The sequence below is a fragment of the Stenotrophomonas sp. SMYL41 genome (assembly GCF_036319965.1).
In the GTDB taxonomy this organism is placed as follows: Bacteria; Pseudomonadota; Gammaproteobacteria; order Xanthomonadales; family Xanthomonadaceae; genus Stenotrophomonas; species Stenotrophomonas maltophilia_R.
The window spans coordinates 61675-118415 of record NZ_JAWIRX010000016.1; the positions used below are offsets into that span (position 1 = coordinate 61675).

General features: G+C 67.0%; 49 protein-coding genes, 1 pseudogene and 1 riboswitch (1 of these 51 running past the window's edge). Of the genes and pseudogenes, 21 read left to right on the forward strand and 29 right to left on the reverse strand.

From position 1 onward, the window contains the following. Positions 1-203 (reverse strand): glutaredoxin family protein (locus tag V3B30_RS17265; protein WP_329809760.1); only part of this gene is annotated, 203 nt, incomplete at its 3' end. Positions 204-302: 99 nt separating this feature from the next. Here V3B30_RS17265 and V3B30_RS17270 point away from each other — a divergent pair. Both V3B30_RS17270 and V3B30_RS17275 read left to right on the forward strand, forming a co-directional pair. After that, the gene (locus V3B30_RS17270; protein ID WP_049456519.1) at positions 303-1685 is read left to right on the forward strand and encodes an L-serine ammonia-lyase; all 1383 of its coding nucleotides are present in this window, start codon (positions 303-305) and stop codon (positions 1683-1685) included. A gap of 127 nt (positions 1686-1812) precedes the next feature. Further along, positions 1813-2808: an alpha/beta hydrolase gene (locus V3B30_RS17275; RefSeq protein ID WP_100473623.1), complete on the forward strand. Its 996-nt coding sequence runs from the start codon at positions 1813-1815 to the stop codon at positions 2806-2808. A gap of 56 nt (positions 2809-2864) precedes the next feature. On the opposite strand, the gene V3B30_RS17280 is transcribed toward V3B30_RS17275, so the two are convergent. The 3 genes from V3B30_RS17280 to V3B30_RS17290 are packed head-to-tail and all read right to left on the reverse strand — an operon-like array spanning position 2865 to position 6192. After that, the gene (locus tag V3B30_RS17280; protein ID WP_100473624.1) at positions 2865-3932 is read right to left on the reverse strand and encodes a homoserine dehydrogenase; all 1068 of its coding nucleotides are present in this window, start codon (positions 3930-3932) and stop codon (positions 2865-2867) included. Continuing rightward, positions 3929-5164 (reverse strand): O-succinylhomoserine (thiol)-lyase, encoded by a 1236-nt coding sequence (locus tag V3B30_RS17285; RefSeq protein ID WP_046432019.1) that lies wholly within the window; start codon positions 5162-5164, stop codon positions 3929-3931. The genes V3B30_RS17280 and V3B30_RS17285 overlap by 4 nt, the downstream gene beginning before the upstream one ends. Next, entirely contained in the window at positions 5161-6192 is a 1032-nt protein-coding gene (locus V3B30_RS17290) for a homoserine O-succinyltransferase (protein WP_100473625.1), read from the reverse strand. The genes V3B30_RS17285 and V3B30_RS17290 overlap by 4 nt, the downstream gene beginning before the upstream one ends. Before the next feature lie 77 nt (positions 6193-6269). Then, positions 6270-6388, reverse strand: a riboswitch (SAM riboswitch). A gap of 148 nt (positions 6389-6536) precedes the next feature. Between V3B30_RS17290 and V3B30_RS17295 the strand changes: the two genes are divergently transcribed. From V3B30_RS17295 to V3B30_RS17310, 4 genes are all read left to right on the forward strand, one after another. After that, positions 6537-7421 carry a M23 family metallopeptidase gene (locus V3B30_RS17295; RefSeq protein WP_262082853.1) on the forward strand — a complete coding sequence of 295 codons (885 nt, stop codon included), beginning with the start codon at positions 6537-6539 and terminating at the stop codon, positions 7419-7421. 66 nt (positions 7422-7487) lie between these two features. After that, a complete protein-coding gene (locus V3B30_RS17300; RefSeq protein ID WP_262082854.1) occupies positions 7488-9092 on the forward strand; it encodes a peptide chain release factor 3 in 1605 nt (534 codons plus the stop codon). 177 nt (positions 9093-9269) lie between these two features. After that, entirely contained in the window at positions 9270-9908 is a 639-nt protein-coding gene (locus tag V3B30_RS17305) for a hemolysin III family protein (protein ID WP_262082855.1), read from the forward strand. Between the two features lie 82 nt (positions 9909-9990). Next, positions 9991-11964 carry an AsmA family protein gene (locus V3B30_RS17310; RefSeq protein ID WP_262082856.1) on the forward strand — a complete coding sequence of 658 codons (1974 nt, stop codon included), beginning with the start codon at positions 9991-9993 and terminating at the stop codon, positions 11962-11964. A gap of 447 nt (positions 11965-12411) precedes the next feature. On the opposite strand, the gene V3B30_RS17315 is transcribed toward V3B30_RS17310, so the two are convergent. Genes V3B30_RS17315 through mtgA form a run of 3 tightly spaced genes read right to left on the reverse strand, consistent with a single transcriptional unit; the run spans position 12412 to position 14623 of the window. Beyond that, on the reverse strand, positions 12412-12843 hold the full coding sequence (locus V3B30_RS17315; protein ID WP_100473629.1) for a CBS domain-containing protein: 432 nt from the start codon (positions 12841-12843) through the stop codon (positions 12412-12414). Further along, entirely contained in the window at positions 12803-13822 is a 1020-nt protein-coding gene (locus V3B30_RS17320) for a glycosyltransferase family 2 protein (protein WP_262082921.1), read from the reverse strand. Before V3B30_RS17320 ends, V3B30_RS17315 begins: the two co-directional genes overlap by 41 nt. A 57-nt stretch (positions 13823-13879) precedes the next feature. Beyond that, complete coding sequence (gene mtgA, locus V3B30_RS17325) at positions 13880-14623, reverse strand: monofunctional biosynthetic peptidoglycan transglycosylase (protein ID WP_262082857.1); 744 nt, start codon at positions 14621-14623, stop codon at positions 13880-13882. Between the two features lie 77 nt (positions 14624-14700). Here mtgA and V3B30_RS17330 point away from each other — a divergent pair, with 77 nt between their 5' ends. The 3 genes from V3B30_RS17330 to V3B30_RS17340 all read left to right on the forward strand — a co-directional run bounded on the left by V3B30_RS17330 (position 14701) and on the right by V3B30_RS17340 (position 19817). Further along, positions 14701-15594 carry an Hsp33 family molecular chaperone HslO gene (locus V3B30_RS17330; protein ID WP_262082858.1) on the forward strand — a complete coding sequence of 298 codons (894 nt, stop codon included), beginning with the start codon at positions 14701-14703 and terminating at the stop codon, positions 15592-15594. Positions 15595-15710: 116 nt separating this feature from the next. After that, a complete protein-coding gene (locus tag V3B30_RS17335; protein ID WP_100473632.1) occupies positions 15711-16559 on the forward strand; it encodes a hypothetical protein in 849 nt (282 codons plus the stop codon). A gap of 381 nt (positions 16560-16940) precedes the next feature. Continuing rightward, positions 16941-19817, forward strand: coding sequence for a TonB-dependent receptor (locus V3B30_RS17340; RefSeq protein ID WP_262082859.1), 2877 nt, complete (start codon positions 16941-16943; stop codon positions 19815-19817). Positions 19818-19956: 139 nt separating this feature from the next. On the opposite strand, the gene V3B30_RS17345 is transcribed toward V3B30_RS17340, so the two are convergent. Further along, positions 19957-20559 (reverse strand): TetR/AcrR family transcriptional regulator, encoded by a 603-nt coding sequence (locus V3B30_RS17345; RefSeq protein ID WP_005418411.1) that lies wholly within the window; start codon positions 20557-20559, stop codon positions 19957-19959. Between the two features lie 153 nt (positions 20560-20712). Between V3B30_RS17345 and V3B30_RS17350 the strand changes: the two genes are divergently transcribed. The 4 genes from V3B30_RS17350 to V3B30_RS17365 all read left to right on the forward strand — a co-directional run bounded on the left by V3B30_RS17350 (position 20713) and on the right by V3B30_RS17365 (position 25070). Beyond that, positions 20713-21630 (forward strand): alpha/beta hydrolase, encoded by a 918-nt coding sequence (locus tag V3B30_RS17350; protein WP_100473634.1) that lies wholly within the window; start codon positions 20713-20715, stop codon positions 21628-21630. Then, positions 21627-24104: an acyl-CoA dehydrogenase gene (locus V3B30_RS17355; RefSeq protein ID WP_262082860.1), complete on the forward strand. Its 2478-nt coding sequence runs from the start codon at positions 21627-21629 to the stop codon at positions 24102-24104. The genes V3B30_RS17350 and V3B30_RS17355 overlap by 4 nt, the downstream gene beginning before the upstream one ends. Before the next feature lie 75 nt (positions 24105-24179). Further along, positions 24180-24659 (forward strand): hotdog fold domain-containing protein, encoded by a 480-nt coding sequence (locus V3B30_RS17360; protein ID WP_262082861.1) that lies wholly within the window; start codon positions 24180-24182, stop codon positions 24657-24659. A gap of 27 nt (positions 24660-24686) precedes the next feature. Continuing rightward, positions 24687-25070: a hypothetical protein gene (locus tag V3B30_RS17365; protein WP_232289652.1), complete on the forward strand. Its 384-nt coding sequence runs from the start codon at positions 24687-24689 to the stop codon at positions 25068-25070. Between the two features lie 29 nt (positions 25071-25099). Here the strand turns inward: V3B30_RS17365 and V3B30_RS17370 are convergent, their stop codons facing one another. The 3 genes from V3B30_RS17370 to V3B30_RS17380 form a co-directional block, all read right to left on the reverse strand. Beyond that, positions 25100-25447: a DUF1304 domain-containing protein gene (locus V3B30_RS17370; protein ID WP_014038168.1), complete on the reverse strand. Its 348-nt coding sequence runs from the start codon at positions 25445-25447 to the stop codon at positions 25100-25102. A gap of 28 nt (positions 25448-25475) precedes the next feature. Beyond that, positions 25476-26399 (reverse strand): hypothetical protein, encoded by a 924-nt coding sequence (locus V3B30_RS17375; protein ID WP_099562610.1) that lies wholly within the window; start codon positions 26397-26399, stop codon positions 25476-25478. Between the two features lie 79 nt (positions 26400-26478). After that, positions 26479-27768: an MFS transporter gene (locus tag V3B30_RS17380; protein WP_262082922.1), complete on the reverse strand. Its 1290-nt coding sequence runs from the start codon at positions 27766-27768 to the stop codon at positions 26479-26481. A gap of 337 nt (positions 27769-28105) precedes the next feature. Here V3B30_RS17380 and V3B30_RS17385 point away from each other — a divergent pair, with 337 nt between their 5' ends. From V3B30_RS17385 to V3B30_RS17395, 3 genes and pseudogenes are all read left to right on the forward strand, one after another. Continuing rightward, a complete protein-coding gene (locus V3B30_RS17385) occupies positions 28106-29506 on the forward strand; it encodes a serine hydrolase domain-containing protein (RefSeq protein ID WP_100473638.1) in 1401 nt (466 codons plus the stop codon). A gap of 219 nt (positions 29507-29725) precedes the next feature. Then, positions 29726-30124, forward strand: a pseudogene (locus V3B30_RS17390) (LysR substrate-binding domain-containing protein); the annotation flags it as partial. A 35-nt stretch (positions 30125-30159) separates the two neighbouring features. Then, positions 30160-30333 carry a hypothetical protein gene (locus V3B30_RS17395; RefSeq protein WP_262082925.1) on the forward strand — a complete coding sequence of 58 codons (174 nt, stop codon included), beginning with the start codon at positions 30160-30162 and terminating at the stop codon, positions 30331-30333. Positions 30334-30397: 64 nt separating this feature from the next. On the opposite strand, the gene V3B30_RS17400 is transcribed toward V3B30_RS17395, so the two are convergent. Continuing rightward, positions 30398-30916, reverse strand: a complete 519-nt coding sequence (locus V3B30_RS17400) for a histone (protein ID WP_100473639.1) — start codon at positions 30914-30916, stop codon at positions 30398-30400. A 183-nt stretch (positions 30917-31099) separates the two neighbouring features. On the opposite strand from V3B30_RS17400, the gene V3B30_RS17405 reads away from it, so the two are divergent. Next, complete coding sequence (locus V3B30_RS17405; protein WP_262082862.1) at positions 31100-31399, forward strand: hypothetical protein; 300 nt, start codon at positions 31100-31102, stop codon at positions 31397-31399. A gap of 292 nt (positions 31400-31691) precedes the next feature. Here the strand turns inward: V3B30_RS17405 and gcvH are convergent, their stop codons facing one another. The 7 genes from gcvH to nudE form a co-directional block, all read right to left on the reverse strand. Next, entirely contained in the window at positions 31692-32087 is a 396-nt protein-coding gene (gene gcvH / locus V3B30_RS17410; RefSeq protein ID WP_100473640.1) for a glycine cleavage system protein GcvH, read from the reverse strand. A 93-nt stretch (positions 32088-32180) separates the two neighbouring features. Next, positions 32181-33293, reverse strand: a complete 1113-nt coding sequence (gene gcvT / locus V3B30_RS17415; RefSeq protein ID WP_100473641.1) for a glycine cleavage system aminomethyltransferase GcvT — start codon at positions 33291-33293, stop codon at positions 32181-32183. 159 nt (positions 33294-33452) lie between these two features. Continuing rightward, the gene (locus tag V3B30_RS17420; RefSeq protein WP_100473642.1) at positions 33453-33755 is read right to left on the reverse strand and encodes a DUF962 domain-containing protein; all 303 of its coding nucleotides are present in this window, start codon (positions 33753-33755) and stop codon (positions 33453-33455) included. A gap of 182 nt (positions 33756-33937) precedes the next feature. After that, positions 33938-34267 (reverse strand): YnfA family protein, encoded by a 330-nt coding sequence (locus V3B30_RS17425; RefSeq protein ID WP_100473643.1) that lies wholly within the window; start codon positions 34265-34267, stop codon positions 33938-33940. Then, positions 34264-35103 (reverse strand): nucleoside triphosphate pyrophosphohydrolase, encoded by an 840-nt coding sequence (gene mazG, locus V3B30_RS17430; RefSeq protein ID WP_100473644.1) that lies wholly within the window; start codon positions 35101-35103, stop codon positions 34264-34266. Before mazG ends, V3B30_RS17425 begins: the two co-directional genes overlap by 4 nt. Positions 35104-35116: 13 nt before the next feature. After that, complete coding sequence (gene cysQ, locus V3B30_RS17435) at positions 35117-35920, reverse strand: 3'(2'),5'-bisphosphate nucleotidase CysQ (protein WP_100440360.1); 804 nt, start codon at positions 35918-35920, stop codon at positions 35117-35119. Then, on the reverse strand, positions 35917-36480 hold the full coding sequence (gene nudE / locus V3B30_RS17440; RefSeq protein ID WP_100473645.1) for an ADP compounds hydrolase NudE: 564 nt from the start codon (positions 36478-36480) through the stop codon (positions 35917-35919). The genes cysQ and nudE overlap by 4 nt, the downstream gene beginning before the upstream one ends. Positions 36481-36557: 77 nt before the next feature. Here nudE and bioA point away from each other — a divergent pair, with 77 nt between their 5' ends. Together bioA and V3B30_RS17450 are read left to right on the forward strand one after the other, a co-directional pair. Beyond that, positions 36558-37949, forward strand: a complete 1392-nt coding sequence (gene bioA, locus V3B30_RS17445) for an adenosylmethionine--8-amino-7-oxononanoate transaminase (protein ID WP_262082863.1) — start codon at positions 36558-36560, stop codon at positions 37947-37949. Next, positions 37940-38677 carry a 16S rRNA (uracil(1498)-N(3))-methyltransferase gene (locus V3B30_RS17450; RefSeq protein WP_087923379.1) on the forward strand — a complete coding sequence of 246 codons (738 nt, stop codon included), beginning with the start codon at positions 37940-37942 and terminating at the stop codon, positions 38675-38677. Before bioA ends, V3B30_RS17450 begins: the two co-directional genes overlap by 10 nt. Positions 38678-38719: 42 nt before the next feature. Here V3B30_RS17450 and V3B30_RS17455 read toward each other — a convergent pair whose 3' ends face one another. The 7 genes from V3B30_RS17455 to pilG all read right to left on the reverse strand — a co-directional run bounded on the left by V3B30_RS17455 (position 38720) and on the right by pilG (position 50712). After that, the gene (locus V3B30_RS17455; protein WP_100473648.1) at positions 38720-39184 is read right to left on the reverse strand and encodes a chemotaxis protein CheW; all 465 of its coding nucleotides are present in this window, start codon (positions 39182-39184) and stop codon (positions 38720-38722) included. Next, positions 39181-40518 (reverse strand): chemotaxis protein CheB, encoded by a 1338-nt coding sequence (locus V3B30_RS17460; protein WP_100473649.1) that lies wholly within the window; start codon positions 40516-40518, stop codon positions 39181-39183. The genes V3B30_RS17455 and V3B30_RS17460 overlap by 4 nt, the downstream gene beginning before the upstream one ends. Continuing rightward, complete coding sequence (locus V3B30_RS17465; RefSeq protein WP_262082864.1) at positions 40505-47221, reverse strand: Hpt domain-containing protein; 6717 nt, start codon at positions 47219-47221, stop codon at positions 40505-40507. The genes V3B30_RS17460 and V3B30_RS17465 overlap by 14 nt, the downstream gene beginning before the upstream one ends. A 100-nt stretch (positions 47222-47321) precedes the next feature. Beyond that, a complete protein-coding gene (locus V3B30_RS17470; protein WP_262082865.1) occupies positions 47322-49358 on the reverse strand; it encodes a methyl-accepting chemotaxis protein in 2037 nt (678 codons plus the stop codon). A 41-nt stretch (positions 49359-49399) separates the two neighbouring features. Then, positions 49400-49930, reverse strand: a complete 531-nt coding sequence (locus V3B30_RS17475; protein WP_100473652.1) for a chemotaxis protein CheW — start codon at positions 49928-49930, stop codon at positions 49400-49402. Beyond that, positions 49930-50292: a response regulator gene (locus tag V3B30_RS17480; RefSeq protein WP_005410717.1), complete on the reverse strand. Its 363-nt coding sequence runs from the start codon at positions 50290-50292 to the stop codon at positions 49930-49932. Before V3B30_RS17480 ends, V3B30_RS17475 begins: the two co-directional genes overlap by 1 nt. Before the next feature lie 18 nt (positions 50293-50310). Further along, positions 50311-50712, reverse strand: a complete 402-nt coding sequence (pilG, locus tag V3B30_RS17485; RefSeq protein ID WP_005418455.1) for a twitching motility response regulator PilG — start codon at positions 50710-50712, stop codon at positions 50311-50313. Between the two features lie 240 nt (positions 50713-50952). Here pilG and gshB point away from each other — a divergent pair, with 240 nt between their 5' ends. Both gshB and V3B30_RS17495 read left to right on the forward strand, forming a co-directional pair. Next, on the forward strand, positions 50953-51900 hold the full coding sequence (gene gshB / locus V3B30_RS17490; RefSeq protein WP_262082866.1) for a glutathione synthase: 948 nt from the start codon (positions 50953-50955) through the stop codon (positions 51898-51900). Further along, entirely contained in the window at positions 51900-52784 is an 885-nt protein-coding gene (locus tag V3B30_RS17495) for an energy transducer TonB (RefSeq protein ID WP_100473654.1), read from the forward strand. The genes gshB and V3B30_RS17495 overlap by 1 nt, the downstream gene beginning before the upstream one ends. Positions 52785-53262: 478 nt before the next feature. Here V3B30_RS17495 and tsaB read toward each other — a convergent pair whose 3' ends face one another. The 3 genes from tsaB to V3B30_RS17510 all read right to left on the reverse strand — a co-directional run. Further along, the gene (gene tsaB / locus V3B30_RS17500; RefSeq protein WP_262082867.1) at positions 53263-53976 is read right to left on the reverse strand and encodes a tRNA (adenosine(37)-N6)-threonylcarbamoyltransferase complex dimerization subunit type 1 TsaB; all 714 of its coding nucleotides are present in this window, start codon (positions 53974-53976) and stop codon (positions 53263-53265) included. Between the two features lie 9 nt (positions 53977-53985). Beyond that, positions 53986-56034, reverse strand: a complete 2049-nt coding sequence (locus tag V3B30_RS17505) for an ATP-dependent DNA helicase (RefSeq protein WP_262082868.1) — start codon at positions 56032-56034, stop codon at positions 53986-53988. A gap of 225 nt (positions 56035-56259) precedes the next feature. Then, positions 56260-56741 carry the 3' portion of a hypothetical protein gene (locus V3B30_RS17510; protein ID WP_262082869.1) on the reverse strand. 55 nt of this gene lie beyond the right edge of the window, so the window shows 482 of its 537 coding nt (coding positions 56-537); its start codon lies off the right edge, out of view; its stop codon occupies positions 56260-56262.

Here is a 56741-nt window from a genome sequence, read left to right on the forward strand (position 1 = left end):
ACCGTGGCCGCATCGAACGGCCAGTCCAGCTCGCGCTCGCCGTGCTCGTCGCGCAGCACCGGCACCCGCGCGCCATAGCGCGCTTCCAGCGCCGGCTGGTCATCGAGGAACACCGACTCGAACTCCGGCGCCCGCGCTTTGGCCAGTTCGGCCAGCGCCAGGTCGCACAGGTGGCAATCGTCACGCTGGATCAGGGTCAACACCGGTCAGGCTCCCGTGGCGGAAATGCTGCGCCGCAGCCATCGGATGGCCCGGCAAGCCGCTAGAATAGCCGCTTGTCCGGTACCCGCAGTTTGGCATCCATGGCTGTCAGCACGTTCGACGTTTTCAAGATCGGCATTGGCCCGAGTTCCTCGCACACCGTCGGGCCGATGAAGGCCGCCGAGCGATTCATCCATCGCTGGCTGCTCGATCCGGGCCGCCTGCACGAGGTCGCGCGCATCCGCGCCGATGTCTATGGCTCGCTGGCGTTGACCGGCCGCGGCCATGGCACCGACAAGGCGATCCTGCTGGGCCTGGAAGGCCAGCGGCCGAACCTGATCGACCCGGACATCATCCCGGCCACCCTGGAGCGCATCCGCAGCAGCAAGCGCATCCAGCTGATGGGCCAGCACGAGATCGCCTTCGACGAGAAGCGCGACCTCGGCATGAACAAGCGCCAGAAGCTGCCGTACCACACCAACGGCATGCGCTTCACCGCGTACAACGCCGACGACGAAGTGATCGCCACCCGCGATTACTACTCGGTCGGTGGCGGCTTCGTGGTCAACCAGGACGACGCGGCCGATGACCGCATCGTGCCCGACGAGACCCCGCTGCCCTACCCGTTCAAGAGCGGCGACGAGCTGCTGGCGCAGACCGCACGCAGCGGCCTGAGCATCGCCCAGCTGATGTTCGAGAACGAGAAGTGCTGGCGCAGCGAAGACGAGATCCGCGCCAACCTGCGCGAGATCTGGAGCGCGATGCAGTCCTGCGTCGCGCGTGGCATCCGCGAGGAAGGCGTGCTGCCGGGTGGCCTGAAGGTCGGTCGTCGCGCACCGGCGCTGTACCGCGAGCTGTCGTCGAAGCCGGAAGCGGCGATGCGCGATCCACTGACCACGCTGGACTGGGTCAACCTGTACGCGCTGGCAGTGAACGAAGAAAACGCCGCCGGTGGCCGCGTGGTGACCGCACCGACCAACGGCGCCGCCGGTGTGCTGCCGGCGGTGCTGCATTACTTCGACCGCTTCTGCCCCGGCGCCAACGAACAGCGCGTGTTCGACTTCCTGCTGACCTCGGCGGCGATCGGCATCCTGTACAAGGAAAACGCTTCGATTTCCGGCGCCGAAGTCGGCTGCCAGGGCGAAGTGGGCGTGGCCTGCTCGATGGCGGCCGGTGGCCTGGTTGCGGCACTGGGCGGCAACCCGAGCCAGATCGAGAATGCTGCGGAAATCGGCATGGAACACAACCTCGGCCTGACCTGCGACCCGATCGGCGGCCTGGTGCAGATCCCCTGCATCGAACGCAACGCGATGGGCGCGGTGAAGGCGATCAATGCTTCGCGCATGGCCATGCGTGGCGACGGCAAGCACAAGGTGTCGCTGGACAAGGTCATCAAGACCATGCGCGATACCGGCCGCGACATGCAGGACAAGTACAAGGAAACCAGCCGCGGTGGCCTGGCGGTGAACGTCATCGAGTGCTGAGCTGTAGAGCCGAGCCCATGCTCGGCTGATGGGGCAGGAGCAGCCGAGCATGGGCTCGGCTCTGGATCGGACGACACCATCACCACGTTCCGGTTAGGCTCGGGCTTCCCCTGCCCCGGATTGCCCCATGCGCGTGATCGCCGCTGCCCTGCTTGCCTGCCTGCCACTGTCCGCCCTTGCCACGCCGACCTATGGCCCGCGGCTGGAAGGCTTCGATTACGGCTATCCGGTGAAGACCTTCGCGCTGGAGTCGCAGCGGCAGCCGTTGGAGATGGCCTACCTGGACGTCCTGCCCAAACGCCGCGCCATCGGCGTGGTGGTACTGCTGCACGGCAAGAATTTCTGCGCCGCCACCTGGCAGCAGACCATCGCGCCGCTGTTGAACGCAGGCTACCGGGTGATCGCTCCGGACCAGGTGGGTTTCTGCAAGTCCAGCAAGCCCGAACGCTATCAGTACACGTTTGCGCAGCTGGCTGCCAACACCCATGCCCTGTTGCAGCAGCTGCAGTTGGGGGATACGCCGGTGCACCTGGTCGGTCACTCGATGGGCGGCATGCTCGCGGTGCGCTACGCGCTGATGTTCCCGCAGGACCTGCGCACGCTGTCGCTGGTCAATCCCATCGGGCTGGAGGACTGGAAAGCGCTGGGCGTTCCCTGGCGCAGCGTCGATGCGTGGTATGCCGGAGAACTCAAAACCAGCTATGACAGCATCCGCCGCTACCAGCTGGACGTGTACTACGACGGCACGTGGAAACCCGCCTACGAACCGTGGGCGCGGATGCAGTCGGGCATGTACGAAGGCCCGGGCAAGCAGGCCGTTGCATGGAGCCAGGCGCTGGCCTCGGACATGGTGTTCAACCAACCGGTGGTGTACGAACTGAAGAACCTGCAGGTGCCGACCACGCTGTTCATCGGCCAGAAGGACCGCACTGCGATCGGCCGTGACCTGGCACCGCCTGCGGTGAAGGCGGCGCTGGGCAACTATCCGGTACTCGGCAAGGCAGCGGCCGCAGCGATTCCCGGCGCGACGCTGGTCGAGTTCGCCGGACTGGGCCATTCGCCGCAGGTACAGGACCCGAAGCAGTTCAACGCCGCGTTGTTGAAGGCCTTGAAGTCCCGCTGACCGACGGCTGCTTCTGTAGCGCCGAGCATGCGCTCGGCCTTACAGGAACCATGTGATCAACCCACGATCCGCAGCACGTCATCCAGCAACGCGGCTGCGGTAACTTCCGCGCCCGCGCCCGGCCCCTGGATCAACAACGGCTGGCGGCGGTAGCGATCGCTGTGGATGGCCACGCGGTTGTCGGTGCCTGCGCCCTGCGCCAAGGGATGATCGGCCGGCAGCTCGCGCAGGCCCACCTGCGCACCTTCGCCGTCAACACGGCCAACGAAACGCAGTACGCGACCGTTGTCACGTGCCTGCTGCCAACGCGCCTGCAGCGGCGCATCCAGCTGCTCCAACGCAGCCACGGCATCTTCCAGCGGCAACGCCGCCAGCGCATCAGGCACCAGCGAATCCACCTGCACCTGCGACGCATCCAGTGCCAGCCCGCTGCTGCGCGCCAGGATCAGCAGCTTGCGGCGCACGTCCTCGCCGGACAGGTCCAGGCGCGGATCGGGTTCGGTGTAACCGGCCGCCAGTGCCTCGCGCACCGCAGCCGAAAACGGCGACTGGCCGTCATAGCGATGGAACAGCCACGCCAGCGAACCGGACAGCACGCCTTCGATGGCGTGGATGTGATCGCCACCGGCCACCAGCGCGCGCAGGCTGCTCAGCAATGGCAGGCCAGCACCCACGGTCGCGCTGTCGCCATAACGCGCGCCACTGTCGGCACAGCTTTCGGCAATGGCCTGCGCACGGGCCAGCTGCGCGCCACGGCCCAGCTTGTTGGCGGTCACCACGTGCACGCCGCGTGCCAACCATTGCACGTGGCGGGCGGCCACGTCTTCACTGGCCGTCGCATCCACTACCACGTCGCCCCGTTCCAGCCCTTCGGCGCTCGCCCATGGCGGCGAACTCTGGCCATCGCGTGGTGCGCGACGTGCCAGTTCCAATGGCAGCACCAGGTCGCGATCAATCTCCAGCGCGGTACGTGAATTGGCCAGCCACTGCACGCTGGGCAGTTCCAGCCCGCGTGCCTGCAGCAACTGGTAGCGCTGCACGAAGGCCGAGCCGACCGTGCCGGTACCCAGCAGCGCCAGGCGTCCTGCGCCCAGCACGGGAATTTCAGCGGCGAGCGCGCTCATGCATCCACCACCTGTTTGCGGCGCGCAGCCGCATCGATCACGGCTTCGGCGCGCTGCAGCGCAGCGCCGAGGTCCGCCAGCAGGTCACGCTCGGCCTCGATGCCAACCGACAGGCGCAGCAGCCCTTCGCTGATGCCAGCCGCTGCGCGTGCTTCGGCGGTCATCGCTGCATGGGTCATGGTGGCCGGATGCGCGATCAGGCTTTCGACGCCGCCCAGCGATTCGGCCAGGGTGAAACAGCGCAGTCCGTCGACAAACGCACGCACCGCCGCGTGCGGATCATCACCGGCACAGTGCGCCAGTTCGAACGACAGCATCGCGCCGAAGCCATTCTGCTGGCGCGCGGCGATGGCGTGGCCCGGGTGATCGGCCAGGCCTGGGTAGTACACCGCGCCGACCGCCGGATGCTGGTCCAGCAGGGCAACGATGGACGCAGTGTTTTCCTGGTGCACGCGCAGGCGCGCGTCCAGCGTGCGCAGGCCGCGCAGGGTCAGGAAGGCATCGAACGGCGAGCCGGTCAGGCCCAGCGCATTGCCCCACCACACCAGCTGCTCGTGCAGCGCCGGATCGCGCGCAACCACCGCGCCACCGACCACATCGCTGTGTCCGTTGATGTACTTGGTGGTGGAGTGCAGCACCAGGTCCGCGCCAAACGACAGCGGCTGCTGCAGGGCCGGCGACAGGAAGGTGTTGTCAACCACCACGAGTGCGCCAGCCTTGTGCGCGGCATCGATGACGAAACGCAGGTCGGTGATGCGCAGCAGCGGATTGGACGGGGTTTCCACCAGCACCAGTTTCGGCTGCGTGGCCAGCGCCTGCGCCAGCGCACGCGGATCGGTCAGGTCGGCGGTGACCAGCTCGAAGTGGCCCTTCTTTGCCAGCGCATTGAACAGGCGCCAGCTGCCACCGTAGGCATCGTGCGGCACCACCAGGGTGTCACCCGGCTGAAGCAGCGCGTTCAGCACCAGGTTGATCGCGCCCATGCCGGTCGCAGTGATGACGCCGCCGGCGCCGCCTTCCAGTTCGGCCAGCGCCTCGCCGAGCAGGTCGCGGGTCGGGTTGCCACTGCGCGTGTAGTCGTACTGGCGCTTGTTGCCGAAGCCTTCAAAGCTGAAGTTCGACGACAGCACGATCGGCGGCGTGACCGCGCCATGCGCGGTGTCCCGATCGATGCCGGCACGGACGGCGGCAGTGGTACGACTACAGGACGGCTCGTTGGCGTGCAGGCTCATGCGGACTCTCCAGAAGTGCGGAAGGCGGTGGCGAGGATCGCGTCGATGCGATCGGTTTCTTTGAGAAAGGCGTCGTGGCCGTAGGGCGAGCGCAGCACGCGCAGGCTGCCGCGCGGACCCAGCCCTTCGACCAGGCCGACCAGGTCGGCCAGCGGCACCAGGCGGTCGCCCTCCACCGCCACCACCACGGTCGGCGGCAGGATCGCGGTGGGATCAACGCGATGCAGGTCGATCGATTCGGACAGGCGCAGGTAGGCGGTCACCGGCGTGCGCGCGACGTACTGCGCACCGGCGGCGTCGAGATAGTCTTCGGCGGCCACGCGCACGCGGCCATTGATGACCTCCGGCGCGGCATCGAAGCGCTCGCCGAATTCTTCCGGCGTGCGGTAGCTGAGCATCGCGAACTGCCGCGCCAGGGCGAGGCCATGGTCTTCGCCGCACTGCAGCTGGCCGAGCGCGACCGCGCGGCGCTGCAGTGCGCGCCAGGCGGCGGCATACGGATGCGGTCGGTGCGCGCCGCTGGCGAGCACCAGCTGGCGCACGCGGGCACGATGACGGATCGCGAACTGCTGGCCGACCAGCGCGCCGTAGGAGTAGCCCACGAACGCCTTCAGCGCGCGGATGCCGAGGTGGTCCAGCAGCAGCGCCAATGCATCGGCCTGGTCGGCGGTATCGATCGGCACATCCAGTGCACCGTCGGCACCGATGAAATCGAAGGCCAGCACGCGCAGCTGCTGCGGATCCAGCGCCCGGCCGCTGCCCACCAGGTCTTCGGCCCAGCCCTTCTCGCTGAACTGTGCGTTGGACGCCACGTGGCGGTGGGCGGAAATGCCACCGGCCAGCACCACCACCGGTGCATTGGCCGGGCCGACCCACTCATAGCGCAGGCGCACCGGGCTGGGGCCTGCGTGGCGCATCGACAGCACCGCGGCGAACTCACCGCGCTCGGCATGCACGCGGTCTTCGACCGGCACGCTGACGGGGACAAAGGGTTCGGGGCGAATGGCGGTACTGGCGGCGAAGCTCATGGCGGGATCCGGTTGGGGAATCGGCCATCGAGCCTTCGCGGGGCCCACGTTCGAGATGCACGTGTGGTGCATGGTTCGAACCATCTTTCGGTGGACGCCACGGTCCCCGCAGGATTTGGCACCTACGCAGACGCTTGCGCGCCTGCGGGCTGCCCCGGCTTCAAAGGGCCTGTCCCTCTGCCGGTCTCGATGGTGGAGCCACGATGCCAGCCCTTTTCCGCACTGTCAATCCCTTCATACGGATAAAGCGATGAATATTTTCAGGAACACTATGCGAAGGCCGTCGCGGTCGTCCCGTTCAGGATCAGCTACAGTCCCGGCGGTCCTTTTCGCTGGAAACGCCGATGCCGCGCCTGCCCCTGTCCTGCCTGCTGTTGACTCTGCTGGCGAGCGCGACCGCACACGCCGGCGACTGGCGCCAGGGGTGGGGACTGGTTCCCTCGCCTGTCCCGGCCACCCGCGCAGCCAGCGCTGAGGTCACCGCCCCCATGGCCCGGTTGCGCCTGCAGCCGGTCGGCGGGCAGTGGCAGGCCCGCATCGACAACGGGCTGGCGGGGCCGCTGCAGATCCAGCTGCGCGCCGCCCCTGGGCACCCGGTTGAAGGCCTCCCGGTCGAGTCGCTGATCCAGGGCGACAGCAGCCTGGTGGTCGGCCACCTGCCCGCCCCGATCGATGGCCGCATGCTCGATCTGCGCCTGCAGTCGGTGCCGGGCAACCCGGCCGCACAGGCCGAAGATGTCGCCTACCGCCTGCCGTTCGACGCGGCCCGCCTGCGCGTGGACCAGGCGCCGCAGGGACGCTTCAGCCATGACGACGAGGAGAACCGCGACGCGGTCGACTTCGCGCTGCCGGAGGGCACCCTGGTGCTGGCCGCGCGCGAGGGCACGGTGATGCAGATCCAGGATGGCTTCCGTGGCAACGGCCAGGACCGCGAACGTGATGGTGCCCGCGCCAACTTCATCCGCGTGCTGCACAGCGACGGCAGCATGGCCCTGTACGGCCACCTGCAGGCCGGCGGCATGCGTGTGCGTCGCGGCCAGGCGATAGGGGCCGGGCAGCCGATCGGTCTGTCCGGCAACAGCGGCTACAGCAGCGCGCCGCACCTGCACTTCGTGGTGCAGGTCAACCGGGGCATGAACCTGCGCTCGGTGCCGGTGCGCATCTTCGCCGAACAGGGCCAACTGCAGTTCGCCCGCCAGGGCGCGGCTGAAGGCGGTACCGGGCGCTGACCGGCCCCGGCCGGTATAATCGGGCGCTTATCTCTTTGAAAAGCGCCCCGGGCGGGCGCCACTGCCATGTCCGAAGTCGCCAACGAAGCGTCGCGCCGCCGCACCTTCGCCATCATTTCCCACCCTGACGCAGGCAAGACCACGCTGACCGAAAAGCTGCTGCTGTTCGGGGGCGCGATCCAGATGGCCGGTTCGGTCAAGGGCCGCAAGGCCGCCCGCCACGCCACGTCCGACTGGATGGCCCTGGAAAAGGAGCGCGGCATCTCCGTCACCTCCTCGGTGATGCAGTTCCCGTACGAAGGCAAGATCGTCAACCTGCTCGACACCCCCGGCCACGCCGACTTCGGCGAAGACACCTACCGCGTGCTGACCGCGGTGGACTCGGCGCTGATGGTGATCGACGTGGCCAAGGGCGTGGAAGAACGCACCATCAAGCTGATGGAAGTGTGCCGCCTGCGCGACACCCCGATCATGACCTTCATCAACAAGCTCGACCGCGAGGGCAAGGACCCGATCGAGCTGCTGGATGAAGTGGAAACCGTGCTCGGCATCCAGTGCGCCCCGGTGACCTGGCCGATCGGCATGGGCCAGCGCCTGAAGGGCGTGGTCCACCTGCTGACCGGCGAAGTGCACCTGTACGAACCGGGCCGCAACTTCACCCGCCAGGACTCGACCATCTTCCCGTCCATCGATGCCCCCGGCCTGGCCGAGAAGATCGGTGCGCAGATGCTGGCCGACCTGCGTGACGAACTGGAACTGGTGCAGGGCGCCAGCCACCCGTTCGACCTGCAGGCCTATCGCGAGGGCAAGCAGACCCCGGTGTTCTTCGGCTCGGGCGTCAACAACTTCGGCGTGCAGCCGCTGCTGGACTTCTTCGTCGAACACGCACCGGCACCGCAGGCGCGCTCCACCACCGGTCGCGAGATCGCCCCGGAAGAAAACAAGCTGACTGGTTTCGTGTTCAAGATCCAGGCCAACATGGACCCGCAGCACCGCGACCGCGTGGCGTTCATGCGGGTCTGTTCGGGCCGCTTCAGCGCCGGCATGAAGACCTTCCACGTACGTACCGGCAAGGAAATGAAGCTGGCCAACGCGCTGACCTTCATGGCCAGTGACCGCGAGATCGCTGCCGAGGCGTGGCCGGGCGATGTGATCGGTATCCACAATCACGGCACCATTTCCATCGGCGACACCTTCACCGAAGGTGAAGCGGTGACCTTCACCGGCATTCCCAACTTCGCCCCGGAACTGTTCCGCCGTGCACGCCTGCGCGATCCGCTCAAGCTCAAGCAGCTGCAGAAGGGCCTGGCCCAGCTGTCCGAGGAAGGCGCGACCCAGTTCTTCCGCCCGCTCACCAGCAACGACCTGATCCTGGGTGCGGTCGGCGTGCTGCAGTTCGACGTGGCCGCCTACCGCCTGAAGGACGAGTACGGTGTGGAAGCCACCTTCGAGCCGGTCAGCGTGACCACCGCGCGCTGGGTCCACTGCAGCAACGAGAAGAAGCTGGAAGAGTTCCGCGAGAAGAACGCGCTGAACCTGGCGCTGGATGCGGCCGGCCATCTGGTCTACCTGGCACCGACCCGGGTCAACCTGCAGCTGGCCCAGGAACGCTCGCCCGATGTGCGCTTCTCGGCCACCCGCGAAGCGGCGCATACCGTTTCGGTGGGCTGATGCCACGGGGTCGGCGCCGTCTCCGCCAGGAAAGGGTTCCGACCCCAGCCGCCGCGGGCGGTTCATCCACGCAACGCAGGGATTCACCGACCATACGGTGACGGGCGTGCACATGTCGCCCATCGCGGCCATGATAGGGGGGTGCGGGTCCCCCTCCCCGCGAACGATGCCTACGTCATGTCCACGACTTCCGCTGCTTCGATCCGCGAAGAAATCGCCAGCGCCCTGACCCACGGCCTCGGTGCCGTGTTCGCGCTGGGTGCCGGCGCGGTGCTGATCACCCTGGCCGCCATCTACAGCGATGGCTGGCAGCTGGCCGGCGCCATCGTGTTCGGCATCGCGCTGCTGCTGCTGTACACCGCCTCCACCCTCTACCACGCCATCCAGCACCCGGTCGCCAAGGGGCGGCTCAAGGTGTTCGACCACTGCGCGATCTACGTGCTGATCGCCGGCACTTACACCCCATTCACCCTGATCGGCCTGCGTGGCCCGTGGGGCTGGGGCCTGTTCGCCGCGATCTGGACCCTGGCCCTGGCCGGCGTGGTGTTCAAGCTGTTCTACACCGGCCGTTTCAAGCGCCTGTCCACCGCCATCTACGTGGCCATGGGCTGGCTGGTGATCGTGGCGGTCAAGCCGATGCTGGCCTCGATCGACGGCTGGACGCTGGGTTGGCTGCTGGCCGGCGGCCTGTCGTACACGCTGGGTACTTATTTCTACCACCGCGAATCGATCCCCTATTCGCATGCCATCTGGCACCTGTTCGTGATCGGTGGCAGCGTCTGCCACTTCGTCGCGGTCACCATGCAGGTGCTGTAGCAGCTGCCCGCGCGCGGCGTGTGCACGCCACGCACATGGACGCTTCGCGCCCCGTCGACGATGAGGGGGCAACCATGGCAGCGTGAATGCTGCCGCCTCCCCTGCTGCAAGGCGCACGCCTCGCTGGCGCCTCCGCCGCCCTGGCCCGCGAGGCCAGCGCTGGCTGGCCCTGCTCACCTTCCTGCTGGCCGCGCTGCTGGTACTGATCGCGCTGTGGGACTGGAACTGGTTCAAGGGCCCGGTCGAGCGCGCAGTGCAGGCCCGTACCGGCCGTGCGCTGCACATCGGTCGCCTGGATGTCGACCTCGGCCGTACCAGTACGATCCGGGCCGATGCGATCACCTTCGCCAATGCAGGCTGGGCGGAACAACCGAACATGGCCAGTGCCGACCGCGTCGAGATCGACGTGCGGGTCTGGCCCCTGCTGCGCGGCAGCCTGCAGCTGCCCGAAGTGCGCCTGACCCGGCCGGACGTGCTGCTGCAAACCGCCCCTCGCAAGGGCGAACCAGGCAATTGGGATTTCCTCGGTGACAGCGCTGGCGGCACCAGCCCCCAGCTCAAACGGCTGCGCATCGATGACGGTCGCCTGCAGTTCCTCGATGCGCTCGGCCGCACCGATATCCGCGTGGACGTGCACAGTGGCAAGCCAAAGCAGGCAGACGCCGCGCCACCGCTGCTGGTTCAGGGCAAGGGACACTGGCAGGGCAACCCATTCACCTTGCGCGGTGGCACCGAATCACCACTGGAGCTGACCGACAGCAACCACCCGTTCCGCATCCACCTCGACGGCCGCGCCGGCGCCACCCACGCCGTCGCCAGCGGCACACTGACCAATCCCTTCCAGCTGCGTGTGTTCGACCTGCAGTTCGCACTCAGCGGCCAGGATCTGGCCGACCTCTACCCATTGCTCGGCATCGCCATTCCGCCGTCCCCTCCCTACGCGTTGAACGGCCGCCTCAAGCGTGACCACAACGTCTGGCGCTACGACGCCTTCACCGGCAAGGTCGGCGACAGCGACCTTGGTGGCAACCTGCAGTTCGAAGTGGGCGGAGCACGTCCGCGGCTGACCGCTACGCTGGAATCCAAGCGCCTGGATTTCGACGATCTGGCCGGTTTTGTCGGCGCCCCACCAAAGACTGGTGGCGGTGAAACGGCGAACGCGGAACAGAAGGCAGAGGCTGCGCGCATCTCCGCAAGCGCGCGGGTATTGCCCGATACCCCCTACAACCTCGGCAAGCTGCGTGCGATGGATGCCGACGTGCGCTGGAAGGCCCACCGCATCAACGCGCCCTCGTTGCCGCTTGACGACATGGATGCACACCTGCTGCTGGATGACGGCGTGCTGCGGCTGGACCCGCTGAACTTCGGCGTCGCCGGCGGCGATATCCGCAGCACGATCCGCATGGACGCGCGCCACCCGCAGATCAGCACCGCACTGAAGGCCAGCGTGCGCGGCGTGCAGCTGGGCCAGCTGTTCCCGGACGCGAAACTGGCCGAGCAGGCCAAGGGCGGCATCGGCGGCGAAGTGGACCTGAGTGGCCGTGGCAATTCGATCGCCGCGATGCTCGGCAGCAGCAGCGGCAAGGTCGGCCTGGCGATGGGCCGCGGCCATGTCGGCAACCTGGTGATGGAGCTGGCCGGCCTGGACATCACCGAGTCGCTGAAATTCCTGGTGACCGGCGACAAGCAGATCCCCCTGCGCTGCGCCTTCGCCGACTTCGGCGTGCGCGACGGCCTGATGACCAGCCAGGCGCTGGCGGTGGATACCACCGACACGATCCTCATCGGCGAAGGCACGGTCAGCCTGCGCGACGAGACCCTGGACCTGCTGCTGAAGCCGCGCCCGAAGGACAAGAGCATCCTGGTGCTGCGCTCGCCGCTGCACATCGCCGGCACCTTCAAGGACCCGTCATTCCGCCCGGACTTCAAAGCATTGGGCATCCGCGGCGCGGTGGCCCTGGCACTGGGCAGCATCGCCCCGCCGGCGGCATTGCTGGCGACCATCGAGCTGGGGCCGGGCAAGGATGCCGACTGCGGTGGGCAGTATGCGAAGTAGAAGCGGGTGTTCGCGGCGCCTCGTTTTTCCGCGCGTAGAGCCGGAGCAAGGCCACAGGCAGGACACGCCGTAAATACGTCCCTGTAGGCTCGGTCGGCGCATCCATGCGCCTCACGGTCCTGCCTGCCGCTACCAAAGGCAGTCCACCGACGCTGCAACCCACCGCACCCGTGGGACGTGTCCAGAGGCTGAGGGCATGGGCGTGCAGGACCGTTGGCGCCATGGGCCCGAGGCATGCCTCGGGCGGGTTGGGTACGACGCCCAACCCCGGTCTTGCCGTGTGCGCAGGACAACGCACACGAGCAAGGCGCCATCGAGCCTACAGGGGTGTACTTGGGGCGTGTCCCCCGCATCAGGAAGGCGCTGCTTTGGCTTTGGCTTTGGCTTTGGCTTTGGCTTTGAGCTTCGAAAAGCGGGCCGGCGGGCCGCAGGCCCGCCAGCAACACCTCACCCCGCCACGATGTACTGCTGCAGCTGGTCCAGCTCCTTCCGCTGCGCATCGATCACCGACTTCACCAGGTCACCGATGGAGATCACCCCCAGCACCTGAGCACCCTCGACCACCGGCAGGTGGCGGATGCGGTAGTCGGTCACCAGTTGCAGGCAGTGCTCCACCTTCTCGCCCGGCGACACGGTCACCACCTGCGCCGTCATGATCTCCTCCACCGAGGTATCGCGCGACGAACGATCACGCAGCACGATCTTGCGCGCGTAATCACGCTCGGACAGGATCCCGACCAGCCGCGGCCCGTCCATCACCAGCACCGCACCGATGCCCTTCTCCGCCATCAACCGGATCGCATCGATCACCGCCGCGTCCGGCGCGACCGCATGTACTTCAGGAGACTTGCCGTCCAACAGTTGCCGTACCGTCGTCATCTGCCTGCCCTCCGAGGGTGGGTTGCAGGGCCGAGTCTGCCACGGCGGATGCTAGCCACGCGTCAACCAGATACAACGGCCGCTGCTTGGACTCCTCGTACAGCCGTCCCAGGTACTCACCCATCAAGCCCAGCGCGATCAGCTGCACCCCGCCCAGGAACAGGATCACCGCCATCATCGTCGGCCAACCCGCCACCCGGTCGCCATACAACGCCGCCTTCACGATCACCCACAGGCCGAACACGAAAGCGACCGCTGCGGTTGCCAGGCCCAGATAGGTGGCGGCCCGCAGCGGCACGGTCGAGAATCCGGTGATGCCTTCGAGGGCGAAATTCCACAGCCGCCACAGGCTGAATTTACTGGTGCCGGCCACGCGCGCGTGGCGGTGATAGGGCACGGCGATCCGCTTGAAGCCTACCCAGCTGAAAAGCCCCTTCATGAAACGGTGGCGCTCACGCATCCCGCGCAGGGCGCTCAGTGCGCGCGGCGACAACAGGCGGAAGTCCCCGGTATCGGCCGGAATCGGCGTCCGCGACAGGCGGCCCATCACCCGATAGAACATCGCTGCCGTGGCGCGCTTGATCCAGGACTCGCCATCGCGGGCCATGCGCGTGCCGTACACGTTGTCATGGCCCTCGCGCCAGCACGCAACGAACTGCGGCACCAGCTCCGGCGGGTCCTGGCCGTCGGCATCGAGGATCATCGCCGCCCCCTCGTGCACCAGATCCAGGCCTGCGGTCAGCGCCGCCTCCTTGCCGAAGTTGCGCGACAGCTTCAGCGCCGAGACGCGCGCATCGGCCTGGGCCAGCCCCGCGATCACCTCCCATGTGCGGTCATGACTGCCGTCATCCACATAGAGGATGTGGCCGTCGATGTCGGGCATGTCGTCCAGCACCGCGCACAGCCGTGGATGCAGCAGCGGCAGTGCCAGGGCCTCGTTGTAGGCGGCGATGACGAAAGTAAGGCGTTCGCGGTTCATGCCCGGATTGTACGTTGCCTGCAGGCGCATGGCCCGCCGCCTCGAGGGCATCTGCCCTCAATCTTCCGACAGGTATGACGCGCCACCCAGCTGGCGTGCCTGGCGCTGGATCCATGCCGCGCGCCGCTGCACATACGGCCCTGGTTTTGCCGCGTTGTAGCGCCTCGGTGCCGGCAGTACCGCCGCCAGTCGCGCGCTCTCGGCCGGACTCAGCCGGGCCGCGTCCTTGCCCCAGAATTTCTGGGCTGCCGCCTGCGCGCCGTATACACCATCACCGAACTCGGCGATGTTGGCGTACATCTCCAGGATCCGCTCCTTCGGCCACAGCGCCTCGATCAGCACCGTGTACCAGACTTCCAGGCCCTTGCGGACCCAGCTGCGGCCCTGCCACAGGAACAGGTTCTTGGCCACCTGCTGGCTGATCGTGCTGGCACCGCGCAGGCGTCCGCCCCTGGCGTTGTGGTCGCGGGCCTTTTCGATGGCCTGCAGATCGAAGCCGTTGTGATCCGGGAAGCGCTGGTCCTCGGCCGCCACCAGCGAGATCGGCAGGCTCGGCGCCATCTGCTCGATGTCGCGCCATTGGTAATGCAGCCGATAGGACCAGTCGGCCTCGCCCAGCGCCTCGCCATAGCGCCACAGCATCACCGTGGACACCGGCGGATCGATGAACCGCAGCACCAGCACCTGCAGGCAGCTGAAGGCGGCCAGCAGCACCGGCAGCCACAGCAGCCGCTTCCAGCGCCGCCGGCGCGGGGCGGCCACCACCGCCTCTACCTTGTGCTGCTCTCCCACTGCCCCCATTACTGGTGCATCCTTCTTCTGTCTGGTTGTCGGCGCATTATCCGGCAACCGCCCCCGTTTACGCGCGATGTGAGCCGATGACCGCCAACTCCGATTCCCTGATCCGTTTCCTGCTTCCCGACGCCGGCGTCCGCGGCGTGCATGTGCACCTGCAGGCCACCTGGCAGGAAATCCTGTCCCACGCCGCGTACCCGGACGCCGCTGCCGAGCTGCTCGGCGAGGCCTGCGTCGCCTCCGCACTGTTCACCGGCCACACCAAGATCGATGGCCGCCTGTCAGTGCAGCTGCGCAGCAGCACTGCCCTGCGCACCCTGTTCGCCGAGTGCACCGCCGGCGGCACCCTGCGCGGCATCGCCCAGCTCAGCGAAGGCACCGACGCGCCGCGTGACCTGTCCAGCCTCGGTGATGACGCCATCCTCGCCATCACCATTGAAAATCCCGGCCTGGATCCGCGCGAGCCGCAGCGCTACCAGAGCCTGGTGGCGCTGGGCGCACCGGAACTGGACGAGGCCTTCGAGGACTATTTCCGCCAGTCCGAGCAGCTGCCGACCCGCCTGCTGCTGGCCGCCGACCGCAGCGGTGCCGCGGGCCTGCTGCTGCAGAAGCTGCCGGGCGACGAAGGCGACGAGGACGGCTGGGCCCGCGCCAGCGCCCTGTTCGAGACCCTGGGCAAGGCGGAACTGCTGGCCACCCCGGCCGAGCAGCTGCTGCACCGCCTGTTCCACGAAGAGCGGCCGGAACTGCTGGGCGGCAAGCCGCTGTCCTTTGCCTGCTCCTGCTCGCGCGAGCGGGTTGCCGGCATGCTGCAGTCGCTGGGGGAAGAGGAGGCCCGTGCGGCTGCCGAGGACACCGGCGCCGTCGAAGTCCGTTGCGAATTCTGCGGGCGCGAGTATCACTTTCCATTGACGGAGTTCGGCATACTGTTCCACGGCGCCCAGGGGGCTGTACCGGCGCCTGAACGACTTCAGTAAACGGCAGTCTTGTACCTGGGGAGGATCAAGGCTTGTTAAGAATTCATAAACACCCTAGGATCAGGTTCCCGTCCCCGCGGGAACTTCCGTTGTCCGTCCCTGTCTGAACTGGTCCGATGCGTACCTACCTGCGTCTACCGCTGGCCCTGCTGATCGCCCTTGGCGCGATCACGGGCGTGCATGCGCAGAGCAAGGACACGCGCACCGTGCTGCCGGTATGGAACAAGGGCAGCGGCAAGGTCGAGGCGCTGCTGTACCTGGAACCGACTGGCGAACAGGCCGCCGGCGCCCGCTGGCATTTCGGCCGCAATTCGCTGGACGCGGCCTTTGGCCTCTCCTCAGGCGATTCGCTCGGCCTGCTCTGCAACAGCAGCAGCGGGACCAGCATCAGCGGACTGGCCAGTCATTGCATGCTGGCCAGCCTGGGCGACGAGGACGATCTGAACAGCCGCCGTTTCAGCGGTACCGCCGCACTGAACCGTGGCAACAGCCGCCTGGGCATCACCGCCGGCAGCGGCCGTGAAACCCTTCCCGCCTGGTTGTCCGGCCCGAACAAGACGCCCTCGCTGCGTGCCGAGCAGAACGATCTGACCGTGTTCGCGCAGAAGAACATCGGTCGCGAAGGCTTCGTCTCCATTGCCGGTACCTACGCCAAGGCGCGTCTGGTTCCGCTGGCCGATGCCTCGCCAGCCATCGTCGATCGCTGGGACAGCAAGAGCCTGAGCATCGGCGCCGGTTACGGCAACTTCACCGGCAGCATCATCGGCCGCGTGGTCGACGTCCCGGGCAAGCCCGGCAAGTGGGAAGGCCTGGGCATCGGCCTGACCTGGCGTACTCCGTGGTCCGGCCAGCTCACCGTCGGTGCCGAGAATGTGATCAGCCGCGGCAAGAATCCGTTCTCCCCGCGCAACGAAAGCAACGACGACGGCACCGTGCCGTATGTGCGTTACGAACAGGATCTCTGATCCCGCACGCAGGTTCAGTAGCGATGTTCCCAAGGGCGCCGAAGGGCGCCCTTCGCATGTGTGCGCCTGCCACGCACCGGCAGATGGATAACGCTATTGGGATATGAAACCGAACACATCGACATAGTGCGATACATATCAGTCGAAACTTTTTCCATCATCCTGCGTTAACAATCGAGGCAGGAACGCATATCCATACCATCAACCTATTGATTGGCATGGATAAAGCGCATTTTTACCAAAATCACAGACTTGATTAACACAGCTTTAATTCTTGGCGAACGCCCGTTACTATCGGGTCAGCCTCGCGATTTGGGAGCGCTTTTTCGCTCCCCCGCCGGGCATTAACCCCAGCCAAGATTTCTTGGAGAGAGAGAGCCAATGAAACTCAAGTCAAGCCAGCTGCGTGACGCAGTTGTGATCGCGCTTGTCGCCGGTGCCACCACCGCGACGGCCCACGCCCAGGAAGCCACCAACCTCGACCGTATCGAGGTCACCGGTTCGCGCATCCGTCAGGTCGATACCGAAACCGCACAGCCCGTCCTGAGCATCAGCCGCGCTTCGATCGAGAAGAGCGGCTTCAAGACCGTGGCCGACGTCCTGCAGAACATCTCTGCCGCCGGCAGCCCGGCCATCAGCCGTTCCGAGCCGCTGTCCTCCGGTGAAGCCGTCGGTGGCTTCTACATCGACCTGCGCAACCTCGGTGCCGAGCGCACCCTGGTGCTGGTCGACGGCAAGCGCCTCGGCGCCAGCGTCAGCGGCCTGCAGGACGTGTCGCAGATCCCGTCGGCCATCGTCGAGCGCATCGACGTGCTGAAGGACGGCGCGTCGTCGATCTACGGCTCCGACGCGATCGCCGGCGTGATCAACATCATCACCCGCAAGAACTTCCAGGGCCTGGAAGCCAACGCCTACGTCGGCCAGTACGGCGAAGGCGACGGCCAGAAGACCAGCTACGACTTCGTGGCCGGCTTCACCGGTGACCGTGGCTCGATCACCATCGGCGCCGAATACGCCGAAGAAAAGGAAGTGTGGGCCAAGGACCGCTGGTTCAGCCGTTATCCGCGCACCACCTTCCACCCGGCCCAGAACTGGAGCCCGGTCAGCCAGTGGGGCACCATCATCGATCCGGATACCGATGACTGGCTGGTGCTGAACCGTGGTGGCGACTACCGCGACGTCAACCAGTACCACGACCAGGACTTCGCCGGCATCACCGGTGACACCAGCAACTCCAATACGCAGATGCACCTGCTGACGCCGACCAAGCGTCGCTCGGTGTTCGCCAACGTTCAGTACGACCTGACCGACAACGTCCGTTTCGTCTCCGACCTGCTTTACACCCGTCGTGAGTCGCAGGCCCAGGTCGCAGGCTATCCGCTGCAGACCGCCTCGTATGAGCGCCTGGGTGCCACGTGGGATGCCGACAGCTACTACAACCCCTTCGGCAAGGACATGGGCTTCATGCGCCGTGGCTGGGAAGTGCCGCGCCTGTCGACCAACAAGCTGACCACCTTCCGCTTCACCGGCGCCCTGCAGGGCAGCTTCCAGTTCAATGACAAGTACTTCGACTGGGAAGCGGGCTACATCTACCAGAACTCTGAGAACCAGCAGAGCCAGACCGGCAACTACAACGTGCTGGCGGTCAATGCCGCCACCGGTCCGTCGTTCTACAACCCGGCCACCGGCCGCGTCGAGTGCGGCACGGCTGCAGGCCTGGTCGACGGCTCCAATCCGATCTATGGCCCGGGCGCCGGCGGCTGCCTGCCGTGGAACCCGGCCATTCCGTATGGCCGTACCGGTGACGGTGGCCTGACCGGCAACCCGGACCTGCAGCAGTTCCTGTTCCCGACCACCAAGAACACCGGTGAAGTCACCACCAAGACCTACTACGCGAACATCGCCGGCAGCCTGTTCACCCTGCCCGCCGGCGACCTGGGCTTCGCGCTGGGTTACGAGTACCGCGAAGACAAGGGTTCGTACAATCCGGACGCCCTGTCGCAGACCGGCTACTCGACCGACCTGGCCGCCGGCCCGACCGGTGGCGGCTACGACGTCAACGAAGTGTACCTGGAGCTGAATGTTCCGATCCTGGCCGACCTGCCGGGTGCCAAGGAACTGAGCTTCAACGCCGCGACGCGCTATTCGAAGTACAGCACCTTCGGCAACACCACCAACAACAAGTTCGGCCTGAAGTGGAAGCCGATCGACCAGCTGCTGGTGCGTGCGACCTACGCCGAAGGCTTCCGTGCGCCGACCATCGACAATCTGTACGGTGGCAGCTCGCAGACCTTCGCGTACTTCACCGATCCGTGCGACACCTCGTTCGGCTCCACCGATCAGCCGGGCGTCGCCGCCCGGTGTGCCGCGGCCATCGGCCCGACCGCCAGCACCTTCCGCCAGCTGCGCCAGGGCTATGTGCCGGCCAGCGGTCCGGATGAGCAGACGCCGGATCCGTTCAATGCCGTCTCCAATCCGGACCTGACCCCGGAGAAGTCGAAGTCCAAGACGGTCGGCCTGGTGTGGAGCCCGACCTTCGCCCAGGGCCTGAACATGAGCCTGGACTGGTGGAACATCAAGATCACCAACACCATCGTCACCGACAGCCCGGATGACCAGCTGAACGACTGCTACGTGCTTGGCATCGCCGAGCGCTGCAACTCGTTCACCCGTGACCCGAACCGTCACAACGTGATCAACCTGACCTACGCACCGCGTAATGCCGGTTACCAGGAAACTGAAGGCTTCGACTTCGACGTGGCCTACCGCTTCGAGACCGACAGCTGGGGTACCTTCAACGCCAACCTGCAGAACAGCTACGTCACCAAGAACGTGCTGAAGACCACCAACGCGCAGCAGGTGCCGGTGTCGATCCTCAACGGCTTCGGCAGCAACTTCCGCCTGCGTTCGAACCTGGTGCTGGGCTGGGAGCGTGGCGACTGGGGCGTGACCTGGGGCACCCGTTACTTCTCCAGCGTCAAGGAGCGCTGCTATTACAGCGACGAGTGCAGCCTGCCGGACTTCGGTTCGCCGGATCCGGTGCGCGACCAGCCGATGAACAAGCGTGGTTCGACCATGTTCCACGACGTCCAGGTCTCCTGGAACGCCCCGTGGAATGCAACCATCGCCGTGGGTGCGCGTAACGTGTTCGATCATTACGGCCCGCAGATGTACTCGGCGCCGAACTCGCAGTACTCCTACTACGGTGGCTACGACATCGGTCGCTTCATGTACATGCAGTACAAGCAGAAGTTCTGATCGGCAGTCTGATCAGCTGATGCAGCAACGGCCCCGCAAGGGGCCGTTGTTCTTTGTGGTGCATGGAAGCACGCTGGCCCGCGCGCGAAAAAAAGCCGCGGCATCGCCGCGGCCTTCCTTCAGCATCATTCCCGGGCACTCATCCGTTCGGGATCAGCGTCTCGATCAGATGCTCGACGTACGCTTCGAAATCCTCGCGTGCCTGCTTGGGCTGCTGCAGCTGCAACGACAACTGCAGGAAGCCGACGTAGGCAGCGTAGGCCAGCCGCGCACGATGGCGTGCGTCGGTCGAGCTGAGGCCGGCCTGGCGGAACGAGGCGACCAGATAATCAAGGCGTCGCTGCGAGACGCGGTCGATCACCGGCCGCACCATTGGATGATCCAGTGCCTTGAGCAGCTCGCTGTAGATGATGTGCGGCTGCACTTCATGCGCCACCATCTGGAACAGCTGGCGCAGGCGCACGCGCGGATCCGGTACGTCTTCCAGGCTGCCGAACACCTGTTCCTGTTCGAACAGTTCCCAGCGTTCCAGCGCCGCCTGCAGCAATGCATCGCGCGAAGGGAAATGCCAGTAGAAACTTCCCTTGGTGACACCCAGTCGCCGTGCCAGCGGCTCCACCGCGACGGCGCCGACACCTTGTTCAGCAATCAGATCGAGGGCCGCCTGGGCCCAGTCTTCGGCACTCAGGCGGCTGTTGCGGCCGGCGCGCGGTTCGCCGGCGGAAGCGTCAGGTTGATTCATGGACTGATTTAACCATACGCCGGGGTTCGTTGCAGTACGCGGTTGCGGTCGAAAGCGTCGCAGGACCCTGAGGAGGGTCCATTCAGGCGCCTTCCGCAGCGCACCATACCCTGCAGTATTGACTTCCCCCCGAAGCGATCCATACTAGCAAGTATGGTTACGTCCCCAACTTCCGCTGCGTTCCATGACCTGCGCCTGGACGCCGCCCATGGCGCCCGCCTTGCGGCGACCGCCAGCGACCATGGCCGGCGCGGCCGCGTGCTGTTCGCGCATGGCTTCGGCCAGACCCGCCATGCCTGGAATGCCACCGCCCGCGCGTTGAACGCCGCTGGGCTGCAGACGCTGGCCTACGACGCCCGCGGCCATGGCGATTCCGACTGGAATGCTGCCGATCTGCCCTATCACGGTGAACAGTTCGCCGACGACCTGATCGTGCTGGCCGGCGAACAGCCGCGTCCGCCGGTACTGGTCGCCGCATCGATGGGCGGCCTGTTCGGCCTGCTGGCCGAGTCGCGCTGGCCGGGCCTGTTCTCGGCGATGGTGCTGGTCGACATCACCCCGCGTTGGGACACCGCCGGCGTCGAGCGCATCCTGGCCTTCATGACGGCCCATCCCGACGGCTTCGCTTCGTTGACCCAGGCCGCTGACGTGATTTCGGCGTACATGCCGCATCGTCCGCGCAAATCCGAGCAGTCGCTGCGTGCACTGCTGCGCGAGGACGGCCACGGGCGTTGGCGCTGGCATTGGGATCCGCGCCTGGTGGCCGAGCTGGCCCGCGACAGCGAACAGCACCAGGACGCACTGGCCGAAGCCGCACGCCAGGTGAAATGCCCACTGCTGCTGGTCAGCGGCGGCCGCAGCGACCTGGTCACGCCGCAGACCGTGGCCGAATTCCTGGCATTGGCGCCGCATGCGCGGCATGTACAGCTGCCGCAGGCCACGCACATGGTCGCCGGCGATGACAACGACGCCTTTACCGCTACTGTGTTGGACTATCTGGACGTGTTGCCCGCAGCGGACGCTGCGGCTTCGTCCGCCACAAACGAGCACGTCACCGGAGCACGCTCATGAGCATCGTTCTTCCCTTCCTCGCCCTGCTGCTGGCAGGCGCGTTCGTCGCCTACCACCGCATGCGGCTGGTTACCTGGACGCTGATCAGCGTGGCCCTGCTGGCCGCCTGCTGGTTCATTCCCTACGTCAACCAGACCGCCACGATCGTCGCGGCCGCCGTGCTGGCCGTCATCGCCGTGCCGCTGCTGCTGCCGTTCATCCGCAAGCCGCTGCTGACCGGCCCGATGATGAAGGTGTTCCGCAAGGTGCTGCCGCCGCTGTCGCAGACCGAGCGCATCGCGCTGGAAACCGGCTCGGTCGGTTTCGAGGGCGAACTGTTCACCGGTGATCCGGACTGGAACATCCTGCTCAACTATCCCAAGCCGCAGCTGACCGCCGAAGAACAGGCCTTCCTCGATGGCCCGGTGGAAGAGCTGTGCACCATGGTCAACGACTGGGAAATCACCCACGTCCACGCCGACCTGCCGCCAGAGCTGTGGGCCTTCATCAAGAAGAACAAGTTCTTCGGCATGATCATCCCGAAGGAATATGGCGGCCTGGGCTTCTCCGCGCTGGCCCACCACAAGGTCATCCAGAAGCTGGCCTCGGTGTCCTCGGTGGTCAGCTCCACCGTCGGCGTACCGAACTCGCTGGGCCCGGGTGAACTGCTGGTGCATTACGGCACCCAGGAACAGAAGGACCAGTACCTGCCGCGCCTGGCCGATGGCCGCGAAGTGCCCTGCTTCGGCCTGACCGGTCCGTTCGCCGGCTCCGACGCCACCTCGATCCCGGACTACGGCATCGTCTGCAAGGGCGAGTGGAACGGCGAGCAGGTACTCGGCGTCAAGCTGACCTTCGACAAGCGCTACATCACCCTGGCCCCGGTCGCTTCGCTGATCGGCCTGGCCTTCCGCATGTACGACCCGGATGGCCTGATCGGCGATACCCGCGACATCGGCATCACCCTGGGCCTGCTGCCGCGCGACACCGCCGGCGTTGAAATCGGCCGTCGCCACTTCCCGCTGAACTCGACGTTCCAGAACGGTCCGATCCGCGGCAAGGACGTGTTCATTCCGCTGACCCAGCTGATTGGTGGCGCAGCCATGGCCGGCAAGGGCTGGAACATGCTCAACGAGTGCCTGGCCGTGGGCCGCTCGATCACCCTGCCGTCCACCGCCAGCGGCGGTGCCAAGGCCGGCGCCGCCGTGACCGGCGCCTATGCGCGCATCCGCAAGCAGTTCGGCCTGTCGGTCGGCCGCTTCGAGGGCGTGGAAGAAGCACTGGCCCGCATTGGCGGCAAGGCGTACAAGATCAGCGCACTTTCGCAGGCCACCGCTGCGGCGGTCGACCGTGGTGACGTGCCGTCGGTACCGTCGGCGATCGCCAAGTATCATTGCACCAGCATGAGCCGCGAAGTGATCTCGGACATGATGGACGTGATCGGCGGCAAGGGCATCATCCTGGGGCCGCGCAATTTCGCTGGCCGCAGCTGGCAGGCCGCGCCGATCGCGATCACCGTGGAAGGCGCCAACATCATGACCCGCAGCCTGCTGATCTTCGGCCAGGGTGCGATCCTCTGCCATCCGTGGGTGCTGAAGGAAATGAAGGCCGCGCAGGATCCGGATACCCGCGCCGGCCTGCAGGACTTCGACCGCAGCCTGTTCGGCCACATCCGCTTCGGCATCTCCAATGCCGTCCGTTCGTTCTGGTTCGGCCTGACCGGCGCGCGCTTCGGTGCCGCACCGGGCGATGCCTATACCCGCCGCTACTTCCGCAAGCTGGACCGCTACTCGGCCAACCTCGCACTGATGGCCGACATCTCGATGATGACCCTCGGCGGCAAGCTGAAGTTCAAGGAATCGCTGTCCGGCCGCCTGGGCGATGTGCTGAGTCACGTCTACATGACCAGCGCCATGCTCAAGCGCTACCACGACGAAGGCGCACCGCAGGCCGACCAGCCGCTGCTGGCCTGGGCCTTCCATGACAGCGTGCACAAGATCGAAGAGTCGCTGTCGGCTGCGCTGCGCAACTTCCCGATCCGTCCGATCGGCTGGCTGATGTGGGCGCTGATCTTCCCGCTGGGCCGTCGTGCCGAGGCTCCGGGCGACCGCCTGAGCCGCCGCGTCGCCGCCCTGCTGATGGCGCCGAATGAAGCCCGCGACCGCCTGGCCAGTGGCGTGTTCCTGACCCCGTGCGAGAACAACCCGGGTGGCCGCATCAACAGCTACCTGAGCAAGGCGATCATGGCCGAGCCGGTGGAGCGCAAGTTCCTGAAGGCGCTGAAGAGCAAGGGTATCGAGGCGCTGGACTTCAAGGCGCAGCTGGACGAAGCCGTGGCCGAGGGCGTGATCACCCAGGACGAGCGCAGCCTGCTGGAAGAGCTGCGCACGCTGACCCTGGACACCATCACCGTGGACGACTTCGACACCCACGAACTGCGCGCGGCCAGCTACTACGACCGCCAGCACAAGGACCCGCATTCGCAGGCCGCCTGATCGCCCGCGAAACGCGTTGCCTCGACGGCGGGCCTTGGCCCGCCGTCGCTTTATCAGCCGACAGGAATGCCCCTCATGTCCACGCCCCTGCTCTCGCTCTACCACCGCCTGCAGCGCTGGCCCGCCGGCAACTGGCTGTTCTCGCGCGCGGTGTGCTTCAAGGCGCCCTACTTCGCCAGCATCGCGCCCATCATCACCGCACTGGAGCCAGGCCGCTGCGAAGGCGTGATCCGCCAGCACCGCCGCATCAACAACCACATTGGCACGGTACATGCGATCGCGATGTGCAACCTGGCCGAACTGGTCGGCGGAGTGATGGTGGACGCCAGCCTGCCGGCAGACATGCGTTGGATCCCCAAGGGCATGGAAGTGAAATACCAGGCCAAGGCCTTGGGCACGTTGAAGGCCGTGGCGACGCCAATGTTGTCCATCGTCAGTGCTGCGGACGGCTACGACCTGCCGGTGGGGGTCAGCGTGACCGATGCGGCAGGGACCGAGGTGTTCCATGCGACCATCGCAATGTGGGTATCGTCGCGCCCTCCGCGCACAGGCTGATCAACCATGACAACCACAGAACTACTGGTGCGCCTGGCAGGCATTCACAGTCTGGGGTTTGCCGCCTTCCATCTGGCGTTCTGGCGGCTGTTCGGCTGGAAACGCGAGCTCGCCCAGCTCGGCACAGCCAACCGCGCGATCATGCAGATCCTCAATCTGCGCGTGATCTATGTGTTCCTGGGAATGGGGCTGATCGCGCTGATCTTTGCCCCGGACCTGGTCGACACTCGTCTGGGGGTGGTCCTGCTGGGCTTCATGGCGGTGTTCTGGGTGGGCCGCGCACTTGAACAATTCGTCTTCCTGCGCATCAACGACTGGCGCGTACACCTGCTGACGGGCCTGTTCGTGCTGGGTGCGGCACTGCATGCCGTGCCGATGTGGCTGGGCTTCATGCGCGCCATCAGCCGCTGAGCGGCGACGCCTGCCAGCACGCGCCGACTTCAGAGCGCTCGCAACACCAGCGCCAGGATCGCCGGCACCGCCTGGATCATGAAAATGCGGCGGCTCACGCTGTAGGCGCCATAGCACCCGGCCACCACCACGCAGGCCAGCGAGAACGTCACCAGCACCGGCTGATCGATCACCAGCCCCACCACGATGCCCGCCGCCAGGAAGCCGTTGTAGAGGCCCTGGTTGGCCGCCAGCACGCGCGTGGTCTCGGCCTTCTCCGGCGTGTTGCGGAAGGTCTTCAGGCCCAGCGGGCGGGTCCACAGGAACATTTCAAGCACCAGGAAGTACAGGTGCAGCACAGCGACCAGCACGGTCAGCAACAGGGCGATCACTTGCATATCAAATCCAGCCTCCAGATGGTGATGGTCAACGCCGCATTTCTGCACCCTTGGGCGACCAACCTCTACGCGGTGTCCCATCAGGGTACGGAAGCGCCAAGGGCCCCGTCTCCACGACGGATAATGGCGAGGAGAGTTCCACACCTACTGGCTGGACCACCACTTTCCGCAGATGAACCCTTGGATGCTGCGACAACCGTTCCAGCATGTTCTCGTCAGAGCCGCGCCCTCCTGTTGCCCGAACGATCACCAACTGGATCCTGCGATAGCGACGCAGCAATTGGATGATGACATGGCAGCAATCACTGCAAGGGCGTCGCTCCGTAAAAAGATACAACACCCCCTCCATCCGCCTCCAATGGGAGAACCGGTAGAGCCGCCGAAGTGCCAGATCAAAGTAGTTGAGCAGCAGGAACTCCGAGTCGTGGTAGACCGATCGCTTGTGCGGGTACCCTGCACACTGATCGGCATGACGGAGTTGCTCCTCGCCTCCGCCAGGGCCCTGCCGCCTCTTCTGACCTCCCCTGCCGGCTCGAGACCCGCCTTTCAACCGCCCCGCGGTGAGTTGGGGAACAGCACTCAACCAGGCGTCTGGCTTCAGGTCATTGCTGCGGCGAAGGACGTTCAACTTTCCGTGTGTGGTGCGGGTAAGAACATCAAATTCCAGATCGCGTCGGGCTGCATCGACCACCCTCGCCAACGCTCGGGAGCTGGGGCCGATAACGTGCGGAAAGATGAGCCGACCGCCAAATCCACGCGCCGAGAAGTTCATCAGCCCGAGGTTGCCCTTGAGCCATCCTCCGACATCCTCCTCCTCATCAAGGGCGTTGGCGAAGAGCGTTCTCTCCAGGTTCCCATTTCGTAGCTGGCTGACCAGCTCCAGTACCGAAAACACCCATGCTTCCAACTGAGCCTCGTCCAGAACGTGGTCCTTCGCGCTCCCCTTGATCATCCCACTCTCCCCGAAACCAGACAATCAACAACCCTGCATGAGCCTATAGTTGCACGGCCTTCAAGCATCAATCGGCGCTCTATCGATCACGCGGCAGCTTCTTTTCTTCGCGCAGCACGCCGAACGCAGCCAGGGTCATGAAGCCGGCCACCAGCACGCCGCCGATGAACACCACATGCGAACCGAACAGGGTCAGCGCCTTGTGGATCCAGGTGAAGCCCAGGTCCGCGCCGCGGTACACCACCGTGTCGATCGCTGCGCCGGCCTTGTAGCGCCACTGCCGGTCCACGCGCGTGTAGATGGTCTCGCGCGCCGGCTTGGCCAGTGCGAATTCGCTGGCGCGGGTCATCACCTGCACCACCGCGACCATCAGCGGCATCGGCGAGGCCGCCAGCACCGAGAAGCCGATCAGGATCGCGAACCCCGGAATCAGCAGCGCCGGCGCGATGCCATGGCGCGACAGCAGCCAGCGGGTCAGGCCCACCTGCATCAGCAGCGCCAGCGCGTTCACCGCCAGGTCGATGCGCGAGAAGAACGCGGTACTGGCCGCCGGGTCGGTGAAGGCCGAGCGCACGATGCTGGCCTGCTGGTTGTACAGCAGCGTGCCGACGCCCACGCCGAACACCACCATCACCGCCAGCCAGCGCAGCAGCGGCTCGCGCACGATCAGTTTCAGGCCGTCCAGCACACTGCCACCCATCGGCTTCTCGCCGGACACCAGTTGCTGCTCGCGTTCGCGCAGCACCGCCCAGTGCCGGAGCCTCCAGATGCACAACAGGCACACGACCAGGAATCCCGCCGAGACCAGCATGAGGTTGGCGATGCCCACGCGCTGCGCCAGCGCACTGGTGATCAACGGTCCGAGGAACGCGCCAACGGTACCGGCCGCACCGATGTAGCCGTAGTAGGCACGCGCTTGTGCGTTGGAGAACACATCGGCCATGAAGCTCCAGAACACCGCCACCGCAAACAGGTTGAACACCATGACCCACAGGAAGAAGGCCATGCCCCGCCCTGGCACGTGACTGTCGAACAGTGCGTAGAACCCCAGCAGGGTGACGATGAAGAAGCCGTACACCACGGGAAGGAACACACGGCGCGGGAAGCGGCTGACCAGCCAGCCATAGACCGGCTGCAGCACCAGCATGATCACGAAGACGCAGGAGAAGAGGAACTGCAGGACGAAGTCCTTCAATGCGATGCCGTGGCTGGCGAACCAGGCGATCAGCACGGGCGGGAACACCGTTTCCAGGTCCGCCGAGGCCGCCATGGCCTCACGCACCGGACGCAGCACGTAGTAGCCGCTGAGCAGGCAGAAGAAGTACAGGAACGACCACCACAGCGCCGGCGACTCGCGCAGTGCCGCCATCAGTTCGCGCACTGGCCCCTTGCCCGGTGCCGCGCTCACGCAGCGCCTCTCGCCCACAGATGGCGGTTGGACAGCGGCATGGCAGGCTCCGGGGCGGTGAAGCGCGTACGTTAGCCAATGCACTGCAACATCGCCAGCGCGAGGCGCCCTTCCGCCTGCGGATGGGCCTGCGGATAGACCGCTCAGGCCGGCCCCGGATGACACGTTCCGACACACACTTCGCGGGCGCCAAAACTCCAACTTTTTCAACGAGATGCGCATTCATCTTCGCTTTGTTTGTGCACAGGGGAAAAGCGGCGCTAGAATCGCCATCAGCAGTCGCGCACGGGTCCAACCGATGAAAAAGAACAGCCTGCGTCGTCCGATCCGTTCGGCGGCCACCGGTTTGCTGGGCATGTTGATGCCCGTTGCCTTGTCCACCACCGCGCAGACACCGCCGGCGTTGCCGCCGATGCCGACCAACATCGAATCCGCTGCGGCTCCCAGCGTCGCCCACACCCAGCCGGCGGCCTACCGCACCGGCCTGGTGCCGCAGGTGCAGGCGCCGGCGGCTGGCTTCAACGTCGCCAACATCGAATCGATGGCGCAGCAGCTCACCTATGGCGAGCGCGTGCCGGGCATGGCGGTGGCGATCGTGCAGGGCGGCCGTATCCTCAGCGCGCGCGGCTATGGCGTCACCGACGTCAACAACCCGCTGCCGGTCGATGCGCACACCGTGTTCCGGCTGGCCTCGCTGTCCAAGGCCTTCGCCGGCACCATGGCTGGCCTGCTGGTCAACGACGGCACGCTGCGCTGGGACAGCAAGGTCACCGACTATGTGCCGGGCTTCCGTTTGAACTCGCCGGAAGCCACTGACCGCCTGACCGTGGCCGACGTGCTCAGCCATCGCGTCGGCCTGCCGTACAACGCCTACGACCGCGACATCGAAGGCAATGCCGAGTACTACGCGCTGACCCAGAAACTGGCCAACACCAGCCTGAAGTGCCTGCCGGGCGACTGCTACGCCTACCAGAACGTAGCCTTCAGCCTGATCGGCGACGTCGTCTATGCGGCCTCCGGCAGCTTCTACGAGCAGTCGGTCGAGCGCCGCATCTTCAAGCCGCTGGGCATGAATGATGCCAGCCTCGGCCTGGCCGGCATCCAGGCCAGCTCGCGCTGGGCGCGTCCGCACGTGCGCAGCCGCAATGGCTGGGTCTCGCTGATGCCGAAGCCTACCTATTACCGCGTTGCTCCGGCCGCTGGCGTCAACGCCAGCGCCAGCGACATGGCGCAGTGGCTGCTGGCCCACACCGGCCATCGCCCCGACGTGCTGCCGGCACCGTTGCTGGCCACCCTGCATTCGAGCCTGATCAACACGCCGGGCGAGATGCGTTCGGGCTGGCGCCGCGAGCGCCTGCACTCGGCCGGCTATGCACTGGGCTGGCGCACCTTCGATTACGCCGGCCACGACGTGGTGTTCCATGCCGGTGCCGTGCAGGGCTATCGCGGCCTGGTCGCGCTGGTGCCGGAACGCGATCTCGGTATCGCCATCATGTGGAACGGCGAAAGCAGCCTGCCCAGCGGCCTGCTGCCGACCGTGCTTGATTCCGCGCTCGGCCTGCCGACACAGCGCTGGCTGGACGTGGACACCGACTTCGGCAGCGACAACCTGATGGCCGAGGGCGCGAGCCCGGCGCAGCAGGACAAGCGCAAGGGCAAGGGTGCTTCGAGCAACCGTGCGGTGGCATCGCCACGCTGATCTGGCGGGCTCGACCGTAGGCGCAAAGGGCGGCGTGCAGGCCGCCCTTTTTTGTTGGCATGTGTAGCCGGTGCAATCGCGTCCACCGTGATGCCCTGGCCACCTCCGACAATCCCTTGCTCCACAGGTGCAGTGCCGCCTTCGCCGCGGTGGCGGCATTCACCGCACGCGGTTCCATCGAGCCGCTGAATTGATCACCCGCTTCCATGCCGCGCCTGCATGCAGGGCAACAGCGCCTGGGTCAGCCATCGCCCGGCGGAGAAGTTCAGCGCGATCACTTCCTCCCGGATACTGTCAGCGTCATCGACCGTGGTTGGCCGGGAGGGCGCCTGCGGCGACGCCCAGGCACAGCACCCGCCTCTGGCACCGGCAGGCACGCTGCGTATCAGTGCACCGGTGATCTTCGGTACGCATGCGCTGGTACCGGCACTGGCCGAGTACAGGGCGCGTCATCCGGATGTCCGGGTCGAAGCCACGCTGGCGGATCGTGTGCTCGACTTTGCCGAAGAGGGCTTCGAAGCGGCGCTGTGCATCGACAGTAGCGTGCTGGTGGCGCGTGCACTACCCGCCTATCGCCTGATGATGTGTGCCTCGCCGGGGTACCTGGCCAGGCATGGCACGCCACTCAGCGTACTGGCACGTGCCGGCCATCAATGCCGGTCGTTCGAACCGAGCGCACCTGCAAGTGGCGGCAGGCCGATGCTGGCAGGCTCGACCGTGTGCCCGACGACCGTTGCCACTCCACCCGCCTGTGCAGCTTCCTCGACGTCCTGGTGGAGCGCTTCCCGCCCCCGGCGCTGGCATTGCCCGCCGATACGCGGGCATAAAAAAACCCCCTCCCCGCTGGGCAGCCAGGGAAGGGGGTTTCAGGATGCGGCTATCGGGAAGTACTTAGATCAGCGGCGCCGGGGTTGCCGGCAGAGCGACCGGAGCGGCCTTCTTCTTGCGGGCGGCCGGCTTGCGCTTGGCAACCTTCTTCGCTGCCTTCTTCGGGGCAGCCTTCTTGGTGGCCTTCTTCGCGGTCTTCTTTACTGCCTTCTTGGCGGTCTTCTTGACGGCCTTCTTGGCAGTGGCCTTCTTCGCGACCTTCTTGGCCGGCTTGCGGGCCGTTGCCTTCTTGGCAGTCTTCTTGGTGGCCTTCTTGGCTACCTTCTTGACAGCCTTCTTGGCGGTCTTCTTGACGGCCTTCTTGGCAGCGGACTTCTTGGCTACCTTCTTCGCCGCCTTCTTCACTGCCTTCTTCGCAGTGGTCTTCTTGGCGACCTTCTTCGCAGCCTTCTTCACTGCCTTCTTGGCAGTCGCCTTCTTCGCGACCTTCTTCACTGCCTTCTTGGCAGCGGCCTTCTTCGCGACCTTCTTCACCGCTTTCTTGGCGGCGGGCTTCTTCTTCGCAGCTTTCTTGGTTGCCATGGGATGGCTCCTCGTCAGTGATAGGGAGTTGAAACGCCCAGTTGGATCAAACCCGCGGATGCTGCGTGCGGGGACCGCCGGCGCGTCAGGCGCGCCGTTACGGATGCGGCAATGCCCACCTCGATCGGCGGAGCGGGCATCGGAACGGGAGTTGCCTTGCATTTCTCCGGGGGAAGCGGGGCCATGTCCACCGTCATCAGGGTCGCGGTGGTCTTGAAGGGGCTGCTTCGCATCGGACGATTGATTCTGCGCACTCGGTTGGGCAGGCAAGGTCTGCTGAGGCGAAACCTAATCACGGTTTTTTTTACTGTCAACAACCCCCGCGAAAAATTTTCACATCCGCGCCGTTCCGGGCGCCTTCGGCGCCACCACTCTGCACGGCCTGCAACGACGGTGGAAGCGGCGCGCACGCGCGTTGCCTGCATCGATGCCAATGCAGGCGTTGATCAAAAAACACTTGAAATAAGCACTCCGCGCAGATAGGCGCAGGTTGGGCACAACAGCGTGCGCGCATCGGCGATGGTCACCGGCACCGCCGCCAACACCAGCACAACGGCACCGCAACAGGGGGCGAAAAGTTTTCACATTCGAACGCCTCGGCGCGGGGCTGAAACGCGGATTTGCGCAAAACTGCGCACGTCCATCGGCACCGTTCGTCTGTCGGCTGATGCCACGCCGAGGGTGCACAGCGAACCCCGCGTCATGAGTCCGACGCGGTCGCCAAAACAAAAACGGCCACCCGAAGGTGGCCGTGTCCGAACCCGGAAGCGACGACTCAGTGGTCGTCGTTCTCCAGGACTTCGGCGTACGCGTCCGGGTCCAGCAGTTCGTTGACCTCTTCGGCGTTGGTCAGTTCGACCACGAACATCCAGCCTTCGCCGTAGGCATCTTCGTTGATGGTTTCCGGCTTGTCGGACAGCGCCGAGTTGACCTCGACGACCGTGCCGCTGATCGGGCTGTAGACGTCCGAGGCGGCCTTCACCGACTCTACAACGGCGATCTGTTCGCCGGCCTTGGCCTCGGCGCCGACTTCGGGCAGTTCGACGTAGACCAGGTCACCCAGCAGGCCCTGGGCGTGGTCGGAAATACCGACGGTGACGCGGCCATTGCCTTCGACACGGGCCCACTCATGGGACTTGAGGAACTTGAGGTCGCCGGGGATCTCGCTCATGGGACTGCTCCAGAGATATGCAGGGGTGGAAAAAACGGGGCTAGTGTAACCAACCGGCCGCCACTGCTGTCAGTGACGACCGGCACGTTCGGATCAGGCGTCGGCGAGCACGCCGGGCTGGGCCTGGCCTTCGCGCACGAACGGGAACTTGACCACGCGCACCGGCACCTGCCGGCCACGGATGTCGACGGTGACCTCGCCGAGCTCGCCGGCCGGCACTCGGGCAAAGGCGATGCCCTTGGCCAGGGTCGGCGAGAAGGTACCGGACAGGATCTCGCCCAGGCCACTGGCGGTGGTCACCGCCTGGCCGTGGCGCAGCACGCCCTTCTCGTCCATCACCAGGCCGATCATCTGGCGCGCGGTGCCGGCGGCCTTCTGTGCTTCCAGCGCGTCGCGGCCGATGAAGTCGCGGCCTTCGTCCAGCGACACGGTCCAGGCCAGCGCCGCTTCATACGGGCTGATCGCTTCGTCCATGTCCTGGCCGTACAGGTTCATGCCGGCTTCCAGGCGCAGGGTGTCGCGCGCGCCGAGCCCGGCCGGCTTCACGCCTGCCGCCAGCAGGCGGTTCCAGAAGGCGACCACGGCATCCTGCGGCAGCAGGATCTCGAAACCGTCTTCACCGGTGTAACCGGTGCGGGCGACGAACAGCTCGACGCCGTCTTCGGACTGCGCCTGCAGGGCGGCGAAGCGGCCCAGCTTGGTCAGCGCTGCACGGTCGGCTTCGCGGGTCAGGCCGATGACGATGTCGCGCGCCTGCGGGCCCTGCACGGCGAGGATGGCCAGGTCCGGGCGCTGCTCGACGGAAACATCGAACGGTGCTGCCTGCTCGCGCAGCCAGGCCAGGTCCTTCTCGCGGGTGGAGGCGTTGACCACCATGCGGAAGAAGTCGTCGCCCAGGTAGTAGACGATCAGGTCGTCGATGACGCCGCCGCGCGGGTTCAGCATGCACGAGTACAGCGCCTTGCCGGTCACCTTCAGCTTGTCGACCGAGTTGGCCAGCAGGCGGCGCAGGAACGGCTTGACCTGCTCGCCGCGCAGGTCGACCACGGTCATGTGGCTGACGTCGAACACACCGGACTCGCGGCGCACCAGGTGGTGCTCGTCCAGCTGCGAGCCGTAGTGGATGGGCATGTCCCAACCCCCGAAATCGACCATCTTGGCGCCAAGGGCGCGGTGGGTATCGTTGAGCAGCGTCTTCTGGGTCATGACCGGGTCCGGCAGCAGAGGAAACAAGAACCGCCATTATCCCAGATCGGTCGCCCGCAGGCGTGCCGCAGCGCAGCGGTTCGTGGAAGCGGAAGCCCGGCCAGGCCCGTCCTTTCCCTTTCGGGCGAGGCAGTGGTTGCGGTGCACCGCAACCGCCTGCTACAGGTGCACCCGCCCACGCAGGATGTCGGCGAACATCACCCAGTCACCCATGAATGAATACAGCGGGTGCCGGAAGGTCGCCGGGCGGTTCTTCTCGAAGAAGAAATGGCCGACCCAGGCGAACCCGTAACCGCAGAACAGAGCAGCGAGCAGGAGCAGCGGTTGGCCGCGCAGCACGGCAGCAGCAACCAGCAGCAGCACCCCGCAGCTGCCGATGAAGTGCAGCCGCCGCGAGACCGGATGGCGGTGCTCGCTGAGATAGAACGGATAGAACTCGCGGAAGCTGGCGAAACGGGTCATGCGCGTGCTCCGGGCGGCGGGGTCACCACCATCATGCGCCTTCCCGGGAGGGAAAGCGGTCTGGACGGCCTGGCCGATTTCGACAGGGCATCGCATGATCCGGTGGCGGTGCCTTTGTAGAGTCGCGCCACGCTCGACGCTACAGGAGAGAGAGCGCGCGAGCGGTCGAGTCTGGCTCGACGCTACACCGAGGGCGCGCGCGGACCGAACATGATCACCGCCATGCCGGCCAGGCACAGGGCTGCACCGAGCAGGTCCCAGCGACTGGGACGAATGCCGTCGACCAGCCACAACCAGAACAGTGCGGTACCGATGTAGACACCACCGTAGGCGGCATAGACGCGTCCACTGGCGGTGGGATGCAGGGTCAGCAACCACGCGAACAGGGCCAGGCTGGCCGCCGCCGGCAGTAGCAACCAGACGCTGCCCCCCTTGCGCAGCCACAGCCACGGCAGGTAGCAGCCGACGATCTCGGCCAACGCGGTCAGCAGGAACAGGCCGAGCGTCTTCACGCCTTTTCCGCGGCCTTGGCGTGCTGCCACAGCGCTTCCTGCGCCTCCAGGTCCAGTGCAGCCAATGCCTCGCCCTGCGCGTCGGCCTGCGCTTCCATGGCGCGGAAGCGACGTTCGAACTTGTGGTTGGCCCCGCGCAGCGCAGCGCCCAGATCGATATCGGCGTGCCGGGCCAGGTTGGCGCAGACGAACAGCAGGTCGCCCAGCTCTTCCTGCAGGCGCGCCTTGTTGCCTGCGATGTCTCCGCGCTCGAACTCCTCGCGCAGTTCCTGCAGCTCCTCGGCCGCCTTGTCCAGCACCGGCAGCGGGCCCGGCCAGTCGAAACCGACCTTGGCCGCGCGCGACTGCAGCTTCACAGCGCGCTGCCATTCCGGCAGGCCGCGCGAGATACCGGCCAGTGCGGAGGTGTCCTGCTCGCCCTTGGCAGCACGCTCGGCGCGCTTGATCGCCTCCCAGTTGCGCATCACCCCATCGGCATCGTCGACGCTGACATCGGCGAACACGTGCGGATGGCGGCGTTGCATCTTGTCGCTGATCGCACGGGCGACCTCGGCGAAGGCGAACGCGCCCTGTTCCTCGGCCATGCGCGCATGGAACACCACCTGCAGCAGCAGGTCACCGAGCTCGTCGCAGAGATCGTCGAGGTCACCCCGGTCGATCGCATCGGCGACCTCGTAGGCTTCCTCGATGGTGTACGGGGCGATGGTCGCGAAGTTCTGTTCCAGGTCCCACGGGCAGCCACCCTGCGGATCGCGCAGGCGCGCCATGATCGACAGCAGGCGCTCGAGTTCGTTGCTGGCGGCGCTGCCGGTGGTGGGGGTGTCGTGCGCGCTCATGCGGACTCCAGGTTCAATCGGACAACCAGTCGCGCCACGGCAGGCTGGTATCACCAAGGGCAATGAAATCGCCGTTCAACAGGGTCTCGCGGCGGTTGTAGCGGAACGGCTTGCCGGTTGCGGCCGACAGCACCGCGCCACCAGCGGCATGCAGCACGCACTGGCCGGCGGCGGTATCCCATTCGGAGGTCGGGCCGAGCCGCGGATAGACATCCAGGCCACCTTCGGCGATCCGGCAGAACTTCAGCGACGAGCCCTGCGCGATGGTCTCGATGCGGCCCATGCGCGCCAGCAGCGCCTCGGTTTCCGGCGAGCGGTGCGAACGGCTGGCGGCAACGCGCAGCGGTGCGGTGGCCGGCGTGCGGGTGCGCAGCACGGTGTCGTGCAGGCCCTGCCGCCGATAGGCCAGCTCGCCGCGCATGGCATGCCAGACGATGCCGGTGACCGGCGCCAGCACCACGCCGAAGGCCGGCGCGCCCTGGTAGATCAAGGCGATGTTGACGCTGAACTCACCGTTGCGCTTGACGAACTCGCGGGTGCCGTCGAGTGGATCCACCAGCCAGTACGCGCCCCAGTGGCGGCGCTGCTCCCAGCCCACCTGCGCCGATTCCTCGGACAGGATCGGCAGGTCCGGGGTCAGCTGGCGCAGGCCCAGCTCAATGACCTGGTTGGCGGCCAGGTCGGCCGCGGTGACCGGGCTGTTGTCGTCCTTGATCTGCACCTCGAAGCCATCGGCATACACCTGCATGATGGCCTGTCCGGCTTCCTGGGCGATGGCGATGGCGGTCTCGCGCAGGTCCGTCGTCAGCTTGATCATCGCGGTCCCTGCAGCCACTGCCGGGCAATGAACAGCGCCGCCAGCGAGCGTCCCTCGGAGAAGTCCTCGCGCAGCATCAGCTGGTCCAGTTCGGCCAGCTTCCACGGCACCACTTCCAGCTCCTCCGGCTCGTCACCGGCCAGCTTTTCCGGGTACAGGTCGCGCGCCACCACCAGCCACGACTGGTGGCTCATGTAGGTCGGGGCCAGGGTCATCGCGCGCAGCACGTCGACCCGGCGCGCACCATAGCCGGCCTCTTCCTTCAGTTCGCGGTCGGCCGCCTGCTCGGGCGTCTCGCCGGCGTCGATCCGGCCCTTCACCAGCCCCAGTTCGTAACGGTGCATGCCGGCGGCGTATTCACGTACCAGCAGCACGGTTTCGTCGTCGAGCATCGGCACCACCACCACCGCACCGTGCCCACGACTGACCAGGCGTTCGAAGCGGCGGCGTTCACCGTTGGAGAACTCCAGGTCAAGATGCTGGCGCTGGAACGGCCCGTTCTCCTCATCGGTGATGCGATGGATGATCGGCAAGCGACGGCCGGCACGGTCATCGTTCATGCGGAATCTCCGCGGCGACCGGCGGCTGCGCCGGGGCCGATAGAATGTGCAGGCAGCAACATGTTCATGAGCCCGAAATGCTAGCAGACCCAACCCCCTCCCCGCTGGCCCGCCACTGGCGGCAGCGCGACCTGCAGGTGCTGTGGCACCCGTGCACGCAGATGCGTGAGCATCCGGACACCCTGCCGCTGGTGCCGATTGCCCGTGGTGAAGGCGCGTGGTTGATCGACCACGACGGCAACCGCTATCTGGATGCGGTCAGCAGCTGGTGGACCAATCTGTTCGGCCACGCCGAACCGCGCATCGGTGGCGCCATCGCCGCCCAGGCCGGGCAACTGGAACAGGTGATGCTGGCCGGTTTCGGCCACGAGCCGGCGATCACCCTGGCCGAACGCCTGCTGGCACTGGCGCCACGCCAGGCCGGCCGTGCACCGCTGGCCAAGGTGTTCTATGCCGACAACGGTTCGGCCGGCGTGGAAGTAGCGCTGAAGATGGCCTTCCAGTATTTCCAGAACCGTGCAGAGCCCCGGCGCACGCGCTTCATCGCACTCGAGAATGGCTACCACGGCGAAACCCTGGGCGCGTTGGCGCTGGGTGACATCCCGCTGTACCGCCGCGTCTATGCGCCGCTGCTGGCCGAAGGCCTGTTCGCCCCCTCGCCCGATGCCTACCTGGCCGAACCGGGCCAGAGCGCGGCCGATCGCGCGCGGCAGGCGGCCGATGGCCTGGCCACGCTGTTCGACCAGCATCCCGGCGAGATCTGTGCGGTGGTGCTGGAACCGCGCCTGCAGTGTGCCGGCGGCATGCGCATGCATGACCCGGTCTACCTGCAGCGCGTGCGCGAACTGTGCGATGCCCATGGCGCGTTCATGATCGCCGACGAGATCGCCACCGGCTTCGGCCGCACCGGCACCCTGTTCGCCTGCGAGCAGGCCGGGGTGATGCCGGACCTGATGTGCCTGTCCAAGGGCCTGACCGGCGGCTTCCTGCCACTGGCTGCCGTACTGGCGACGCAGGCGCTGTATGACGCCTTCCTCGACGACTCGCGCGAGCGCGCCTTCCTGCATTCGCACAGTTACACCGGCAACCCGCTGGCCTGCGCTGCGGCGCTGGCGACGCTGGACATCTTCCGCGACGACGATGTGATCGCGCGCAACCGGGGCATCGCCTCGGTGATGGGCACGCTGGCGGCGCCGTTTGCCGACCACCCGCACGTGGCCGACGTGCGCCAGGCCGGCATGGTGGTGGCGTTCGAGCTGTCGCGCGACGGCGACAAGCGCGCGCCGTTTGACCCGGGCCTGAGGCTGGGCCTGCAGGCCTACAAGGCCGCGCTCAAGCGCGGCGTGGTGCTGCGCCCACTGGGCGACGTGCTGTACTGGATGCCACCCTATTGCGTGGATGACGAACAACTGGAGCTGCTGGCACACACCACGCTGGCGGCCATCGACGAGGCGATTGCATGCGCGTGACCCGCTGCCCCATCGACCTGGCGCTGCACAGCGGTCAGACCGTGACCCTGCCGGAAGAGACCGCCAACCATCTGGTGCGGGTGATGCGCCTGCGCGAGGGAGACACCTGCGTGCTGTTCAACGGCGACGGCCATGACTACAGCGCCACGCTGACCGTGGCCGGCAAGCGCGAAGTGCAGGTGCGCATCGACGCGGTGCAGGCCATCGGCAACGAATCCCCGCTGGCGATCACCCTGCTGCAGGGCATCGCCCGTGGCGAGAAGATGGACCTGATCCTGCAGAAGGCGACCGAGCTGGGCGTGGCCGCGATCCTTCCGGTCAACGCCGAGCGCACCGAGGTGAAGCTGGATGCGGCACGGGCCGAGAAGCGGGTGGCGCACTGGAACAACGTGGTGACCTCGGCCTGCGGACAATCCGGGCGAGCACGCATTCCGCAGGTGGGCTCCCCGCTGTCGCTGGCGCAGGCTGCGGCGGCGCTGCCAGCCGATTCGCTGCGGCTGACCCTGGATCCGCAGGGCGCGCATCGCCTGTCGACGCTGGAAGCCGCTCCCGCGGGCGGCATCGTGATTGCGATCGGCCCGGAAGGCGGCTGGTCACCTCGCGATCGCGATCAATTGGCCGCGGCAGGATTCCAGGGGTTGCAGCTGGGGCCGCGGATCCTGCGCACGGAAACGGCCGGACTGGCCGCGATCGCGGCGTTGCAGGCGCGGTTGGGCGATCTGGGGTAAGGCGCAGCTCCCCTCGCCGGGCATGGCCCGGCCGATTCCCGATCAGGCCGCCAGCGAATCCAGCGCCGCTTCCAGCGCGTCCAGGTTCGGCAGCAGCGCGCTCTGCTCACCCAGTAGCACGCGCATGTGCACGACCTGCGGTAGGGTTTCTTCGGAGGCGTCGGCGAGCAGGCCGTCGCGCGGCACTGAGATCAGCTGCGGGAAGTTCTGCGTCAGCAGCGCGTAGTACGGGCGCTGCGCATTGCCGCTGAGGGATTTCAGCACCACCACCTTGTTGTGGCCGGCCACCGCCTCTTCGCCCAGCCCGGAAAGGCGTGCGAACGACACCAGAGGTACCTGCCAGCCATGCCAGCCGATCTCGCCGACCAGCCAGCGCGGGGCATCGGAGACCGGCTGCACCGGCACGCGCGACATCATTTCAGCCACGGTGGCATTGGGCAGCAGCACGCGCTCGTTGCCGGCCTGGATCAGGACGCCGCGGATTTCGTCATTGCTGGCGTAGCTCATGGTGCTTCTCCGTTGTCGTCCTGCTCACCCCAGCGCGCGGCAATCGCCTGCGCCAGTTCCTGCGGTTCACCGGCCACCATGCCGGCAGCAACCACCGCAGTGGCTGCAGCCGGGTCGTAGCAGCCCTCGCCCACCTGCCCCGCCACCCACGCACCGGCAGCCGCCAGGTCCAGCGCCGGGCCGACATGGGCCAGGTCGGCGCCGCTGAGCAGCACCAGCGCGGTGTGTTCGGCCGGCAATGCAGCGAGCGAAATACCAGTGGCATCGCTCTGGAAATGCAGGCCATCGCTGGCCGCGCGGACGCCGATATCATCGGCCAGCACGTGGACCTCGCCCGGTACGGCATGCTGGCCGGCCTCGGCCAACTGCACCGGCAACGGCGAAACACGCGACATCTGCTTGACCAGGTTGCCGTAGCGGCCACCATCCAGGCGCATGTGCACCAGCACCGGCACGCTCAACGACGCGGGCAGTGCGCCGAGCAGGCGACGCAAGGCATCCGGGCCACCGATGCCGGCCAGCACCAGCAACGATGCGGCGCGTGCACCGGCCGGGGCGGCGGCATCCAGATCGACCAGACTCAAATGATCGGTATCGAAGGAGGGCTGCGGCGCGGCGACCGGCGCCACGGCGTCTGCCGGTGCCGGCGCTTCGATCGATTCCTCGACCAGCGACCAGGCGGTGTGATCGAAGGAGATCGGTGGTGCCGCAGGCGCCGCCGGTTCGGCCAGCGCCTGCGGCGGCGAAGGCGGATCCAGTGGTTCGGGCACGACCGGCTGCAGCGCCGCCAGAGCCTGCTCCAGCGCGATCGGTTCGTGCAGGTGTGCCGGAGGCGAATACAGCCCGTCGGCCGGAACCTCATCGGCCCAGCTCAGCGCCTGCTCCAGGTGCGGTTGCAGGGCTTCCTCCTGCGGCACCGGCGCGGGCGCCGGATGGCCGGGCTCCAGCTGCAGGCTGGGCTCTTCCTCGGCGCCCGGCGGCAACACCTGCTGGTGGCCGTGCAGCTTGGCGGCCAGATGGCGCCCCCAACGCTGGGCCTCCCAGCCGTCGCGGCGCGCGGCCAGCTCAGCCTCATCGAACACCAGGGTCAGCCCCGGTGCCGAGAGCACGGCTTCCAGCCGTTCCAGTGCATCCTCGATGGCAGCTTCCAGCGCGATCACCACGAACTGTGGGTCTGCGGCCTGCAGGACCTGTGGCTCCAGGCCGTTCGGATCATCTTCCAGCACCAGCTGCACATCTGCATGCGACAACGCTTCGCGCAGGCGTTCGCGCGCCGCACCGGGACGGGCCAGCAGGGCGACGGCCGGGGCCGGATGGGTTTCACTCACGGACACGGGCGATCCCCAGCAGGTCGTACACGTTACGCATCAGGTCCAGTTCCTGGTACGGCTTGCCCAGATAACGCTGGACACCGATCTCGAAGGCGCGCTGGCGGTGCTTGTCGCCGCTGCGCGAGGTGATCATCACGATCGGCACATCCTTGTAGCGCGGGTCGGCGCGCATCGCGGTGGCCAGCTCGTAACCATCCATGCGGGGCATCTCGATATCCAGCAGCATCAGGTCCGGCACGCGCTCTTCCAGCCGCTCCAATGCTTCCACGCCATCGCGGGCAACACTGACTTCGAAGTTGTGGCGTTCGAGGATGCGGCCGGTCACCTTGCGCATGGTCAGCGAGTCATCGACCACCATCACCAGCGGCACCTGGCGTTCGTCGCGCGGTGCATTGGCCAGTACCGGTGCGGTCGGATTGGCCAGGAAACGGCGCACCAGCGGCGCGACGTCCAGGATCACCACCACGCGGCCATCGCCGGTGATGGTGGCACCGTAGATGCCCGGTACCGATGCAATCTGCAGGCCGACCGGCTTGACCACGATTTCGCGGTTGCCCAGCACCTGATCGATCGCCACGGCAGCGCGCAGGTCACCGGCCCGCACCAGCAGCAGCGGCACCTGGTCCTGGCCATCGGCGCGTGCCGGGGCCTGCCCGACCAGGCTGCCGAGGTCATACAGCGGGTAGTCCTCGCCGCTGTAGCGGTAGCTGCTGTCGGCGGCCTCGAAGCGTTCGCGCGACAGGCGGCCGATACCACTGACCGAGGCCACCGGCACGGCAAAGGTGGTTTCGCCGATCTGCACGAACACCGCCTGGGTGACGGCCAGTGTCTGCGGCAGGCGCAGGGTGAAGCGCACGCCCTGGCCACGCACCGACTGGATGTCAACCGAGCCACCGAGCTGGCGCACTTCGTTGCGCACCACGTCCATGCCCACGCCACGGCCCGCCAGCTGGCTGACCTGGTCGGCGGTGGAGAAGCCGGAGGCGAAGATCAGGTTGTCCAGTTCCTGCTCGTTCGGCTGCGCATCGGCGGCCAGCAGGCCACGATCGATGGCGCGGCGGCGGATCGCTTCGCGGTCCAGGCCGGCACCGTCATCGGCCACTTCCAGCACGATTTCCGAGCCTTCACGGTGCAGGCGGATGGCGACCTCGCCTTCTTCCGGCTTGCCGGCGGCACGACGCTGTTCCGGTGCTTCCAGGCCGTGGGCCACGGAGTTGCGCAGCATGTGTTCGAGCGGTGCGACCATGCGGTCGAGAACGTTGCGGTCCAGTTCGCCGTGGGTGCCTTCCAGGGTGAGGTGCACCTGCTTGCCGGTATCCATGCCGGACTGGCGGACCACACGGCGCAGGCGCGGCACCAGGCCATCGAACGGCACCATGCGCGCGCGCATCAGGCCGTCCTGCAGCTCGGAACTGACGCGCGACTGCTGTTGCAGCAGCGAATCGTACTGGCGTGACAGATCGTCGAGCACGCCCTGCAGGCCCCCGAGATCGGCCGCCGACTCGTTCAGCGCACGGCTGAGCTGCTGCAGCGTGGAGAAGCGGTCTAGTTCCAGCGGATCGAACTTCTGATCGGCCTGGTCCTGCTCGCGCTGGTAGCGGGCGACGATCTGCGCTTCGGTTTCCAGGTCGAGGCGGCGCAGCTGGTCGCGCAGTCGTGCATTGGTGCGCTCCAGTTCACCCATCGCGCCACGGAAGGCACCGAGCTGCTGTTCCAGGCGCGAGCGGTAGATCGCCACTTCACCGGCATGGTTGACGAGGCGGTCGAGCAGATCCGCGCGCACGCGCACCTGCTCCTGCTGCGGGCGCGCCAGCGGATCTTCATCGACCACGCCTTCGGCCGGCAGCGGTGCCGACAACGGCGCATCGAGCAGTACCGGTGCCGGGCTGGCGACCGGTGCCGGAGCGGTTTCAGCGACGCTCGCCACGTTCGCTGCGGCTGCGGCAGCCGCAGCGATATCGGTGGTGGTACGCACTTCGAACGCGTCGACCAGGTCCTGCGCCGGTTCCACCACGCGGTGGTCACCGGTGCGGGTCAGCAGCTGGTGCAGGCGATCGAATCCGCGCTCCAGCAGCTGGACATCGCGGCGTTCGATTTCGGTGCGACCGGCGGCAACGGCTTCCAGCAACGATTCAATGCTGTGGCCGAGATCGCCGATGGCGTTGATGCCAGCCATGCGTGCGCCACCCTTCAGGGTGTGCAGGTCACGCTGCAGGCCAGCCAGCACCTCACGGTCCTGCGGCGCATCGCGCAGCTCGCTGATCAGGCCATCGCAGTGGTCGAGCAGGTCCTTGCCTTCCTCGACGAAGATGTCCACCAGCTCGCGATCGTAGACACTGAAGTCGAGCGCATCGGCGCTGTCTTCGAGCACCGGCATGGCAAGGACTTCGGCTGCCACGGTCTCAGGTGCGACGACGTCAGGCGCGTCGGTGGCCACGGCATCCGATGCGGCAACCGCATCGACGTCGACGGCTTCGACGCGGACGTCCGCCTGGCCCGGCGCGTCTTCCAGTTCGAAGAAGCGCACCGGTTCGGCGGTGGCCGGCGCAGCGGCCTCCGCGATCTCCTCATTCACCGTCGCCGGGGACGGCTGATCGGCGCTCTCTCCTTCACCGATCGCCGCCTCCCCGCCGACGTCCGCATCCTCGGCAAAGGCTTCCGCCTCGCCCGGCGCGAGTTCGCTGGCCTGCAGGCCGAGCACGGGCCATTGCCCGTCGTCGGCCAGGGGCTGCTCTTCGTCGATCACGTGCAGGCCGGCCTCGAGCGCGGCTTCCAGCGAGACCGGTTCTGCAAACCCCGGCGCAGCCATTTCATCCTGCAGGCTCGACAGCTCGCTGTCGAGTGGCAGTGCAGCAGGCGTTTCGAACGCCACGGCATCAGCGACGTGCGCGTAGTCGGCCGATGGCGCATTCAGGTCAGATGCGACGGCTCCGACACCGGCCGGGATCTCTTCGGCGTCGCGGTCGTCGACCGGCAGCGCACTGGCATCCAGATACGGCGACAGATCGTCCACGACGGTCAGACCGGCACCGTCGGACAGCGGCGGCAGGCTTTCGGACTCCGCCCCGACGCCGGCTACGGCGACGCCCGGAACATCGCCGGCCACCTGGATCGATTCGACCACCGGCAGCGTCGCCTCCCCCTCACCCGGTACCGACGGCCATCCGGCATCGAAGTAGCGCGAAAGATCGTCGCTGGCGGTCAGCTCACCGACCTCCAGCCCGGCCTCGATCGCCACGTCGGCGACCGGGGCGTGCGCAGTATCGACATGTGCCTCCGGTTCCTGCTCCGGTGCGGCAAACGAAAGCGGCACCGCATCGGCTTCACGCGCGACGACCGTCGATGCGTCCGCGTCCAGTTCCACCGCCGGTTCGTCATCCAGCGCCAGATCGTCTTCGTCGTCCTCCAGGCCCACCATCGGCCAGCGCGCTTCCGGCAACGCACCGGCCAGCGCCTGCAGGCGCTGTGCCAGTACCTGTTGCGGCGCAATGCGCGGCTGTTCGGCCTGCAACGCTTCCATGGTGGCGGTGATCGCCTGCGCCGTCGCATCCAGGGCGGCCACGCCTTCATCACCCGGGACCACCTCAGCGGCCAGTGCGCGCTTGATGTAGGACTCCGCACCGCCGGTCACAGCCGTGATCTCGGGCACTTCGGTCATCGCGAAGGCGCCGTTCATGGTGTGCACCGCACGCAGCAGTGCATCGCTGACCGGTTGCGGTGCCTGCTGCGCCGAACGCAGCCAGTCCTGCAGGGTGGCCTGGTGGACTTCCACCTCGGCCTCGAGAATCTCGCGCAGTACGCTGTCGATGTTGGCCGGTGTGCCGGCGACTTCGGCCTCCTCAGCGGTATCGGCCAGCGCCGAAACGGCAGCCTCCGCGTCGAGAATGCGGCTGATCTCGTCTTCGCCGTCGGCTTCGGCAACCGGTACAACCGGCGCAGCCGCACCCGGCAGCGGTACGTAGTAGGTTTCCTCGCCTGCACCGACACGATCGGCAATGGCCTGCATGGCCTGCAGGTCGACGCTGATGCGCTGGCCGTGGCGCAGTGCTGCGTTCAGCTGTGGCAGCGCCGCATGTGCGTTGTCGACCATCGCCAGCACCGCCGGCGACGCGGCGCGGCTGCCATCCAGCACGCGGTTGAGCATGCCTTCGATCTTCCACGCGAACTCGCCCAGCGTGCGTGCGCCAACCAGCCGGCCACTGCCCTTCAGGGTATGGAAGATGCGGCGGATCGGGCGCAGCCGGTCCATGTTGTCCGGCTGCATGCGCCACGCTGGCAGCAGCGTGCCGAGATTGGCCAGCTCATCGTCGAACTCTTCCAGGAACACCTCGCGGATGTCCTCGTCGATGTTCTCGGCGTCGTCATCGAAGCCGGCGTCGAAGCCCGCATTCGCGTCGGCATTGGCGTCGGCGTCGGTCGCAACCACCGCCTCCGGTGCCGCCGCGGCGGGCATTGCCTGCGGATTGAAGCCGGCAGCGGCTGCACTCAGTTCGGCAAAGAACTGGGCGTCGGCTTCGCTGAAATCGATCGGCGCGATGGTGTCGATATCGATCATCGACACGGCCGGTGCGGACGTTTCCGTTGCACGAGCGGCATCGATCAACGGTGGCGTGATCGACGGTACCGGCAGGTCATCCGGAGCCTCATCCGCCTCGACCTGCGACGCAGGCGATGCATCGGCCAGTGGTGGCGCCACGGCATCAACGATCTCCAGCGACGGGTGCAACCCGGCGTCATCGTCCAGCGACAGCGTTTCCATCGCATGCAGCGACAGCACGTCGTCAGCGTTATCCAGCGCGTCGGCGTCGAAGCGGAACACCACGTCGGCCACGGCAGCCGCATCCTGCTCGGCCGCTACCGGATCGAACACCGGTGCAGCATCGAATCCGGTCGCGGACGAACCCACGACGTCCGTCGTCTCGTCGATGGCAGGCGCTGCGGTTTCCTCAAGCACCTGCGGTGCCTCGGACAGCGACCACTGCGGTGCACCGGACTGACCGCTGTCAGCCAGCTCGAAGCTGACCGGATCGAAACTGGCGAAGGTCGGGCTGCGTTCGTCATCGGCAGGCGCGACCACGTCGGTCTCCGGATGGAACGGCGCCAGCTCCCACTGCGGGACATCCGGCGCGGGAGCGCTGGACGCAGCGAAAACCAGCGCTGCCTCTGCCTCATTCTGCGTCGGCAACGGCGAGGCATCGGCATCACCCGTGCTGGCGGCCACGGCTGCCACCGTGCCGAGTGCACCGAACATCAGGCGATTGTCGGACACCATTGGCGCCGGGGTGGCCGGCGGCGGGTCAAAGGTGAAGTCCGGCAGCGGCGTCGGCACGTCGCCGGCAGCGGGCGCAGCAGGCTGCACCGGAATCTCGATGCGCTCCGGCTGCAGCGGTTCGGCCTGCAGGGCGACCGGTTCCGGTTCGACCGGCAGCACCACCCGCGCATCCGGCGCAGCGGCGTTGCGCTCGGGCAGCGGCCAGTAGCGCAGTGCTTCGAGGCTGCTGCGGGTGATTTCGAGGATGTCTTCGCGGCCCGGGCGACGGTCGCGCAGGGCTTCCAGGTAGTACTCCAGGCTGGCCATGGCATCGGCCAGGGTGTCCAGCTGGCGGCCGCTGGGCACGCGCTGCCGGCCGATCAGTTCGGCTTCGATGTACTGCTGCACGCCGCGCAGGTAGTCGGCGGCGGTGCCCAGGTCGAGCATGCGCAGCGCGCCGGACACATCGCCCAGCAGTCGCGGTACATCCTTCAGCTCGGCATGGTTCCAGCTGGTTTCGATGAAGGCGACGAAATGCTCGCGGGCGGCAGCGAAGTTGGCGATGGCTTCATGTGCCAGCACCTCCACCGTACGCCGGTTCTCCACCGCGCTCGGATCGTCCTCGCCACTGCCACCGGCACCCAGGTGGGCGACCTGGTCGTCCAGCGAGGCGTCGACGTACAGCAGCGCACCGGCGATATCCAGCAGCAGGTTCTCGTCGATCTGCTGGCGGCCCTCGACCACGCCACGCAGCGCGTCGCGCTGCTGCACGACCACGCCGCGGGCCACGCCCAGGCCCATCATGCCCAGCGTGTCGGCCACCGCGCCCAGCTCGTTGGCCTGGGTCTGCAGCTGTTCCGGCGCACCGCCGGTGCGCAGGTGCAGGTCAAGCGCATCCTTGATGCGCAGCAGTTCTTCCTTCACCGCGCTGCCGACCGTATCGAGCAGCTCGCGGTTGCGCCCGCTCAGGCTGCCACGGGCATGGTCCAGCTCGGCCTCGGTGGCGGTGACGCTGTCCGGCGCAAAGGCCAGCAGCACGCTGTCATTGACGCCTTCTTCGCCACGCGCCGCGCGGATCTCGTTGAGCAGCGGCATCAGCACGATCGGAATGTCGCGATGGCCGTTCTGCAGGCGTTCCAGATAGTCAGGCAGCAGCACGCTGCCGCGCATCAGGGTCGCGCAGGCTTCGTCACGGTCGGCCACGCGGCCGGCGCCGATGGCGTTGGCCAGCTGTTCCAGCTCTTCGGCCACCATCGCCGGGGCATACAGCTCGACCATGCGCAGGGTGCCCTGCACCTGGTGCAGGTAACCGGCGCAGATGCGCATGCGGCTGGCATCGGTGGGATCTTCCGCGTAGTACTCGACCTCGTTGCGCACCTGGCGCAGGGTCTCGTCCAGCTCGGGCTTGACCCAGCCCAGCGCTGCGTGGCTCATCGCATCGCGCAGACTGCTCATGGACGCGCTCCGTTCGCCGCCGCGCGGTGGCCGCGCGAGTTCTGGCGTGGGGAATGGAAATGCTTCATCGACTGGTTCCTTGCTCGCCGCCCTGCCCGCGTCACGCCGGCAGCTTGAAGTCGGCGACCGAACGGCGCAGGTCCGCCGCCAGCTGCGCGAGGTGGCCGATCGACTCTGCCGTCTGCCCGGCACCCTGTGACGTCTGGCCGGTGATCTGCCGGATCACGCCCATGGTGCGGGTGATGTCCGAAGCGGCGGCCGACTGCTGCTGGGCGGCGATGGAGATGTTCTTGATGAGGGTGTTCAGGGCGTTGGACACGCGCTCGATCTCGGTCAGCGCGGTACCGGCGTCCTCGGCCAGGCGCGCACCGGACACCACTTCGGCCGTGGTCTGCTCCATCGAGGTGACCGCTTCGTTGGTGTCGGCCTGGATGGCCTGGACCAGGTTTTCAATGCGTCGGGTCGCCCCCGAGGTACGTTCTGCCAGGCGCTGCACTTCGTCGGCCACGACCGCGAAACCGCGGCCCGCTTCACCGGCCGACGCCGCCTGCACCGCCGCGTTCAACGCCAGGATGTTGGTCTGCTCGGAAATGTCGTTGATCAGCTCCACGATCGAACCGATTTCCTGCGACGACTCGCCCAGGCGCTTGATGCGCTTGGAGGTTTCCTGGATCTGGTCACGGATCTGGTCCATGCCCTGGATGGTCTCGCGCACCACGCCGGCACCCTCGGCGGCGATCACCACCGAACGCTGAGCCACGTCGGCCGACTCGGCCGAGTTGCGCGACACCTGCTCGATGCTCGCGGCGATTTCGCCAATGCGGTCCGAGGCCGAGGTGATCTGGTTGGCCTGGTGGCCCGCCGCCTCTGCCAGCTGCATGGCGGTGGCCTGCGTTTCCTGGGTGGACATCGCGACCTTGGCCGAGGTGTCGTTGATGGTGGTCACCAGATGGCGCAGCTCGTCCACCGCGTAGTTGATCGCGTCGGCGATCGCACCGGTCATGTCCTCGGTCACCGAAGCCTTCACCGTCAGGTCACCCTCACCGAGCGAGGAGATTTCGTCCAGCAGCCGCATGATCGCCTGCTGGTTGCGGCTGTTGAATTCCACCTGGGTCTGGTAACGCAGTTCCTGCTCGCGCGAGCGGCTGCGCACGTTGGTGGAGACGAAGCCGATGATCGCGATCAGCGACAGCGCACCGGACACCACGCCGATCCAGAAATTCGGGAACAGGCGGGTGTCGGACACCGAGCCGAACGAGGAGAACGCATCGAACAGCTTGCGGCTGTCATCCAGCATGTGTGCCGAACCCTGGCCCAGCGCGGTGGCCGCCGATTGCGCCGCGAACAGCTGGCGCGAGCTGGCCAGGATCGCGTCGGCGTCCTGCTTCATCGCTTCCCACTTCTGCTGCGACTGCTCCAGCGCAGCCACGGCGGCGGCACCGCGCACGGCGGTGATGCCCAGTTCCTCGTTGCCGTTGCGCAGGCCGTCGAGCACCTGCGAGAACACGGTGATATCTCGGGCAAGTGCATCGCCGGAGGTCGCGGCGGCACTGCCACCGGCGCGCATTTCAGTCACGCGGCGGGCCATCGAACCGGCCACCACGACCTGCTGCAGTGCGCTGTACACCTGCGACGACGGCGCACCGGCGGCGGACATCGCGCGCACCAGCTCGTTCAGCTGGGCCTGCAGGCCCGGCACTGCGCCGGTGAAGTTGTTGGCATTGCCGGCCAGGGCCAGTACAGCGGGCTCGCTGGCCACCAGCTGCCCGGCCTGCTTGCCCAACGGTGCCCAGGTCTCGCCCAGCGTGGCGATGGCACCGGATACGCCCGGCTCCTTGCCGTAGCGGCCCTGCAGCGTCGACACGTTCTGTTCGATCGCGTTGCGGGTGGCCTTGAAGGCGGTGAAGGCCTGGGCGTTGCCGCCGACCGCATCACGCCCCTGGTTGGCCAGCTGCTGCGACAGCACCTGCAGGTCGGCGGCCTTGGAGCCGGCGTCGGCGAGGCGGCTGCCCTGCCAGGTAGCGACGCCGGTGTTGACGCCGAACAGGATCATCGATGCCAGCAGCAGGAACAGCCAGAGGTTGCTGCCGCCCAGCCGCAGCTTGCCGGTCTTGGTGGCGTCCGAAGCAGTACTCATCGTTCAACCTCGATCTTCAATGCAGGGGGCGATGCCCGGCCTCAGGCCGCGGCTTGCCGGAATTCAGGGGTGCGCGACAGCAGCGAGAGCGAGAACACGCCCCAGTCATGGCCGTCGGCATGGAAGGCACGGTCAACGAAATGGCCGTAGCGACCTTCGGCCAGTGTGCCGGCCGCGATCTGCTGTTCCAGCTCGAAGCTGCGCTGGCCGAACAGTTCATCGATGGTCAGTGCGACGTCGCCGCCGGCCTGGCGCATGATCAGCACGCGCTGGCCTTCCTGCTGCACGGTGCGCGTGCCTTCCAGGAAGTACTTCAGGTCGACCACCGGGAACAGGTTGCCGCGCAGGTTGCCCACGCCCAGCAGCCAGGGCTGCGCGCAGGGTACCGGGGTCACCGGCGGCATCGGCACGATTTCCACCACTTCGCGGAAATCGGACACCAGCCGGCGCTGGCCGACGCGGAAACCGACGCCACGCCACAGGTCCTGGGCGAACTGCCGCCCGGGCAGCTGCACCGCGTGGGCCAGGCTGCGCCGTTCGTAGGCTTCAAGGATGTCGAAGGGCGAGCGCATCAGGCCACCAGTTCGTTGATCCGCGCGATCAGTTCATCCTCGCGCGGCGGCTTGACGATGTAATCGGCTGCGCCCTGGCGCAGGCCCCAGGCCTTGTCGGTTTCCATCGCCTTGGTGCTGACGATGATCACCGGGATGTGCTTGATCGCCGCATCACGGGCCATTGCACGGGTGGCCTGGAAACCGCTCATGCCGGGCAGGACCACGTCCATCAGCACCAGCTGCGGCACCTGGTCGCGGACCAGCTGCAGGCCATCCTCGGCGTTGTCCGCTTCCAGCACCTCGTGGCCGGCACGGCGCAGCCACTGGGTGAACACCGCGCGGTCGGTCGGTGAATCCTCGATCAGGACGATACGAGCCATTGTGCCTTTCCCCCCTGGTCAGGCGTTGACGTATGTGCGGATGGCACCCAGCAGTTCTTCGCGCGTGAAAGGCTTGGTCAGGTATTGCTCCGAGCCGACGATGCGCCCCCGCGCCTTGTCGAACAGACCATCCTTGGATGACAGCATGATCACCGGGGTCGCCTTGAACAGCTGGTTGCCCTTGATCAGCGCGCAGGTCTGGTAGCCATCCAGGCGCGGCATCATGATGTCGACGAAGATGATCTGCGGCTGCTGGTCTGCGATCTTGGCAAGCGCTTCGAAGCCGTCGGTGGCGGTGACCACCTCGCAGCCTTCGCGCTTGAGCAGCGTTTCCGCAGTCCTGCGGATGGTCTTCGAATCATCGATGACCATCACCCGGAGTCCTGCGAGTTCCCCGCCCGCAGTCGTGTTTTCAGTCATTGCCTATCCCCAAGCGCACGGCCCAATCTCTGGCGGGAGCCGCTGCGAAAGCGTATCTATATCGCACTTTCCGCGCCCGCTTCAAGGCCGGTCCACCGCGCAGGGGGTGGCGCCCGGCTGAACGTGACCGGGTTCGCAATGACTGCGCCGCCGGCAGGCGGACGCTGCGTTGCAGTACGGCAGGGAGGCGCGCGGCCAGCGTTGCCGCTACCATCAACGCCTTGCCTGACAGGTGCGCCCATGCCGTTGAACGTCATCGTGGTGATGGACCCCATCGCCCACATCAAGATCGCCAAGGACACCACCTTCGCCATGCTGCTGGAAGCCCAGCGCCGCGGCCATGCCCTGCACTACGTGCGGCCGGGCGGGCTGGCCCTGGAGGGTGGCGTGGCGGTAGCCCAGACCGCGCCGCTGCAGGTGCGCGACGACCCGGCCGGCTGGTATGAGCTGGGCGCGTTCAGCCGTACCGAGTTCGGTCCCGGCCAGATCGTGCTGATGCGCAAGGACCCGCCGGTCGACGCCGAGTACATCTACGACACCCAGGTGCTGGACGTGGCCGCCGCTGCCGGTGCCTGCGTGGTCAACAACCCGCAGGGCCTGCGCGACTACAACGAGAAGCTGGCTGCCCTGCTGTTCCCGCAGTGCTGCCCGCCGACCCTGGTCAGCCGCGATGCCAAGGCGTTGAAGGCCTTCGCCCTGGAACACGGCCAGGCCGTGCTGAAGCCGCTGGACGGCATGGGTGGCCGCTCGATCTTCCGCAGCGGGCAGGGCGATCCGAACCTGAACGTGATCCTGGAAACCCTGACCGAGGGCGGCCGCAAGCTGGCGCTGGCCCAGAAGTTCATTCCCGACATCACTGCCGGCGACAAACGCATCCTTCTGGTTGACGGCGAACCGGTCGACTACTGCCTGGCACGCATCCCCCAGGGTGACGAGTTCCGCGGCAACCTGGCGGCCGGCGGCCGTGGCGAAGGGCGCCCGCTGAGCGAGCGCGACCGCTGGATCGCCGCCCAGGTCGGTCCGGAGATGAAGCGCCGCGGCATGCGCTTTGTCGGACTGGACGTGATCGGCGACTACCTGACCGAGGTCAACGTGACCAGCCCGACCTGCGTGCGCGAACTGGACGCGCAGTACGGCCTGAACATTGCCGGCACCCTGTTCGACGCGCTCGAGGCCGGCCTACGCTGATGCCGTCCGCACCTGCCGTCCTGCCACCGCCGCCGCGCGAAGCGCAACGGCTGGGGGCCACCATCGCGCTGTCGGTGCTGGTCCACGCCCTGTTGATCCTGGGCGTGGGCTTTGCGGTGAAGGGCGATGCTCCGCTGGTACCGACGCTGGAGGTCATCTTCAGCCAGACCCGCACCGCGCTGACGCCGAAGCAGGCTGATTTCCTTGCCGCTGCCAGCCAGGAAGGCGGGGGCGAGCACGACCGTGCACAGCGCCCGCGCGACAACCAGGCGGGCATCGTGCCGCAGGCGCAGGCCGGGCTGAGCCCGGTGCCGCAACAGCAGCAGTCGGCCGCACCGGTTCCGCCGCCGCAGGCGCGCGTGGTGAGCAGCCGCAATGGCGAAGAGACGGTGGCCCAGGCCCAGCCGCGGCCGACACCGGAGCAGCCCGAGCCGGATGCACCGCTGACCGCACGCGAGCAGCGCGACGCCGAGATGGCACGGCTGGCGGCCGAGGTGCATCTGCGCTCCGCGCAGTACGCCAAGCGCCCGAACCGCAAATTCGTGTCGGCCAGCACGCGCGAATATGCCTATGCCAACTACCTGCGTGCCTGGGTCGACCGCGCCGAGCGCGTCGGCAACCTGAACTACCCGGACGAGGCCCGGCAGCGCCGGCTCGGCGGCCAGGTGGTGATCAGCGTGGGCGTGCGCCGCGATGGCAGCGTGGAGAGCAGCCGGATCCTGCGTTCGAGCGGGACGCCGTTGCTGGATGAGGCGGCACTGCGGGTGGTGCAGTTGGCCCAGCCGTTCCCGCCGTTGCCGGAGACCGAGGACGAGATCGACATCCTGCAGGTCACCCGCACGTGGGTGTTCCTGCCCGGCGGCACCCTGCACGACGATCGGTAGGGTTTTGTTGCCCGGGCCTGCGGCCCGGGACCCGCTGGACGTCAACGTCAACGTCAAAAGCGGCGGTTGGACTGTGGTTTTGGTGTGGCGGGTGGCTGGTCATGACACGCCGTAAACCCATCCCTGGGGGCTCGATGGCGCCATCCATGGCGCCAACGGTCCTGCCCAGCCACCCCGCCACACCTCTGACAGATCGCGGCGCATTTTTGCTATTGGTAGGTGTCGACCTTGGTCGACACACATCCACGCTACGCGTGGATGCGAGCGAAGCGATCCGCTTTTGACTTTGACTTTTCTTTTTTTTGATTTTCCGTGGCGGACGCACACGGTAACTGTCAGAGGCAGGGCGGGATGGGTTCGCGGGGGTGTCCGCGGCCAAGCCCCCATGGACGGGTTCACGGCGCCCCCCGCGAACCCTCCCCGCCCGGTCAAGCGCGGCTTTTGATTTACGCGATCAACCAACCCCGCCACGAGGGGCTCAGCCGTTGGCTTTCGCCTTCGCCTCGCGCGCCGCCTGCTGCTCGACCAGGGTCAGCGCCACGTTGTCGCGCAGGTACGCCGGCTCGACCCTCTCCGGTGCAATGGCTTCGCCGCGAGCGAACGCCGGCACCGCCAGTGCCAGTACGTCCGACGCGCGCGGCAATGCGGTGGCATCGAATCCGCGCAGGCCAGCCCCAAGGTGCGCCAGCAGTGCGCCCTCGGCAGCACCGAAACCGGTACCCACACCATAGGCGGACAGCCCTTCCGGCAGCGCCACCGCGGCAGGCGCGCACACGCGTTCGGCGTCGCGCGCCACCGGCAGGCCGTCCACACGCTCGAAGCGCGCGACATACAGCTCGCCCATCCGCGCATCGATCGCCGACAGGATCTGCATTTCTTCCGCCGGTGCCTGCAGCGCCAGCACCTGCAGCGTCGAGACCGGCAACAGCGGCCGGTCCAGCGCCAGTGCGATGCCCTGGGCAATGGCGATCGCCAGGCGCACACCGGTGAACGCACCGGGGCCACGGCTGAGCGCAATGCCGTCCAGCTGGCGGCGGCTGATACCGGCTTCGGCCAGCAGCGCCTCGGCCCACGGCAGGCTCAGTTCGGCGTGCCGGCGCGGGGCGATCTCGAAGCGTTCCAGCACCTGCCCATCAACATGCAGGGCAACGGAACAGGCTTCGGTGGCGGTTTCAAAGGCAAGCAGTTTCATCGGATCGGGTCAGAGCAAGGGGAACGTGGCACCGGGTACCGGCACCGGGCCCGCCGCATCCGCGGCCGGGGCAGCCGCATCATCGGCCACGGGTGTCCATTGTGGCGTAAAGAAGGCCTGCACATCGGCCAGGCTGCGGGTACGTCGGAACGGCGGCAGTGAATCGAGGAAGACCCGGCCATAGCCGCGGTTGAGCAGGCGCGGGTCGCACAACACCAGCACCCCACGGTCGCTCTCGCTGCGGATCAGGCGGCCGACGCCCTGTTTCAGCGCAATCACCGCCTGCGGCAGCTGCTCATCGCGGAACGGGTTGCCGCCCTGGCTGCGGATCGCCTCCAGCCGCGCCTCGTACACCGGGTCATCCGGCGCCGCGAACGGCAGCTTGTCGATCATCACCACGCTCAACGCCTCGCCCACCACGTCCACACCCTCGCGGAAGCTGGCCGAGCCCAGCAGCACGCCATTGCCCGATTCGCGGAAACGCTGCAGCAGCGTCGCGCGCGGCGCCTCGCCCTGCACGAACAACGGCCATGGTCCGTCGCGCAATGCCTCGGCGGCCTCGCGCAATGCACGGTGCGAGGCGAACAACAGGAATGCCCTGCCCTGCGATGCCTGCAACACCGGCCGCAGGGCCTGGATCAGGGCAGTACCGAAGCCCCGTGCGGCCGGATCAGGCAAGCCTTCGGGCAGGTAACACAGCGCCTGCTCCGGCCAGTTGAACGGGCTCGGCTGGACCAGCGTGTGCGGATCGTCCAGGCCCAAGCGTGCAGCGATGTGATCGAAGCCACCGCCCACGGTCAGCGTGGCCGAGGTGAAGATCCAGGCCGCGCGACTGCGCTCGCGATGCTCGCGCAGCGGGCCGGACACGTCCATCGGCGTGCGCTGGCAGCGGAAACCACGCGGCGTGAGTTCGTACCAGAGCACATCGGCAGCACGGGCGGCCTCCGCCGGATCGGCATCGAAATCGAGGGTGGGCTCATCATCGCCCAGCCAGCGCTGGAGCCGCGACACCGCCTCGCGCGCCCTTGCATGGCAGGCGTCCAGGCCCGCAGCCGCTTCGCGCAGCGGCTGCAATGCCTGCTCCAGCGTGGCCAGGCCGGCCATCACCGTATCGAATCCATCGCGCACCTGTGGCATGGCCAGCGCACGCCACTGCGTACCACGCGGCGGCAACCCCTCCATCGCCAATCGCAACGCCAGCAATGCCTGCTGCAACTGGTCGACCGGTTCCTGCAGGGCCGACTGCGCACCGCCCACGCCGCGTGCTTCGGCCAGGCAGTCGCGCCCCAGTTCCTGCCACGGGCGCATGCCGAAACCTTCGCCGAAGAACTGCGCGGCCAACTCCGGCAACTGATGCGCCTCGTCGATGACGAAGGCCTGCGCCCCCGGCAGCAGTTCACCGAAACCGTCCTGCTTCAGTGCCAGGTCGGCCAGCAGCAGGTGATGGTTGACCACCACCACGTCAGCGGCCTGCGCACGTTGGCGCGCGCGCACCACGAAACAGTCGTCCCAGAACGGGCAATCGGTGCCCAGGCAGTTGTCGACGGTGGAGGTGACCATCGGCAGCAGCGGTGAGTCGTCGGCGAGGCCTTCCAGTTCGGCGATGTCACCAAACTCCGAGCGTCCGGACCAGGCCAGGATGCGCTGGAACTGCGCGGCCTGCTCGGGGCTGGAAAACCGCGGCTCACCCCGCGCCTGCTGCAGTCGGTAGCGGCACAGGTAGTTCGCACGACCCTTCAGCAGTGCGCTGCGCAGGCCGACGCCCAGTGCCTGGCGCACGCGCGGCAGATCGCGGTGGTAGAGCTGGTCCTGCAGCGCGCGGGTGCCGGTGGAGATGATGGTGCGCAGCCCGGACAGCAGCACCGGCACCAGATAGGCAAAGGTCTTGCCGGTGCCGGTACCGGCCTCGGCCAGCAGCAGGTCCCGCTGCTGCAGCGCATCGGCGATGGCTTCGGTGAGGTGCAGCTGTGCCGGACGCGGGACGAATGCATCCAGGTGCGAGGCGAGCGCGCCGCCTTCGCTGAGGGCTTCGCGGCTGGCATGGACAAGGTCGGACATCAGAGGGAAAGGATACCCGGCCGGGCGCTGCCCGGCACCCGTTTCAACCCGGAGCCAGAGCAACAGCAACGGCGTTCTTGGCTCTGGGTTGTACTGGGGACTGGCGGGGGACTGTGGGTTTACGGCGTCCCCCGCGAACCCAACCCGCCCGGCCCAGCGCGGCTTTTGCTTCTGGCTTCAGCGACCAACCCACAGCCACGAGGGGCTGCGCCGTTGGCTGAAAACTCAGTACCGCTTGATCCCCGGCACCGTGCAGCCCTCCAGCTGCGCATGCGCCGACACCGCATTTTCCTTCTCGCCGCGCGCCAGGCGCGACTGCTCGATCGTCGCCCAGTGCCGGCGGCACAGCGGGCCGGTCTTCGAACCCAGGTCGATCGCCTTGCGCGCGAACGTTTCCGCCTGCGCCCACTGGCCCTGCAGCAGCGCCAGCTCGGCACGTTCCTGCAGCACCGCCGGGTCACTCGCCACGATCTCCAGTGCATGGTCCAGGCTGTTGGCGGCACCGGCCAGATCGTTGGCCTGGCGCTGCGCCTGTGCGGTCAACCGCAGGTCTTCTACCTGCGAGTCACGCAGCGGCTGCACCGACAGCTCCTTGTCATCCGGCCCCGCTGCTGCATCCACGGCAGCCAGACGCTGCGCCGGCGTGGTGGTATCGACCGGCTTGACCACCGGTGGTGCGCTGCTCACGCAGGCGGCCAGGGCCAGGC

Bases quoted from the DNA above. Each gene is read 5' to 3' on its own strand.
- V3B30_RS17285 (WP_046432019.1), bottom strand. From the start codon at position 5,164: ATGAGCCTGCACGCCAACGAGCCGTCCTGTAGTCGTACCACTGCCGCC.
- V3B30_RS17270 (WP_049456519.1), top strand. From the start codon at position 303: ATGGCTGTCAGCACGTTCGACGTTTTCAAGATCGGCATTGGCCCGAGT.
- gcvH (WP_100473640.1), bottom strand. From the start codon at position 32,087: ATGAGCGAGATCCCCGGCGACCTCAAGTTCCTCAAGTCCCATGAGTGG.
- V3B30_RS17360 (WP_262082861.1), top strand. From the start codon at position 24,180: ATGTCCACGCCCCTGCTCTCGCTCTACCACCGCCTGCAGCGCTGGCCC.
- pilG (WP_005418455.1), bottom strand. From the start codon at position 50,712: ATGACTGAAAACACGACTGCGGGCGGGGAACTCGCAGGACTCCGGGTG.
- V3B30_RS17295 (WP_262082853.1), top strand. From the start codon at position 6,537: ATGCCGCGCCTGCCCCTGTCCTGCCTGCTGTTGACTCTGCTGGCGAGC.
- V3B30_RS17380 (WP_262082922.1), bottom strand. From the start codon at position 27,768: ATGGCGGCACTGCGCGAGTCGCCGGCGCTGTGGTGGTCGTTCCTGTAC.
- mazG (WP_100473644.1), bottom strand. From the start codon at position 35,103: ATGAGCGCGCACGACACCCCCACCACCGGCAGCGCCGCCAGCAACGAA.
- V3B30_RS17355 (WP_262082860.1), top strand. From the start codon at position 21,627: ATGAGCATCGTTCTTCCCTTCCTCGCCCTGCTGCTGGCAGGCGCGTTC.
- V3B30_RS17475 (WP_100473652.1), bottom strand. From the start codon at position 49,930: ATGCGCTCGCCCTTCGACATCCTTGAAGCCTACGAACGGCGCAGCCTG.
- V3B30_RS17305 (WP_262082855.1), top strand. From the start codon at position 9,270: ATGTCCACGACTTCCGCTGCTTCGATCCGCGAAGAAATCGCCAGCGCC.
- V3B30_RS17290 (WP_100473625.1), bottom strand. From the start codon at position 6,192: ATGAGCTTCGCCGCCAGTACCGCCATTCGCCCCGAACCCTTTGTCCCC.
- V3B30_RS17330 (WP_262082858.1), top strand. From the start codon at position 14,701: ATGACCGCCAACTCCGATTCCCTGATCCGTTTCCTGCTTCCCGACGCC.
- V3B30_RS17480 (WP_005410717.1), bottom strand. From the start codon at position 50,292: ATGGCTCGTATCGTCCTGATCGAGGATTCACCGACCGACCGCGCGGTG.
- V3B30_RS17450 (WP_087923379.1), top strand. From the start codon at position 37,940: ATGCGCGTGACCCGCTGCCCCATCGACCTGGCGCTGCACAGCGGTCAG.
- bioA (WP_262082863.1), top strand. From the start codon at position 36,558: ATGCTAGCAGACCCAACCCCCTCCCCGCTGGCCCGCCACTGGCGGCAG.
- nudE (WP_100473645.1), bottom strand. From the start codon at position 36,480: ATGAACGATGACCGTGCCGGCCGTCGCTTGCCGATCATCCATCGCATC.
- V3B30_RS17280 (WP_100473624.1), bottom strand. From the start codon at position 3,932: ATGAGCGCGCTCGCCGCTGAAATTCCCGTGCTGGGCGCAGGACGCCTG.
- V3B30_RS17375 (WP_099562610.1), bottom strand. From the start codon at position 26,399: ATGATCAAGGGGAGCGCGAAGGACCACGTTCTGGACGAGGCTCAGTTG.
- V3B30_RS17340 (WP_262082859.1), top strand. From the start codon at position 16,941: ATGAAACTCAAGTCAAGCCAGCTGCGTGACGCAGTTGTGATCGCGCTT.
- V3B30_RS17505 (WP_262082868.1), bottom strand. From the start codon at position 56,034: ATGTCCGACCTTGTCCATGCCAGCCGCGAAGCCCTCAGCGAAGGCGGC.
- V3B30_RS17470 (WP_262082865.1), bottom strand. From the start codon at position 49,358: ATGAGTACTGCTTCGGACGCCACCAAGACCGGCAAGCTGCGGCTGGGC.
- V3B30_RS17275 (WP_100473623.1), top strand. From the start codon at position 1,813: ATGCGCGTGATCGCCGCTGCCCTGCTTGCCTGCCTGCCACTGTCCGCC.
- V3B30_RS17370 (WP_014038168.1), bottom strand. From the start codon at position 25,447: ATGCAAGTGATCGCCCTGTTGCTGACCGTGCTGGTCGCTGTGCTGCAC.
- V3B30_RS17315 (WP_100473629.1), bottom strand. From the start codon at position 12,843: ATGACGACGGTACGGCAACTGTTGGACGGCAAGTCTCCTGAAGTACAT.
- gshB (WP_262082866.1), top strand. From the start codon at position 50,953: ATGCCGTTGAACGTCATCGTGGTGATGGACCCCATCGCCCACATCAAG.
- V3B30_RS17345 (WP_005418411.1), bottom strand. From the start codon at position 20,559: ATGAATCAACCTGACGCTTCCGCCGGCGAACCGCGCGCCGGCCGCAAC.
- tsaB (WP_262082867.1), bottom strand. From the start codon at position 53,976: ATGAAACTGCTTGCCTTTGAAACCGCCACCGAAGCCTGTTCCGTTGCC.
- V3B30_RS17350 (WP_100473634.1), top strand. From the start codon at position 20,713: ATGGTTACGTCCCCAACTTCCGCTGCGTTCCATGACCTGCGCCTGGAC.
- V3B30_RS17320 (WP_262082921.1), bottom strand. From the start codon at position 13,822: ATGAACCGCGAACGCCTTACTTTCGTCATCGCCGCCTACAACGAGGCC.
- V3B30_RS17385 (WP_100473638.1), top strand. From the start codon at position 28,106: ATGAAAAAGAACAGCCTGCGTCGTCCGATCCGTTCGGCGGCCACCGGT.
- V3B30_RS17420 (WP_100473642.1), bottom strand. From the start codon at position 33,755: ATGACCCGTTTCGCCAGCTTCCGCGAGTTCTATCCGTTCTATCTCAGC.
- mtgA (WP_262082857.1), bottom strand. From the start codon at position 14,623: ATGGGGGCAGTGGGAGAGCAGCACAAGGTAGAGGCGGTGGTGGCCGCC.
- V3B30_RS17405 (WP_262082862.1), top strand. From the start codon at position 31,100: ATGTCCACCGTCATCAGGGTCGCGGTGGTCTTGAAGGGGCTGCTTCGC.
- V3B30_RS17400 (WP_100473639.1), bottom strand. From the start codon at position 30,916: ATGGCAACCAAGAAAGCTGCGAAGAAGAAGCCCGCCGCCAAGAAAGCG.
- V3B30_RS17455 (WP_100473648.1), bottom strand. From the start codon at position 39,184: ATGAGCTACGCCAGCAATGACGAAATCCGCGGCGTCCTGATCCAGGCC.
- V3B30_RS17465 (WP_262082864.1), bottom strand. From the start codon at position 47,221: ATGAGCAGTCTGCGCGATGCGATGAGCCACGCAGCGCTGGGCTGGGTC.
- V3B30_RS17395 (WP_262082925.1), top strand. From the start codon at position 30,160: ATGCCGGTCGTTCGAACCGAGCGCACCTGCAAGTGGCGGCAGGCCGAT.
- cysQ (WP_100440360.1), bottom strand. From the start codon at position 35,920: ATGATCAAGCTGACGACGGACCTGCGCGAGACCGCCATCGCCATCGCC.
- gcvT (WP_100473641.1), bottom strand. From the start codon at position 33,293: ATGACCCAGAAGACGCTGCTCAACGATACCCACCGCGCCCTTGGCGCC.
- V3B30_RS17495 (WP_100473654.1), top strand. From the start codon at position 51,900: ATGCCGTCCGCACCTGCCGTCCTGCCACCGCCGCCGCGCGAAGCGCAA.
- V3B30_RS17335 (WP_100473632.1), top strand. From the start codon at position 15,711: ATGCGTACCTACCTGCGTCTACCGCTGGCCCTGCTGATCGCCCTTGGC.
- V3B30_RS17300 (WP_262082854.1), top strand. From the start codon at position 7,488: ATGTCCGAAGTCGCCAACGAAGCGTCGCGCCGCCGCACCTTCGCCATC.